The organism is Streptomyces sp. NPDC031426, assembly GCF_055581585.1.
Map to the genome: position 1 here is coordinate 56504 of NZ_JBVIJE010000026.1, position 55013 is coordinate 111516.

Below are 55013 nucleotides of genomic sequence, written 5' to 3' on the forward strand. Positions count from 1 at the left end.
GTCGAGGAGATCGCGGGCGCCGCGCACGTCTCGGCCGGGGTGTGCCAGCTCGCCGACCGGCGCACGGACGCGGCGGAGACGCTCATGAAGGCCATGCCGGGCTGGCTGAAACAGGGCCTGGAGGCGCATGTGACGGTGGACGGCCGGGCGCGCGCGATGCGCGACCCGTACGCCTACACCGAACTGCTCTGCGGGCTGCACCCGGTCGGCACTGCACGGCTGGCCGCCGACCGGCTCGCGGCCACCTCGGAGCGCACCGGCATCTCCCGCTTCGCCCTCCTCGTGGAGGGCTCGGGCGATCTCGCCGCGACGGAGGAGAACCTGCGGCGGCTGGGCGCCGAGGTGCTGCCCCAGCTGCGCTGAGCCGTCCGACAACTCCCGGGCCGCCTCGGGGGCTTGCCGCCCCAGCACTGAATGCACCTCCCGCGGGTGGAGCGGCAAGCAAGCGGCTCACAACGTCCGCCGTACCGGGACCGCCCCGTCAGCAGTCCCGAAGCTCCGGCGACTGGTTCAGCAACTGGCTGCGTACCGAGGTGAAGCGGGCCAACGTCTCGTCGACCGAGGCGTCCAGCGGGAACACCGCCACCCGGTGGCAGTTCTGGAAGGCCAGCCGCACACCGAAGTGCCGCTGCAGGGCGCCGCGGATGGCGTCACTCGCGAGCGCACGCAGCAGCTGACCGCGTGCCTGCTCGTCCGGCGGGGGCGTCTGGTTGTCGGCGAACGGTCCGCCGTCGACCTTCAGCTGGGCCACCAGGGAGCTGATCATCTCCCATGCGTAGGGCAGGGAGGTCCGGACGCAGTCGACGAATGCTGCTTCGTCGACCTCGCCTCGCTCGGCCTGTTCGAGTAGGGCCGGTGAGACGTCGAGCGACATGGGTTCTCCTCTCGCACCCCCGCGGAGCAGGGGTTGCCGGACAGGTCAGGGAGTTCGCGATTTCGAACACGCTCAGTACATAGACGGCGACCTCCCGTTTACTACCGTAGGCAACGGTCGGTGACCACACCAGCAGAATGCGTATATGGAACGGTCCCGTTACGGGCACAATCGGCCAGGGATGAACAAGAGTTTCCAGGGACAATTGGGGCGATCGATCGGGAGCGGGACGGGCGAATCGCGCGCACCTCAGGGCGTCGAGTAGCGTTGCCGACCATGCGTCTCGTCATTGCCCGATGCTCGGTCGACTACGCCGGCCGGCTCACCGCCCACCTGCCCTCGGCGCCCCGCCTGATCCTGGTCAAGGCGGACGGCAGCGTCTCCATCCACGCCGACGACCGGGCCTACAAGCCCCTCAACTGGATGTCGCCGCCCTGCACGCTCAAGGAGGGCACCGGCGAGGAAGGGGGCGTCTGGACGGTCGTCAACAAAGCGGGCGAGAAACTGATCATCACGATGGAGGAGATCCTCCACGACTCCTCGCACGAACTCGGCGTGGATCCGGGTCTGATCAAGGACGGCGTGGAAGCGCACCTGCAGGAGCTGCTCGCCGACCGCATCGAGACGCTCGGCGACGGCTACACGCTGATCCGCCGCGAGTACATGACGGCCATCGGCCCGGTGGACATCCTGTGCCGGGACGCGGACGGCGGGACGGTCGCGGTGGAGATCAAGCGCCGGGGCGAGATCGACGGCGTCGAGCAACTCACCCGCTATCTGGAGCTGTTGAACCGCGACCCGCACCTGGCCCCGGTCCGTGGCATCTTCGCCGCCCAGGAGATCAAGCCCCAGGCCCGCGTCCTCGCCACCGACCGCGGCATCGACTGCCAGATCCTGGACTACGACGGCCTGCGGGGCATCGAGGACGACAAGCTCCGCCTGTTCTGAGGCTCACCTTCTCGGCTCGGTCAGATGACCGAGCCGGATGACTGCGACGCGGTCCCCGAGTTCGTTGCGCTCCCCGAACTCTGCGGTGCCGTCGGGCCGCTCGCCGTGTCCGTCGTGGACGGGCCCGGGGCCGACGTGGACGCGGACGGCGAGGACGTGCTGGGTGACGGCGAGGTCGAGGCCGACGGGCTCGGGTCGGTCGACTTCGTCGGTGTCGGCGTACCCGACTTGGTCGTGGACTTGGACGGCGTCGGTGTCGTACCTCCCCCACCCGTGCCCCGGGTGTGGCTCGGGGCCGACGACGGCGATGCGACCGGCTGGGACGGCGTCGGATCCTGCGTCGTGCCACCCGAGTCCGTGGGGCGGGGGACTGCCGGGGCCGAGCCGCCCGCCGACGGGGTCTGGTTCGGGTCGGCCCCGAGGGTGCCGTCGTCCGTGCCCTGGCTCGCCGAGGGGTTCACGTCGACCTTGCCGGCCGGGTTCTTGTCGGCGTTCTCGTTGGACGTCATGCCCAGCGTGACGACCGTACCCAGCACGGCGGCGAGCAGCGCCCCGGAGCCGACCGCCACGAGGTTGCGGCGGGCCAGCCGCCGCAAGCCCCCGCCCCGCTCCGCGGCGGCCGGGAGCCTGGTCGTGACCAGCGGGTCACCGAGGGGCGGGTACGGCGGTGGGGCCGACTCCTCGTGCCGTACCTCCGGCAGCTCGTCCCCCGCCGTCGCGGCGATCCCGGGTACGTCACCGGAGCGGTCGGCGACCAGCGCGAGCGCCCGGCGCCCGGCCGTCGTGCCCCGCTTGTCGGCGAGCGCCCCGCGCAGCCCGATGGACGCCTCCAGCTCGGCGCGGGCCCGGTCGAGCTGACCCCCGCAGAGCGCGAGGACACCCAACTCGTGGTGGAAGTAGGCCTGTTCGGCCACCTCGCCGGTCAGCCGGGAGGCCTCCGCGCCGGACCGCAGGGCCCGTTCCCAGGCGCTCCAGTGCAGCCCGGCGGCGAACGCCGGCGCGGCCGTACGGGCGAGCCGTACCGCGCAGCTCTCCTCGCCCTCGGCCGGGGGTGCCGGGTGCGGGACGATCATGGCGAGCGCGGCCAGCACCGCGTCGGCCTCGGCGCACACCCGCTCGGGGGTGACCGACGGATGCCCGGCCCACCAGGTGTAGTGCTCGGCGGCGGCCAGCGCCTGGGCCTGGGCGTCGTCGGCGTATCCGGCGGCCTCCAGCTGGGCCTGCACCCCGGCCGCGAGCCGGTAGCGGGCGCCGACCGGCGAGACCAGTCCGCACCCGGCCAGCTCGCCGAGGGCGGCGTCGGCGTGGGTGTCGCCGATCAGCGCCGGCAGATGCGCCTGGTGCGGCAGCTCGCCGCCGAGGGCGACCGCGAAGCGCAGGGTGGCACGGGCGGAGGCGCTGAGCCGGGAGGCGAGCAGCGGGGCGGGCGCGGCGGCCTCGCCGAGGGAGGGCAGCGGGATCTCGTCCGCCGGCTCCAGGGACAGCTCCGCCGGCGGGCGTACGTCCTCGAAGACGCCGTACTCGTCCACCGCCCCCACGCCGGCCCGCAGCTCGTCGCGCTGCCGGAGCAGGGCCCCGGCCTGGACGAAGCGCAGCGGCAGCCCCTCGGACTCGAACCACAGGTCGCCGGCCCAGTTGGACTCCTCCTCGGTGAGGACGCGGCCGACGGTCCGCTCCAGGATCTCCACGCCGGCGGCGCGGTCGAGGCCGCTGAGGAAGACCTCCTCGACCTCGGCCCCCTCGGAGGGCGCGGGCACGTCGGGGGTGGCGCCGATCAGGAACGCGCACTCGGGGGTGGCGTCGAGGAGCTCGTCGAGCGCGGCGCCGCCGAACTCGATGTCGTCCAGGACGACGACCGCGCCGATCTCGCGGACCAGTGCGCGCAGTTCCTCCGGATCGAGGCGGTGGCGCGGGGCGTCGTAGACCGCGTGGAAGAGGTCGTGCAGCAGGTCGGTGGTGGTGCGGTGGAAGCCGGTGAGCCGGACCACGCCGTCGGGGGCGAGGTCCAGGCAGTCCTCGGCGACCAGCTCCAGCAGGGCCGTGCGGCCCGAGCCGCCGGGCCCGGTGAGCCGTACCGAACGCCCCCGGGCCAGCAGGCGGACCAGGCGCTCGCGCTCGTCCTGGCGTTCCAGCAGGGAGAGGGCCGGCTGGGCGGGGCCTGGCGGCACCGGCGGCCGGGTGGCCCGCTCGGCCTCGGCGCGCTCGGTGGCGGTGCGCTTGCGGGGCCGCACCGGCCGCCGGTCCGGCGGGCAGGGCTCTATCTCGCTGCCGTCCACGGGGTTCACGGTCAGCAGCAGGTCGCCGGCCACGACGTGCGCCGTACGGGCGATCGCGGGCGTGCTCTGACCGAAGTCCGAGGTGAGGGACTCCCGGGGCGGGCGGCGGCTCGCCGCCTGACCGTGCTCCGCGGGTTCCCGGTCGATCGGGTCCATGGGTTCCATGGGTTAAGACCCCCCAAAAGCGTCGTGTGCCCGGATTCCGGCCCCTCCCGGCCTTGTCGCACACCGCGCTGTCGCTTCTGGTCCGGGCCCGCTCGTCGAGGGTTGCGAGGCGGCGGGCGACCGAACCCTAAACCTTCGCTCAGTATCTCCGACAGGGCGGGGTGCCGTGCGGTCCAAGACATCACAGTCCGGTGAGGATTGCCCCCGTCGTGCGCTTCGGCGGCTGTGTCCGGGTCTCAGCGGCCGCAGCGGTCTCCGTCCGGCTCAGACTCGTACGCGTCTCACACCCGGGGCTGGGACTCGATCCCGATGCCGCCCTCGATGGCGAGGATGCGGTGCAGCCGGGTGGCCACCAGCAGGCGCTGCATCTGCGGCGGGACACCGCGCAGCACCAGACGGCGCCCGCAGCGGCCGGCCCGCCGATGGGCGCCCATGATCACCCCGAGTCCGGTGGCGTCCCAGGAGTCCAGTTCGGACAGGTCGAGCACCAGGTCGCCGACTCCGGTGTCGACGGCCGAGTGCAGGGCCGTACGGGCGTCCGCCGCGCTGCGGACGTCGAGGCGGCCCCCGACGACCAGCTCGGCGTGGTCGCCCCTGATGTACATATGCGCTCCCCGTTGAGTGCGGTTGGCGTACTCCGTGACGTTGCAACGTCTGACTGTGTGAGTGGTGGTGCGGTTGCTGCTTGTAAGCGAACCGATACCGAATTCACCCCTGGGAGTGATACTCCCGGGGGTGATGTCCGGCGGATGTCCGTACGGAAGGTGCTCAGTACTTGTAGAAGCCCTGCCCGCTCTTGCGGCCGATGTCACCGGCGTCCACCATCCGGCGCATCAGCTCCGGCGGGGCGAACTTCTCGTCCTGGGACTCGGTGTAGATGTTGCTGGTGGCGTGCAGCAGGATGTCGACGCCGGTGAGGTCGGCGGTGGCGAGCGGGCCCATGGCGTGGCCGAAGCCCAGCTTGCAGGCGAGGTCGATGTCCTCGGCGGTGGCGACGCCGGACTCGTAGAGCTTGGTCGCCTCCACCACGAGGGCGGAGATGAGCCGGGTGGTCACGAAGCCGGCCACGTCCCGGTTGACGACGATGCAGGTCTTGCCGACGGACTCGGCGAACTCCCGTGCGGTGGCGAGGGTTTCGTCGCTGGTCTTGTAGCCGCGGACCAGCTCGACGAGCTGCATCATCGGCACCGGCGAGAAGAAGTGGACGCCGACGACCCGCTCGGGGTGCTCGGTGGCCGCCGCGATCTTGGTGATCGGGATGGCGGAGGTGTTGGAGGCGAGCACGGTGTCCTCGCGCACGAGCTTGTCGAGCGTGCGGAAGATCTCGTGCTTGACCTCCAGCTTCTCGAAGACGGCCTCGATGACGACGTCGGCGTCGGCGGCGGCGTCCAGGTCGGTGGTCGCGGTGATGCGGGCCAGGGCGGCTTCGGCGGCGGCCGCCTCGATCTTCCCCTTGCTCACGAACTTGTCGTACGAGGCCTTGATGCCGTCGGTGCCACGCTTCAGTGCCTCGTCGGTGACGTCCCGCAGGACGACGTCCCAGCCCGCCTGCGCGGCGACCTGAGCGATCCCGGACCCCATGAGACCGGCCCCGATGACGGCGAGCTTCCGTGCCACTCCGACTCCCTTGAACGCGCTCCAAGTCTGCTTCTCCGGCGGACCATAGCGCTCCGGCGGCGCTGTGTGAGCGGTTAGTAACGCGTGTCACGGTCTCAGACGCTGAGACACCGGTCACGTCTCGATCGACGGGCTCGGCGGCCCTCGAGCCGGCGGATCCGACAGGATTCCGGCCGCGCCGGCCGGAGCGCAAATCCTCGCGGGTCCGTGGCGGTTGGCGCCGTCCGGCGGCGCGCTCAGGCCTTGCCGCGTACGGCGTAGTTCAGGACGCGGTCGCTCAACAGGTCCTCGATGTCGTCGAGGAGGGCGAGTACCTCTCGGGAGACTTCGGCCGGTTTGCGGCCGGCCATCATCTCGCGGCCGATGGTGACGAAGACCGTCTGATGGATCCAGCAGACCTGACCGGCCATCAGGTCCGGCAGCGGGTCGTCGGCGGTGGCGCCGGTCTCCTCGCGCAGGGCCTTCGTCACGTTGTCGTGGACTTCCTGCTGGAAGGTCCACAGGCGGGAGCGCAGGGGCGGCGCGTCATGGATGACCCGCATGAAGCGGTCGTAGCCGTCCATCAGGCCGACCCGGGGCGAGACGGCCTGGACCTCGGCACGCAGTTCGCGCAGGACGGCGCCGGCGGCGGACTCCCCCTTGTCCCGGCTGCGGATCCACCGGGCGAGGCGGTCGACCATGCCGGCGGACCGGTCGAAGAAGAGATCCTCCTTGGCCGGGAAGTAGTTGTAGACGGTGTTGACGGAGACGTTCGCCGCTTCCGCGATTTCGGCGACGGTGACCGCCTCGAAGCCGCGCTCCAGGAACAACCCCGTGGCGACATCCGAGATGTACTGCCGGGTCTGCCGCTTCTTCCGCTCCCTGAGCCCCTCTGCCATGCCCGCATCCTAGCTTCGCTGGGGACCATGGAAACTTGGCCAGCGCGCAAACTTGGTGTCGTTGCAAAATTATGGTGACTCTGTTTTTCTGGGGGCATGTCAGTAGTCATCAGTGCTGCGGGACTCGCCCGCACCTTCCAGACCAAGGCCGGATCCGTGGAGGCCGTGCGCGGCATCGACCTCGCCGTCCGCGAGGGCGAGATCCTCGGCTTCCTCGGCCCCAACGGCGCCGGCAAGACGACCACCCTGCGGATGCTCACCACTCTGCTGGAGCCGACCGGCGGCGCGGCCACGGTCGCCGGGCACGATCTGGCGACGGATCCGGCCGGGGTGCGTGCGGTGAGCGGGTACGTCGCCCAGTCCGGCGGCGTCGATCCGCAGATCAGCGTGCGGGAGGAGCTGGTCACCCAGGGGCGGATGTACCGCCTGGCGAAGGCCGAGGCGGCCGCGCGGGCCGAGGAGCTGGCGCGGGAGCTCGACCTCACCGGCCTTCTCGACCGGAAGGCCGGCGCGCTCTCCGGTGGCCAGCGGCGCCGTCTGGACATCGCGATGGCGCTCACCCATCGCCCGAAGGTGCTGTTCCTGGACGAGCCGACGACCGGCCTGGACCCGGGCAGCCGCGCCGACCTGTGGGACCTGGTCCGCCGACTGCGCGACGACCACGCCACGACCGTCTTCCTGACCACCCACTACCTGGACGAGGCCGACGCCCTCGCCGACCGCCTGGTGATCGTCGACAAGGGCACGGTCGCCGCCGAGGGCACGCCGAGCGCGCTCAAGCTCCGGTACGGCGGCTCGATCGACGCCACCCTCCAGGACACCTTCCTCGCCATCACCGGCCGCGGGCCCGCCCCGGCCGACGCCGCCCCCGTCGCCGTATAGGGATTCACAGACGATGCTTCTTCACGACACGCGCCTCATCTACGGCCGTTACCTCCGCCAGTCCCTGCGCTCCCGCTTCGCGCTGCTCTTCGGGGTGCTCACGCCGCTGCTCTATCTGCTCTTCTTCGGCCCGCTGCTCACCGGTCTGCCGCTGGGCGGCGGGGGCAGCTCATGGCAGGTGCTCGTGCCGGGGCTGTTGCTCCAACTCGGCCTGTTCGGAGCCCTGTTCGCCGGTTTCACGATCATCGTCGAGAAGGGGCAGGGGGTGGTGGAGCGGACGCGGGTGACCCCCGTCAGCCGGCTCGCCCTCCTCCTCGGCCGGGTGCTGCGCGACGCCACGGTCTTCGTCTTCCAAGCGGTGCTGCTGGTGCTGGTCGCGCTGGTGATGGGGCTGCGCGCGCCGCTCGGCGGCATCCTGATCGGCTTCGCGTTCGTCGCCCTGCTCACGGTGTCGCTGGCCTCGCTGTCGTACGCGCTCGGCATGAAGGTCCGCACCCCGCAGGAGTTCGGCCCGCTGATCAACATGGTGTCGATGCCGTCGATGCTGCTGTCCGGCCTGATGCTCCCGATGACGCTCGCGCCCGCCTGGCTGAACGTGCTGTCGCACTTCGTCCCGTTCCGCTACCTGGTGGACGCGGTGCGTGACGCGTACGTCGGCCACTACACGAGCGCGCACATGCTCTACGGCGTCCTCGTCGCTGTCGGTTTCGCGGCACTGACGGTGACGGTGGGCACACGAGTGTTCCGGACGGCCGGGGCATAACTACGCTGGCCGCATGGTCAATCTGACGCGTATCTACACCAGGACCGGCGACAAGGGCACAACCGCGCTCGGTGACATGAGCCGGGTCGCCAAGACCGACCTCCGGATCTCGGCCTACGCCGACGCCAACGAGGCCAACGCGGTGATCGGCACCGCGATCGCGCTGGGCGGCCTGGACGCGGAGGTCGTCAAGGTCCTCGTGCGCGTCCAGAACGATCTGTTCGACGTGGGTGCTGACCTGTCGACGCCGGTGGTGGAGAACCCGGAGTTCCCGCCGCTCAGGGTGGAGCAGTTCTACATCGACAAGCTGGAGTCGGACTGCGACCGCTTCAACGAGCGGCTGGAGAAGCTCCGCTCCTTCATCCTGCCCGGCGGCACCCCGGGCGCGGCCCTGCTGCACCAGGCCTGCACGGTCGTGCGCCGCGCCGAGCGCTCGACGTGGACGGCCCTGGAGGCGCACGGCGACACGATGAACCCGCTCACCGCCACCTACCTCAACCGGCTGTCCGACCTGCTGTTTATCCTGGCCCGTATCGCCAACAAGGACGTCGGGGACGTGCTGTGGGTCCCGGGCGGGGAGCGCTGAGGACGCCGCACGCACCGGGACCCGTACGCGTCACTTGTCCGCGTCGCTCGTCGCGTCCCGGTCGGCCGCGGCGGCCGCGGACTCGGCGGCGTCCACCTTCTTCTGCATCTCGGCGTACCCGGAAGGCGCGGCGGCGGGCGTGCCGGACACCGCCGGGGTGCCGGGGGACGCCCCGGCGTGGTGGGCGCAGCCCGCGGTGAGCGTCACCAGGAGGGCGACCGCCGGCAGCGCCGCCCACGGCGCGCGCATCAGCTCCCCGCCTTCCCGCCGTTGTTGTCCTGGCACCAGGTCCGGACGTCGTTCAGGTCCTTCTGGCGCTGCTGCAGACTGGTCACCAGCGACTTGCGGAAGTCCAGCCGGTCCTGGAGGAAGGTGGCGATCTGGGTGTGACCCGCCTTCTTCGCGTTGTCCACGCGCTGCTGCAGCCGGGCCACCGAGCCACGGGTGCCGGCCCCCGCGTCCAGCCGCTTCAGGGCCCGCTGGATCCGGCGGTCGATCTTGGGCACCCGCTTGCACAGGGTGTGCGCCCCGTCGCCGGTGGGGCCCGGCTTCGGGGTACTGTCGGCCGCCGCGGCCCCGGTGGTGCCCGCCACCGCCAGTACGGCCGCCATCGCCCCGCCCGCGAGCAGCGTGCGGGTACGTCGTCGTGCGTTCATCCTGCTCTCCGTTCCCTTCCCGGACGGCCCGGTGGTCCGTCCGGCCCCTTTCCGGACGGACCGGTCGCCGTCCGACGGGACGGAGGCTAGGAGCGGTCTTTGGGAAAACTCTGTGACCGGTTCGCCCCGGCTGTGCCGATCAGCCAGTCCCGCCGGCCGGGCAGCGCGCCGTCGTCCGCGGGTGCCCCGCCGCCCTGCGCGGGCAGCCGTACCTCGAAGCGCGCGCCGCACCCGTCCGGCCCGTCCATGACCGTGACGCTCCCCCGGTGCAGGGCCGCCTGCTGGGCGACGAGGGTGAGGCCGAGCCCGGAACCGGCGCTGTCCGGGCCCCGCTGGAACCGCTCGAAGATCCTCGCGCGGGCGTCGGACGGTACCCCGGGGCCGTGGTCGTCGACCGTGACGAGGACCTGGCCCGCGCCGCCGGTCACGCCGACCCGCACCCGTGCCCGGCCCTGTGTGTCGCGGCCGTGGACGAGGGCGTTGCCGAGCAGGTTGTCCAGCAGCAGGCGCAGGCCGGGTTCCCAGCCGTGCACGGTGGCTCCGGGTGCCGTGTCGAGGGTGATGTCGGCGTCCGGGGCGCGGCGCCGGGCCTCGGCCACGGCCGCGTCGGCGAGATCGGGCAGGTCGACGGGCCGGAACGCGTCGGCCTCCACCAGGTCCGCGCGCCCCAGGTCCCGCAGCATCACCAGGAGGCCGAGCAGCCGGGCGTGTTCGCGGTGCAGGTCGGCGAGGACCTCGGCGCGCTCCGACGCCGGCAGGTCGGGGTGGTCGGTGAGGATGTCGAGGTTGGTGCCCATGCTCATCAGCGGGGTGCGCAGTTCGTGTGCGGCCGCCGAGGAGAAGGAGCGGGCGGTGTCCAGGGCCTGGCCGGTGCGGGCGGCCTGTTCGTCGTAGCGGGCGAGGACGGTTCTGAGGGTCGCGGCCAGTTCGTCGACCTCGCGCACCCCGGTGCGCTCCGCGGGCAGCCGGGTGGCGCTGGTGCGCGGATCGAGGCCGGCGGTGCGGCGGGTGAGGCGGGTCAGGGGCGCGCTCGCCCCGGTGGTCAGGCCCCAGGCGAGCAGACCGGACAGGGGGGCGGCGAGCACCGCGGTGAGGAGCACCCGGTTGCGGACGAGCCGGACCTGGGTGCGGTCGGCGGTGTCGGGCGAGAAGAGCCACAGCGTGCCGGAGGCGGTGGCGGTCCGCACCGGCCGGGCCAGGGCCCGCCAACTGCGCCCGTCGGCGCGGACGGTGGCGAAACCGGCGGACCGGTCGGGCAGGGTCACGGCGGGGCCGGGCTGGGGACCGCCGCCGAAGCTGGTGTCCGTCCCGACGAGCCGTACGCCGACGTCGAGGGCCGCGGTGAACAGCTGCCGCTCCCGGGTGTCGGTGGCCTTGGGGCGGCCGTTCGCCGAGGCCCGCAGCAGCGCCCGGGCGTCCGGGGCGAGGGCCACCGCGCGTTGCCGCAGGTGCTGGTCCTCGGCCCGGTGCAGGTCCCGGGCGACGAGGTGCAGCAGCAGCCAGCCGGCGGCGAGTACGAGCAGCGGGACGGTGCAGCCGACGGCGAGGGCGATCCGGGTGGTGAGTCTCACGGTGTGTCCCGCGGTTCTCTGAGCACGAAGCCGACGCCTCGCACGGTGTGGATCAGCCGGCCGCCGCCGTCCGCCTCCAGTTTGCGCCGCAGATAGCTGACGAAGGTGTCGACGGCGTCGGTGCGCACGTCGAAGTCGTAGCCCCAGACCCGTTCCAGGAGCTGGTCGCGGGTGAGGACGAGTCCGGCGTTGCGGGCGAGCACCTCCAGCAGCTCGAACTCGCGCCGGGTGAGGTCCAGGTGCCTGCCGTCCCGCTCGGCGGTGCGCGCGTCCGGGTCGATCACCAGGCCCGCGACCCGCAGCTCCGCGCGGCCGGTGGGCGGGCGGCGGCGCAGCAGGGCGCGCAGCCGCAGCACCAGTTCCTGCAGGGCGAACGGCTTGACCAGGTAGTCGTCGCCGCCGGCCTGGAGCCCGGCGATCCGGTCGGCGGTCTCGTCCAGCGCGGAGAGCATCAGCACGGGCAGGTCGCGGCCGTCGTCGCGCAGCCGGGTGCACACCTCGATGCCGCTCATGCCGGGCATCGACACGTCGAGCACCAGTACATCGGGCGGCGTGTCCCGGATCGCCGCCAGCGCCTCGGGGCCGTCGGCGGCGGTCCGCACCGCGAAGCCGCTCAGCCTGAGTCCGCGCTCCAGCGAGCGCCGGATCGCCGCGTCGTCGTCGACGACCAGCACCGCACCGGAGCCCGCCGTGTCCGTCATGCACCCCTCCTCGTCGCCGGTCAGCGTACGACCCCACGCCGGGCGGGCGGCAGGGTGGGCGGGGGCGGGGCGGCTACACCGTCTCGGTGTACGCCTGCGACCTTCGATGTACTCCAGACCATTCTCCCGGCTCACGCGAAGGGTGCAGTCCTGGTGTTGGCTAGGGGCATGCCCCTTCCGCTCCCCCGCCCCCCCGCGACGACGTGCGGATCGCCGTGGGCGGGCTGCTCGGCGGGGTTGCAGTGGGCGGCGCCCTGGGCGCCGTTGGTGCCGCTGGCGGTGACGGCCGCGTGCGAGCCGCTGCGCCGCTCCCGGCCGCGCATCGGTCTCGCGGTCGGCACGCTCGCGCTGACCCTGGACACGGTGACTCTGGGCAGCGTCGTCACGATCGTGCTGTACACCGACCTTGTGTACTCGGCCGTCCTGTACGGCACCCCGTCCTCGGCCCGCCGCATCCCCTGGATCACCGGGCTGCTGACCGTGCTCGGCGGGGTCGTACCGGCCGCCCTGTGGCGCGATCCGCAGGCGCTGCTGATCGGTGTGGGCATCGGCGTGGTGGCGTTCGCGCCGGCCGCGACCGGCTGGGTGGTGCGCAATCACCGGGACGCCGCCGAGGCCGCCCGGTTGCGCGCCGAACAGACCGCGCTGCTGGCCGTGATGGACCGGGCCCAGGCGGTCACGGCCGAACGGGCCAGGAGTACGTGTTCGGGGCGCTGCGGGCGGGGGCGGCCGGATTTCTGCTGAAGAACACCGAGGCCCGGGATCTGCTGGAGGCGGTGCGCACGGTGGCGCGCGGGGAGGGGATCGTCGCGCCGGCCGTGACCCGGCGGCTGATTGCCGAGTTCGCGGCCGGTCCGGTGCGGGAGACGACGAACGGTCCGGCCGTACTGGAGGGCCTGACCGGGCGCGAGCGGGAGGTGCTGTCCTGTGTCGGCCAGGGCCTGTCGAACGCCGAGATCGCCAAGCGGCTGCGGAGGGCGGAGGGCGCACTGAAGACGCACGTCAGCCGGCTGCTGGCCAAGCTGGGGCTGCGCAGCCGGGTCCAAGCCGCCTTGCTGGCCCAGGAGTTGGGGATCCAGCGGCACAGCGGAGGCAAATTGGTCCAGACCTATTGACCGCTGGTCCAGACCTTTCTACTCTCGCAGCACCGTGGGCGTGATGGCTCAGTCATGCCCCTGGCACTCCCGAACATTCCTCCATATCGAGGAGGCGCAGCATGCGCTTCAGACACAGAGCCGCGGCAGGGTTCGCGACCCTGCTGCTCCCCCTGGCCGGCCTCGTCGGTCTCGCGAGCCCCGCCCAGGCCGCGACCAACGCCACGGCGAGCTTCACCAAGACCAGCGACTGGGGAACCGGCTTCGGCGGTCAGTGGACCATCAAGAACACCGGTACCGCCAGCATCAGTTCCTGGACCGTCGAGTGGGACTTCCCCTCCGGTACGTCCGTCACCTCCGCCTGGGACGCGGACGTCACCAGCTCCGGCACCCACTGGACCGCCAAGAACAAGTCCTACGACGGGACCATCGCCCCCGGCGCCTCGGTCTCCTTCGGCTTCAACGGCGCGGGACCCGGTTCGCCGACGAACTGCAAGCTGAACGGCGACAGTTGTGACGGTACGACCGTCCCCGGCGACGCCGCCCCGAGCGCTCCCGGCACACCCACCGCCTCGAACATCACCGACACCTCGGTGCAGCTCAGCTGGGGCGCGGCCACCGATGACAAGGGCATCAAGAACTACGACGTGCTGCGCGACGGCAAGGTCGTCGACACCGTCACCACCACGTCGTACACGGACAGCGGGCTGAGCGCCGGCACCGACTACTCCTACACCGTGCAGGCCCGCGACACCGCCGACCAGACCGGCCCGGTCAGCGGCGCGGTCAAGGTGCACACCACCGGCGGCACCACCACTCCCCCGACCACCGGCGACAAGGTCAAACTCGGCTACTTCACCGAGTGGGGCATCTACGGCCGCAACTACAACGTCAAGAACCTGGTGACGTCCGGCTCGGCCGCGAAGATCACGCACATCAACTACGCCTTCGGCAACGTGACCAACGGCCAGTGCGCGATCGGCGACTCCTACGCCGACTACGACAAGGCGTTCACCGCCGACCAGTCGGTCAGCGGCGTCGCCGACACCTGGGACCAGCCGCTGCGCGGCAACTTCAACCAGCTGCGCGAGCTGAAGGCCAAGTACCCGAACATCAAGGTCCTGTGGTCCTTCGGCGGCTGGACCTGGTCCGGCGGCTTCGCCCAGGCCGCGGCCAACCCGACCGCGTTCGCCGACTCCTGCTACAACCTGGTCGAGGACCCGCGCTGGGCCGATGTCTTCGACGGCATCGACATCGACTGGGAGTACCCGAACGCCTGCGGCCTGTCCTGTGACACCAGCGGGGCGGCGGCCTTCAAGAACGTGATGGCCGCGCTGCGCGCCAAGTTCGGTTCGAGCAAGCTGGTCACCGCCGCGGTCACCGCCGACGGCTCCTCCGGCGGCAAGATCGAGGCCGCCGACTACGCGGGCGCCGCGAGCTATGTCAACTGGTACAACGTGATGTCGTACGACTTCTTCGGCGCCTGGGACGCGCAGGGCCCGACCGCCCCGCACTCCCCGCTCACTTCGTACAGCGGCATCCCGAAGGCGGGCTTCACCACCGCCGACGCGATCGCCAAGTACAAGTCCATCGGCGTCCCCGCGAGCAAGCTGCTCATCGGCATCGGGTTCTACGGCCGCGGCTGGACCGGTGTCACCCAGGACGCTCCGGGCGGGACGGCCACGGGTCCGGCTGCGGGCACGTACGAGCAGGGCATCGAGGACTACAAGGTACTCAAGACGTCCTGCCCGGTCACCGGCACCGTCGCGGGCACGGCGTACGCGCACTGCGGCAGCAACTGGTGGTCGTACGACACCCCGTCGACCATCGCCGGGAAGATGAGCTGGGCCAAGTCCCAGGGACTCGGCGGCGCGTTCTTCTGGGAGTTCAGCGGCGACACCAGCGACGGTGAGCTGGTGAACGCCATCAGCAGCAACCTGTAGAAAGACCCACTGAGCGACGTTGACGCTCCCCCAGACTTCGTCCGGGGGGACCCCCACCCAGCGAGTGAATGTGGCTACGCCACATTCACTCGCTGACCGGGCGGGGCTGCCTCCAGCCATGCGAGGAATCCGGTCAGCGCGTCTTCGCTCATGGCGAGTTCGAGGCGCGTGCCCCGATGGGTACAGGCGAGGACCACCGCGTCGGAGAGCAGCGCCAGTTCCTCCTCGCCCTCGGGCAGCCGGCGGCCGGCCACCTCGATGGCGGCGCGATCCAGGGTGCGGCGCGGGCGGAAGGCGTAGGAGAAGACGCGGTACCACTCGATGCGGTCGCCGTTGTAGCGGGCGACGCCGTAGGACCAGCCCTTGCCGCCCGCGTCCGGTTTCTCGGCCACGTCCCAGCGCAGGGAACAGTCGAAGGTGCCGCCGGAGCGCTGGATGAGCCTGCGGCGCAGCCCGAACAGGAACAGTCCCACCACCACGAGCGCGACCACGATCCCGCACACAGTCAGAGCGAGGACCATCGGCACCGACCTCCTCGTCTCCTAGGTAGGGGAACTGCTTCTGTCACTGAGTAATGAAACCGGAAAAACACCCACATCTGCCTCAGCCGCGACCGGCACCGGATTGCTCCGGGCCGGCCGCGGCTGAGTGACGTCAACGTACCGCGCGGCTGGTTCAGCGCGCCGCCGCCGCACGCAGGCGGACGTCTGCGCGGCGCTCGGCGGCGGCGTCGCCCTCCGCCTTCGCGCGCTCCAGCTCCCGCTCCGTGCGCTGGACATCGATCTCGTCCGACAGCTCGGCGATCTCGGCCAGCAGGGACAGCTTGTTGTCCGCGAACGAGATGAAACCGCCGTGCACCGCGGCGACGACCGTTCCACCGTCACTCGTACGGATGGTCACCGGGCCCGACTCCAGCACACCGAGCAGCGGCTGGTGACCGGGCATGACGCCGATGTCGCCGGACGTGGTGCGCGCGACGACCAGGGTGGCCTCGCCGGACCAGACCTGGCGGTCGGCGGCGACCAGCTCGACGTGCAGCTCAGCAGCCAAGGGTGGCTCCTCGGGTCACCACCCGGCAGGGGCGCCGGGTGTTGGGGTCAATTCTAGTGGGCGTGGATGAGGGGGCGGGACGCGCCCGCCCCCTCGGACGAACTCAGGGAGTTCAGGAGACGCCCAGCTCCTTGGCGTTGGCCTTGAGGTCCTCAAGACCACCGCACATGAAGAACGCCTGCTCCGGGAAGTGGTCGTACTCGCCGTCGCAGATCGCGTTGAACGCGGCGATCGTCTCGTCCAGCGGCACGTCCGAACCGTCCACGCCGGTGAACTGCTTGGCGACGTGGGTGTTCTGGGACAGGAAGCGCTCCACGCGACGGGCACGGTGGACGACGAGCTTGTCCTCCTCGCCGAGCTCGTCGATACCGAGGATCGCGATGATGTCCTGCAGGTCCTTGTACTTCTGCAGGATGTTCTTCACGCGCATGGCCGCGCTGTAGTGGTCCTGCGCGATGTAGCGCGGGTCCAGGATCCGGGACGTCGAGTCCAGCGGGTCCACGGCCGGGTAGATGCCCTTCTCGGAGATCGGACGGGAGAGCACCGTCGTCGCGTCGAGGTGGGCGAAGGTGGTCGCCGGGGCCGGGTCGGTCAGGTCGTCGGCGGGGACGTAGATCGCCTGCATCGAGGTGATCGAGTGACCGCGGGTCGAGGTGATGCGCTCCTGCAGGATGCCCATCTCGTCGGCCAGGTTCGGCTGGTAACCCACCGCGGACGGCATACGGCCGAGCAGCGTGGAGACCTCGGAACCGGCCTGCGTGAAGCGGAAGATGTTGTCGATGAAGAACAGCACGTCCTGCTTCTGGACGTCACGGAAGTACTCGGCCATGGTCAGGCCGGCCAGCGCGACGCGCAGACGGGTGCCCGGGGGCTCGTCCATCTGGCCGAAGACCAGCGCGGTCTTGTCGATGACGCCCGAGTCGGTCATCTCCTCGATGAGGTCGTTGCCCTCACGGGTGCGCTCACCGACACCGGCGAACACGGAGACACCCTCGTGGTTGTTGGCGACACGGTAGATCATCTCCTGGATGAGCACCGTCTTGCCGACGCCGGCGCCGCCGAACAGGCCGATCTTGCCGCCCTTGACGTACGGGGTGAGCAGGTCGATGACCTTGACGCCCGTCTCGAACATCTCGGTCTTGGACTCGAGCTCGTCGAAGTTCGGGGCCTTGCGGTGGATCGGCCAGCGCTCGCCGTCGTAGCTCTCGTCGACGTTCAGCACCTCACCGAGGGTGTTGAACACCTTGCCCTTGGTGAAGTCGCCGACCGGCACCGAGATCGGCGCGCCGGTGTCGACCACCGGGGCCTGGCGGACCAGACCGTCGGTGGGCTGCATGGAGATCGCGCGGACCAGGCCGTCACCCAGGTGCTGGGCGACCTCCAGGGTCAGCGTCTTCTTCTCGCCCGCGTTGGCCGGGTCGGCGACCTCGACGTGCAGGGCCTGGTAGATGTCCGGCATCGCGTCGACGGGGAACTCCACGTCGACGACCGGGCCGATGACCCGGGCGACGCGGCCCGTAGCCGTCGCGGTCTCAACAGTGGTGGTCATTTATCGGTCACTCCCCGCGGTCGCGTCGGCCAGGGCGCTCGCGCCACCGACGATCTCGCTGATTTCCTGGGTGATTTCGGCCTGGCGGGCCGCGTTGGCAAGCCGGGTGAGGTTCTCGATGAGCTCACCGGCGTTGTCGGTGGCCGACTTCATCGCGCGCCGCGTGGCGGCGTGCTTCGAAGCGGCCGACTGGAGCAGCGCGTTGTAGATACGGCTCTCCACGTAGCGCGGCAGCAGGGCGTCGAGGACGTCCTCCGCCGAGGGCTCGAAGTCGTACAGCGGGAGGATCTCCCCCTTGGGGTGGGCCTCCTCGGCGACCTCTTCGAGGCGCAGCGGCAGCAGCCGGGCGTCCAGCGCCGTCTGCGTCATCATCGAGACGAACTCGGTGAAGACGATGTGGAGTTCGTCCACACCACCCTGGGCCGTGTCCTTCTCGATGGCCTCGATCAGGGGCGCCGCGACCTTCTTGGCGTCCGCGTACGTCGGCTCGTCCGTGAAGCCCGTCCACGACTCCGCGATCTTGCGCTCACGGAAGTTGTAGTGGGCGACACCGCGCCGGCCGACGATGTACGTGTCGACCTGCTTGCCCTCGCGCTCCAGGCGCTCGGTCAGCTGCTCCGCCCTCTTGATGGCGTTGGAGTTGAAGGCGCCGGCCAGACCGCGGTCGCTCGTGAGGAGCAGGACCGCGGCACGGGTCGGGTTCTCCGCCTCCGTGGTGAGCGGGTGCTTGGTGTTCGAGCCGGTGCCGACCGCCGTGACCGCGCGCGTCAGCTCGGTCGCGTACGGCGTGGAGGCCGCCACCTTGCGCTGCGCCTTGACGACGCGCGAGGCGGCGATCATCTCCATCGCCTTGGTGATCTTCTTGGTCGCGCTGACGGATCGGATGCGACGCTTGTAGACCCGGAGCTGGGCTCCCATGAGTCAGGTCCCTTCCTTACGTCACTTGGCGGCAGCGGCAGGGACGTCCTCGCCGAGCAGCTTGCCGTCCGAGGTCTCGAACTGCTTCTTGAACTCGGCCACCGCGTCGTCGATCGCCTGGATCGTGTCGTCGGACATCTTGGCGCCCTCCTTGATGGAGGTCATCAGGCCCTGGTGCTTCCGGTGCAGGAAGTCGATCAGTTCCTTCTCGAAGCGGCGGATGTCGGCGACCGGCACGTCGTCCATACGGCCGTTGGTGCCGGCCCAGACGGAGACGACCTGGTCCTCGGTGGCCATCGGCTGGTACTGGTCCTGCTTCAGCAGCTCGACCATGCGCGAACCGCGCTCCAGCTGGGCCTTCGAGGCCGCGTCCAGGTCGGAACCGAAGGCGGCGAACGCCTCCAGCTCACGGAACTGGGCGAGGTCGACACGGAGCCGGCCGGAGACCTGGCGCATCGCCTTGTGCTGCGCGGAACCACCGACTCGGGAGACGGAGATACCGACGTTCAGCGCGGGGCGCTGACCGGCGTTGAACAGGTCCGACTCCAGGAAGCACTGGCCGTCGGTGATGGAGATGACGTTGGTCGGGATGAACGCCGAGACGTCGTTGGCCTTGGTCTCGACGATCGGCAGACCGGTCATCGAACCGGCACCCATGTCGTCGGAGAGCTTGGCGCAGCGCTCCAGCAGCCGGGAGTGCAGGTAGAAGACGTCACCCGGGTAGGCCTCACGGCCCGGCGGGCGGCGCAGCAGCAGGGACACGGCGCGGTAGGCGTCGGCCTGCTTCGAGAGGTCGTCGAAGATGATCAGGACGTGCTTGCCCTGATACATCCAGTGCTGGCCGATGGCCGAACCGGTGTACGGCGCCAGGTACTTGAAGCCGGCCGGGTCGGACGCCGGGGCGGCGACGATGGTCGTGTACTCCAGGGCGCCGTTCTCCTCCAGCGCGCGGCGCACGCCGGCGATGGTGGAGCCCTTCTGGCCGATGGCGACGTAGATGCAGCGGACCTGCTTCTTGGGGTCGCCGGTGCGCCAGTTGTCGCGCTGGTTGATGATCGTGTCGACGGCCAGGGCGGTCTTGCCGGTCTGGCGGTCACCGATGATCAGCTGACGCTGACCGCGGCCGATCGGGGTCATCGCGTCGACGGCCTTGTAGCCCGTCTCCATCGGCTCGTGCACCGACTTGCGCTGCATGACCGTGGGGGCCTGCAGCTCAAGGGCACGGCGGCTGTCGGTCTCGATCTCGCCGAGGCCGTCGATCGGGTTGCCGAGCGGGTCGACGACACGGCCGAGGTAGCCCTCGCCGACCGCGACGGAGAGGACCTCACCGGTGCGGGTGACCGGCTGACCCTCCTCGATGCCGCTGAACTCACCGAGGACAACCGCACCGATCTCGCGCTCTTCCAGGTTCAGCGCGAGACCGAGGGAACCGTCCTCGAACTTCAGCAGTTCGTTCGCCATGGCCGAGGGCAGACCCTCGATCTTGGCGATACCGTCGCCGGCGACGGTGACCGTACCGACCTCCTCGCGCGAGGCCGCGTCCGGCTTGTACGACTGGACAAAGTTCTCCAGCGCGTCCCGGATCTCCTCCGGCCGGATCGTGAGCTCCGCCATCTGGGTTCCCTGCTCTCCTTGTTGGGCCCGAAGTTTCACTTGGGGGGTCTGGGGGCGACCCCCAGGAATCCTCTGCACGGCCCAACCAGGGCCGTAAGTACGTACTGCTTTTCTCGAGATATCGAGTTGCTGCTAGCTCGCCATGCGGCGGGCGGCGTCATCCAGCCGGTCCGCGAGGGAGCCGTTGATGACCTCGTCACCGACCTGTACCCGGACACCGCCGACGACCTCGGGGTCCACGTCCAGGTTGAGGTGCATCCGACGGCCGTAGAGCTTGGCGAGGGCGGCGCCGAGGCGCTGCTTCTGGCCATCGCTCAGCGGCACCGCCGAGGTGACGACGGCGACCATGCGGTCCCGGCGCTCGGCGGCCAGCTTGGACATGGACTCCAGTCCCGCTTCCAGGCTACGTCCACGCGGCGCGGTCACAAGGCGCACCACCAGACGCTCGGTGACCGGCTTGGCCCGTCCGCCGAGCAGCCGGTGCAGCAGCTCCGTCTTGGCCGCCGTGCCGGCGGCACGGTCGGTCAGCGCGGCGCGCAGCTCGGTGCTGGAGGAGACGATCCGGCCGAACCGGAACAGCTCGTCCTCGACGTCGTCGAGGGTGCCCGTCCTCTCCGCGGCCGTGAGGTCGGCGATGCTCGCCAGCTCCTCCAGCGCGTCCACCAGGTCGCGGGGCTGCGACCAGCGGGAGCGCGTCATTCCGGCCACCAGGTCGGCGGCGGACCCGCTGACCTGGCCACCGATCAGACGCTGGACCAGCTCCGCCTTGGCCTCTGCGGGCTGCGCCGGGTCGGTGAGGACCCGGCGCAGGCCGGCCTCGCGGTCGAGCAGCGCGGTGACGGCCGCCAGCTCGTCGGCGAGCGAAGCGGCGTCGACGGACGTGGAGTCCGTCAGCGCGTCAAGACGCTCACGTGCGGCTGCCAGGGCCTCGCGGCTCGCTCCGTTCATCGCGTGGCCTCGGCCTTCTCCTCGAGCTCGTCGAGGAAGCGGTCGATCACACGGCTCTGCCGGGCGTGGTCCTCCAGGGACTCGCCGACGAGCTTGCCGGCCAGTTCGGTGGCGAGCCTGCCGACGTCCTGACGCAGCGTCTGCGCGGCGGCCTTGCGGTCGGCCTCGATCTGGGCGTGACCGGCGGTGACGATCTCCTCGCGCTGCCGCTGGCCCTCGGCCCGCATCTCGGCGATGAGGGCGGCACCCTGCTCCTGCGCCTCCTGGCGCAGGCGCGCGGCCTCGTGCCGGGCCTCGGCGAGCTGGGCCTTGTACTGCTCAAGGACGCTCTGGGCCTCCACCTTCATGGCGTCGGCCTCTTCGATGCCGCCTTCGATCGCCGCGCGACGCTCCTCCAGAACCTTGTTGATGTTCGGAAGCAGCTTCTTCCAGAAGAAGAAGAACACGATGGCGAAGGCGATGGTGCCGACGAGCAGCTCGGGGCCCTCGGGAATGAGCGGGTTCCCGCCCTTCTCCGGAGCCGCCAGCTGTACCAGGTTGGCGATCACATCAGTGCCTTTCGTCGATACGTGTCGGTGAGGGAAGTCTTTACTTCACACCGAACACGAACGGCATGACGATGCCGATCAGGGCGAGCGCCTCACAGAAGGCGAAGCCGAGGATCTGGTTGGCGCGGATCAGACCCGCGGCCTCGGGCTGACGGGCGAGCGCCTGGGTGCCGTTGCCGAAGATGATGCCGACGCCGATGCCGGGGCCGATGGCCGAGAGGCCGTAACCGACGGAACCGATGGAACCGGAGACAGCGGCGAGGGTCTCAGTGGCAGCCATGCTGAATCTTCCTTTTCTTTACGGACCGGTGGGGGTTGGCCACCGGACGACCTGGGGGTGGGGGCGGCTCAGTGGTGCTCGGCGAGAGCGCCCTGAACGTAGGAGCAGGCCAGCAGTACGAAGACGTACGCCTGGACGGCCTGGACGAAAAGCTCGAAGCAGATCATGGCCATCGTCATCACGAAGGAGACGCCGGCGGCCGGGATCATCCAGCTGTTCAGCAGGTACCAGGAGGCGACGGTGAACATCACCAGCATCAGGTGTCCGGCGAACATGTTGGCGAAGAGTCGCACCGCGTGCGTGAACGGGCGGACCAGCAGGTTCGAGAAGAACTCGATGAGCATGACCAGCGGGAGCACCGCGCCGAGCGACTTGTCGTAGCCGGTCACGTTCTTGAAGAAGCCGACGAAACCGTGCCGCTTGAAGGTCAGCCCGACCCAGAGGATCCAGACGATCACGGCCAGCACCATCGGGTAGGCGATGATCGAGGCGACCGGGAACTGCGCCAGCGGGACCACGGACCAGACGTTCATGATCCAGACGAAGAAGAAGAGGGAGACCATGAACGGCACCCACTTCTCGCCCTCGCGCTTGCCGAGGGTCTCGTACACGATGCCGCGGCGCACGAAGTCGTAGCCGGCCTCGCCGATCATCTGCAGCTTGCCCGGGACGACCTTGGCGTTGCCGAAGGCGGACCAGAAGAAGCCGACGACGAGCGCGGTGGTGATGAGCGCGAGCAGCATCACCTTGTTGAAGTCGAAGCCCCCGACCGTGGCGATCGGCTTGAACAGGAACGAGTGCAGGCCCGGAGCCGGGAAGCCACACCCGTTGTCGGACATGATCCGACAACTCCAGTCAAAGGCGAGCTGGGTCTGGTCAGCACTCACCGCGGGCTCCTTCGGCGTGACGCATGGGTACGGCAACCTCGTTGTGTCGGCGCGGCGCGCGGCCGCGGATCGGCACCGGACTGGTGTTACGGATGTGGGGGCGGCTGGGGGGCATCGAGCCTCGCGATCGAGCAGGCGTCAGCTCAGATGCCCGCGCCCGCGATGCCGCAGTTGGCACCGGACGATAGCAGGAGATCTCACAGCCCTTTATCCCGCCCCTACCCCTCACGACGACGGCCCTGTCTTCTCGGACTTGTCGCTCTTCGCGGAGTCGGGGTCGATGTAGAAGATCTTGGCCTTCAGGTGCGCGCGGGCCTGCGCGGCCATCCACGCGACGGTCGTGACCACGATCCCCACGGCGAACGCCTTGCCGTTGAAGAGGGAGGTGCCTTTGAAGACGGCGACGAAGATGAAGAGGAGCAGCAGCTGGGCCATGTAGAGCATGAGGCCCATCGCCTGGAAGAGCTGTGGGAGCGTCTTTGCCGTCCACTGCAGCACGTAGAGGCCGATTCCCATGAACAGGACGGCCAGCACCGTGCCGACGGCCGCGCCGAGCGCACCCTTGCCCCCCGCGACCGCGGCGCTCACGGCGACGGCGATCGCGCCTGCAGCTGCTGCGGGCACAGCGATCTGCAGAAGGTTCCGGGCGTCATTGGACGGCATGGCGGCAACTCCGCTTTCACAGGGGGCAGGGTGTCGTCATGGACGAGCGTAGTCCCGGGCTGAGTGATCGAGACCTCGCACCAATGGACCGTCGCACTACGGTCCTTCGGTTCTCTCCGGGGTTCTCGTGAACCGTATCACAAACTATTTGATGAGGTCTTTACCTGCTAGGTGTGCTTGCTGTCACACATGAGAGCGAAGGTGCGCGTCTGTGCAAAATCCAGGCCCAGTTGTCTGGTAATGGGAGGCTTTGCTCCCCCATGAATGGGCAATGCTCTAGTCAGATTCTTACCTTGGCTCCGGTCAGCGCCGATCAAGGAAACGCGAACGAGCGCCGATCGCGGTCGCTCCGTTGACGCCCGCGACCCCGGCGGTGACGGGGGCCCGTTCCGGGGCCTCGTGCACCTCCCGCGGCTCCTCGGCCTCGCCTGCCGCGGCGGCCGCGGCCGCGCGGCGGAGCAGCCGGTAGCGCGGCGGCACGAAGCGCTGTGCCCACACCGGCACCCGCGGCGTGAAGCGCGGGAGCAGCAGCAGGACCAGACCGACCGCGCTGAGGAACACCACGCCGAGCACGATCCACATCGAGGCCGAGTTGACCGAGTAGGCCAGCGCGCCGAAGCCGATCAGCGCCGACCAGAAGTACATGATCAGCACCGCCCGGCTGTGCGAGTGTCCGATCTCCAGCAGCCGGTGGTGCAGGTGCCCGCGGTCCGCGGCGAACGGCGACTGACCGCGCCAGGTACGGCGCACGATGGCCAGCACCAGGTCGGCGGCCGGCACCGCGATGATCGTCAGCGGCAGCAGCAGCGGAATGTAGACCGGCACCGTCGCGTGCACCGCGGCCCGCTCGGAACCCACGTACAGGCCCAGCGCGTCCGGGTCCAGCTGACCGGTGATCGAGATCGCGCCCGCCGCCAGCACCAGGCCGATCAGCATGGAGCCGGAGTCGCCCATGAAGATCCGCGCGGGGTGCATGTTGTGCGGCAGGAAGCCCAGGCACATGCCCATCAGGATCGCCGCGAACAGGGTCGCCGGGGCGGCGGCCTCGATGCCGTACGAGTACCAGATCCGGTACGAGTACAGGAAGAACGCGGCCGCCGCGATGCAGACCATGCCGGCCGCGAGGCCGTCCAGGCCGTCCACGAAGTTCACGGCGTTGATCGTGATGACGACGAGCGCCACGGTCAGCAGCGTGCCCTGCCACTGGGTCAGCGCCACGTTGCCGACGCCGGGGATGGGCAGCCACAGGATCGTCAGACCCTGGACGACCATCACGCCCGCGGCGATCATCTGGCCGCCCAGCTTGATCAGCGCGTCGATCTCGAACTTGTCGTCCAGGACGCCGATCAGCCAGATCAGGGCCGCGCCGGAGAGCAGGGCCCGCGGCTCGTTCGACTTCGCGAAGACCTCGTTGAGGTTGGTCAGGTGGTCCGCGACCAGCAGGCCCGCGCACAGTCCGAAGAACATGGCGATACCGCCGAGGCGCGGAGTGGGTTCCCGGTGCACGTCACGCGCCCGGATCTCCGGCATCGCCCCGGCCACGATCGCGAACTTCCGTACCGGCCCTGTCAGCAGATACGTCACCGCGGCCGTGATGCAGAGCGTCAGCAGGTATTCACGCACAGGCTTCCCCACGGGTCTCGCTGGCCATCACAGCCCCACACCCTAGCGATGGACGTATATGGATGGGGACTTCCGGGTAGCCACGATGGTTGCACGCCCGGCTGTGAACCACGGCGCACATCGGGGTGTACGGGTCATCGCCTACCCCCGTTCAGGCCGGATACGGCGGAAAAGCACCTGTGAGAGAGCGCACCTCGTCCCGTGCCGCGGCCGGCTCGGTCGCGCCGCGCAGTACGGCCGCCATCAGCGCGGCGATCCGCACCATCTCCGGCTCTCCCATGCCCTGCGTGGTCACCGCGGCCGTGCCCAGGCGCAGGCCGCGGCCGTCGCCGTGCGGCAGCGCGCAGCAGTCCAGGACGATCCCGGCGGCGGCGAGCCGGCCGCGCGCGCTGCGGCCGTCCACCCCGAGCGGGGCCGGGTCTGCGGTGATCAGATGGGTGTCCGTGCCGCCGGTGGTGACGGTGAGGCCCTCGGCGGCCAGGTGACCGGCGAGCACCCGTGCGTTGGCGACCACCTGGTGGGCGTACACGGCGAAGGCCGGTGTCGCCGCCTCGCCGAACGCGACGGCCTTCGCGGCGATCGTGTGCATCTGCGCGCCGCCCTGGGTGAACGGGAACACCGCCCGGTCGACGCGTTCGGCCAGTTCGCTCCCGCACAGGATCATCCCGCCGCGCGGACCGCGCAGCACCTTGTGGGTGGTCGCGCACACGATGTCGGCGTACGGCACCGGGTTCGGCGCCGCGCCGCCGGCGACCAGCCCGATGGGGTGCGCGGCGTCGGCGATCAGATAGGCCCCGATCTCGTCGGCGACCTCGCGGAAGAAGGCGTAGTCGATGTGCCGGGGGTAGGCGATCGAGCCGCACACGATCGCCTTCGGACGGTGGCCCAGGGCCAGGTGGCGCACCTGGTCGTGGTCGATGAGCCCGGTCTCCGCGTCCACCCCGTACCCGACGAAGTCGAACCAGCGGCCGGAGAAGTTCGCGGGCGAGCCGTGGGTGAGATGGCCGCCGTAGTGCAGTCCGAGGGCGAGGACGGTGTCGCCGGGGCGCAGCAGAGCGGCGTAGGCGGCCAGTACGGCCGAGGAGCCGGAGTGGGACTGGACGTTGGCGTGCTCGGCGCCGAACAGTTCCTTGGCCCGGTCGATGGCGGCGCGTTCGGCGAGGTCCACCATCTCGCAGCCGCCGTGGTGCCGGGCGCCGGGATAGCCTTCGGCGTACTTGTTGGCGAGGGCGGAGCCGAGGGCGGCGAGCACGGCCGGCGAGCAGAAGTTCTCGGCGGCGATCAGCTGCAGGGTGGTGGACTGCCGGTCCAGTTCCGCGAGCAGGATCTCGGCCATCGCCGGGTCCTGCCGCCGCAGGACGTCGGTCTCGAGGGTATGGGTGACCGACATGGCGGGCTCCCGGGCGGTCGACGGTGACGTGTTCCCAATGTAGGCCGGGGATGTGCGGTATGCCCGGTATTGCAGCTCTTTACGGGGCGCTCACGTCCGCGCCGCCACCCCGGTCAGCGCCGTCACCACCGGGTCCAGCGCCTGGTGTATCTCGTCCCCGATCGACCGGAAGAACGTCAGGGGCGCCCCGTACGGGTCGTGGACCTCGTCCGCCTCCGCGGTGGGCGCCAGCAGCCACCCGCGTAGAGCCGCCGCCGCGCGCACCAGGGCTCGGGCGCGCATGACCACGCCGTCGTCCAGGGGCGGCAGGGTGGCCGGATCTATCGCCCGGACCAGCCGGGTGAACTCCTTCAGGGTGAAGGTGCGCAGGCCCGCCGAATGGCCCATGGAGATGACCTGCGCGCGGTGGTCGCGGGTGGCGGTGAGCACCAGGTCGGCCCTGATCACGTGCTCGTCCAGCAGTTCCCGGCCGAAGAAGCCGGAGGCGTCCGCGCCGAAGTCGGCCAGCACGGTCTCCGCGTTGGCCTCCATCGGCGCGCCCTCGTGGCCCCAGGTGCCCGCGCTCTCCACGATCAGCCCGCCGCCGAGCACGCCGAGCCGCTCCGCCACGAAATGGCGGGTCAGCCGCTCGGTGATGGGCGAGCGGCACACATTGCCGGTGCTGACGTGGAGGATGCGGAAGGTGTCGCGCGGAAAACCGAACGTCGTCGTCTGCTCCGCGACACGCTCCCCGATGCCTATGCCACGCCCCGCTTCAGGGGCCGTCAATTCGCCACCTCGAGGTCGGGTACGACCTTGCGCAGCTCCTCCGGGGAGAGCGCGCCCTCGCGCAGCAGCACCGGCACCGGGCCGCTGACGTCCACGATGGAGGACGGCACGTTGGCCGGGGTGGGTCCGCCGTCGAGGTAGACGGAGACGGAGTCGCCGAGCATCTCCTGCGCGGCGTCGCAGTTCTCCGGCGCCGGGTGGCCGGTGAGGTTGGCGGAGGACACGGCCATGGGGCCGACCTCGGTGAGCAGCTCGATGGCGACGGGGTGCAGGGGCATGCGGACGGCCACCGTGCCGCGGGTGTCGCCGAGGTCCCACTGCAGGGACGGCTGGTGCTTGGCGACGAGGGTCAGGGCGCCCGGCCAGAACGCGTCGACCAGTTCCCAGGCCAGCTCGGAGAAGTCCGTGACGAGGCCGTGCAGGGTGTTCGGGGAGCCGATGAGGACAGGGGTGGGCATATTGCGGCCCCGGCCCTTGGCGGCGAGCAGGTCGGCGACCGCCTCCGAGGAGAACGCGTCGGCGCCGATGCCGTACACCGTGTCGGTCGGGAGCACCACCAGTTCGCCCCGGCGGACCGCGGACGCGGCTTCACGCAGACCCGTCACGCGGTCGGTCGCGTCGTTGGTGTCGTATCGCCGTGCCATGTCTAGCGGGCCTCCTCGTACACGTACTGCGGGACTTCGAAAAGGACTGATGTCGGGGTGCTCACGGCAGCGCCTTGCGGGCGGTCGCGAACCGGGGGCGCTTGTTGAGGTCGGGGTGGTCGGCCGCGTCGGCCCAGCCCCGCTCCTCGGTGAAGATCCACGGCACCTGGCCGCCCTGGGTGTCGGCGTGCTCGATCACGACGACCCCGCCGGGGCGCAGCAGACGGTGCGCGGTGCGTTCGATGCCCCGGATCAGGTCCAGGCCGTCCTCGCCGGAGAACAGCGCCATCTCGGGGTCGTAGTCGCGGGCCTCGGGCGCCACGTACTCCCACTCCGTGAGCGGGATGTACGGCGGGTTGGAGATCACCAGGTCGACCTGCCTGTCGAGGTCGGGGAAGGCCGTCAGGGCGTCTCCCTGGCGCAGATCGACCCTGGACCCCGCGACGTTCTTCCGCGTCCACACCAGGGCGTCCTCGGACAGCTCCACGGCGTGTACGCGCGAACGTGGCACCTCCTGGGCGAGGGCGAGCGCGATGGCGCCGGAGCCGGTGCACAGATCGACGATGCACGGCTCGACGACGTCCATGGCCCGTACGGCGTCTATGGCCCAGCCGACCACGGACTCGGTCTCCGGCCGGGGCACGAACACGCCCGGCCCCACCTGGAGTTCCAGATACCGGAAGTAGGCCCGCCCGGTGATGTGCTGCAGCGGCTCGCGCTGCTCACGCCGGGCGATGACCTCCCAGTACCGGGCGTCGAAGTCCGAGTCCTTCACGGAGTGCAGTGCGCCGCGCTTCACGCCGTGCACGAACGCGGCGAGCTCCTCCGCGTCGGTACGCGGCGAGGGCACGCCGGCGTCGGCCAGCCGCTGGGTGGCCTGGGCCACCTCCGCGAGCAGCAGGTTCACGCGAGTCCTCCGTGTCGTGCTCGTACGTGTCTTACGCCGCCGCCAGCTTCGCCGCCGAGTCGGCGTCGACGCAGGCCTGGATGACCGCGTCGAGGTCGCCGTCCAGGACCTGGTCCAGGTTGTACGCCTTGAAGCCGACGCGGTGGTCCGAGATGCGGTTCTCCGGGAAGTTGTAGGTGCGGATCTTCTCGGAGCGGTCCACCGTGCGGACCTGGCTGCGGCGGGCGTCGGCGGCCTCCCGCTCGGCCTCCTCCTGCGCCATGGCGAGCAGCCTGGAGCGCAGGATACGCAGCGCCTGCTCCTTGTTCTGCAGCTGGCTCTTCTCGTTCTGGCAGGAGGCCACGACCCCGGTCGGGAGGTGCGTGATGCGCACCGCGGAGTCGGTGGTGTTGACCGACTGGCCGCCCGGGCCGGAGGAGCGGTACACGTCGATGCGGAGGTCGTTCGGGTTGATCTCCACGTCCACCTCCTCGGCCTCCGGGGTCACGAGGACACCGGCGGCGGAGGTGTGGATACGGCCCTGCGACTCGGTCGCCGGCACCCGCTGCACGCGGTGCACACCGCCCTCGTACTTCAGCCGGGCCCACACGCCCTGGCCGGGTTCGAGCTGGCCGCGGGCCTTCACCGCGACCTGGACGTCCTTGTAGCCGCCCAGCTCGGACTCGGTGGCGTCGATGATCTCGGTCTTCCAGCCGACGCGCTCGGCGTAGCGCAGGTACATGCGCAGCAGGTCGCCGGCGAACAGGGCCGACTCGTCGCCGCCCGCGCCCGCCTTGATCTCCAGAATGACGTCCTTGTCGTCACTTGGGTCGCGCGGGATCAGCAGGAAGCGGAGCTTCTCGGTGAGCTCCTCGCGCTGCTTCTCCAGGTCCTTGGCCTCGGCCGCGAAGTCGGGGTCGTCGGCCGCGAACTCGCGCGCGGTCTCGATGTCGTCGCCGGCCTGCTTCCAGGAGCGGTACGTGGCGACGATCGGGGTCAGCTCGGCGTAGCGCTTGTTCAGCTTGCGCGCGTTCGCCTGGTCGGCGTGGACCGACGGGTCGGCGAGCTTAGTCTCCAGATCGGCGTGCTCGGCGACGAGTTCGTCGACGGCCTCGAACATCTTGGGCTCCTGTACTGCGGTGAAGGGAAGGGCGGGCGACCAAAAACGCCGGTCCCGGGCACACCCCCGCGAGGGCGTGACCGTGGACCGGCGAAATGGGGCTCGCTACTTCTTGGAGCCGGCGGCCTTGCCGAAGCGGGCCTCGAAGCGGGCCACACGGCCACCGGTGTCGAGGATCTTCTGCTTGCCCGTGTAGAACGGGTGGCACTCGGAGCAGACCTCGGCCCGGATGGTGCCGGACTCGATGGTGCTGCGGGTGGTGAACGACGCGCCACAGGTGCAGCTGACCTGCGTCTCGACGTACGCGGGGTGGATGTCGCGCTTCAAGGTGTCTCCTAGGTTTCGGGAGGGCGCCGGGTCGCCGCCGCGGGATGCGGGAGCGTGAACCGGAGCCGACGTACCAGTCTGCCAGGACTGGGGCCCTCTCCCAAAACCGGGGGTGCGGTTGTTGTATTCCTGCGGGTGGGTTGTCGCCTACGGGGGTGCCGTGGTTTCGACGTGGGCGGGTGGTGGGTACTCGCGCAGTTCCCCGCGCCCCTTATGGGGCGCTCACCACACCCTTTGCTTCACCGGTTGCCGTGCCCGTTGTGGCCGACTTCGGGATGGGCCGGTCGTTCTTCAGAGCGTCCCAGACCAGCTGGGCCTTCTGCTTCTGCATGAGCACGCGGTTGGGGTCCGACGGGTCGTACTGGACCGGCATGGTGATCATGGTCATGTGCCGGGAGCCGATGCCCTTGAGGCCGTCCGCGAAGTCGATCAGGGAGTTGACCGAGCCCAGGTCGGAGTCGGTGGTGACCGTCTTGGTGGCGGTGTCCGCGAGGTCGTACAGCTTCTTCGGGTTGCTGAAGACGCCGACGTGCTTGACCTGGTCGAGCAGGGCCTTGACGAAGGCCTGCTGGAGCTGGATGCGGCCCAGGTCGGAGCCGTCGCCCACGCCGTGCCGGGTGCGGACCAGGCCGAGGGCCTGCTGCCCGTCGAGGGTGTGGGTGCCGGCGCGGAGGTCCAGGTGGCTCTGCGGGTCGTCGATGGTCTTCGTCGTGGTGACCGGGACGCCGCCGAGGTCGTCGATGAGCTTCTGGAAGCCGGCGAAGTCGACCTCCAGGTAGTGGTCCATGCGGATGCCGGTGAGGGACTCCACGGTCTTCACCGCGCAGGCCGCGCCGCCGGTGGCGTAGGACTCGTTGAACATCACGCCGCTCGCGGCCGGGTGCCTGGTGCCCTTGGTGTCGGTGCAGGCCGGGCGGTCGATCAGGGTGTCCCGGGGGACGGAGACGACACTGGCCCTCTTGTGGCCCTCGTAGACGTGGACGATCATCGCCGTGTCGGAGCGGGCGCTGCCGTCGTCGATGCCGCCGCCGAGCTTCCTGTTGGAGCCGGAGCGGGTGTCCGAGCCGAGGACCAGGATGTTCTCGGAGCCGTTGTCGATCTTCGTGGGGCGGTCGGTGCCGAGGGCCTGGTCGATGTCGACGCTTCGGATGTTGCCGTTGAGCTTGAAGTACAGGTAACCGCCGCCCGCCCCGCCCAGCGCGACGACACCGGCGGCCGTCCAGGCCGCGGCGCGCAGGGCCTTCCGGCTTCTGCGGCGGGGGCCGGTCTCGCCCGGCTCGGGTATGACGGGCTCCGGCGTGCTCTCGGCGGACACATCGCTCCTAGGTCTCGTCGGTCGGTTACCCCCTGCTTTCAGAGTCAGGCGCGGTCGGTACCGCTCCATCGTCACTCCGTAAGGGCAGACGGAGAAACCCGGGCAAGGGTTGCACAACGCACAGTGCCCACCGCGTACGGCGATGGGCACTGTGCGTGATCGGGTTACGGGCGGTGAGCCTCGCTCACCTGGGGCTTCAGCCCCAGAGGTCGTACGCCTGGAAACCGGTGCCGACCGAGATCCTTGTGGCAAAGATCTCGCTGGTCGCCTTGCCGGTGCCCGGGTACAGGTAGAGCGTGCCGCCGGAGGTGCGGGCCAGGAAGTCGGCCTTGCCGTCACCGGTCACGTCACCGACGGCGTCGAAGGCGTTGTAGCCGGTCCAGGCGCTGCGCACCTTGATCCGGGAGGCGAAGGCGCCCGAGCCGGACTTGCCCGTGCCCCGGTACAGGTACACGTCGCCGGTGCCGCTCTGGCGGGCGATCAGGTCGGCCTTGCCGTCGCCGTCGAAGTCGCCGTGGCCGCGCAGGGAGTTGTACTGGCCCCAGCCGGAGCCCACCTTGACGGGGGAGGCGAAGGAGCCGTCGCCCTTGCCCGGGTAGATCCACAGGTTGCCGGAGGAGTCGACCGAGAGCAGGTCGGGCAGGTAGTCGCCGGTGACGTCGCCGGGGGCGACGGTGGACTTCCGGGTGGACCAGTTGCTGAAGATCTCCTTCTTGCTCCAGCTCTGGGTGGCCGGGATGTAGCGCAGCCAGAAGACGGCCCCGTCACTGCTGCGGCGCAGGATGAAGTCCTGGTAGCCGTCCCGGTCCAGGTCCGTCTGCAGGATCGTGTTGTACCCGGAGAAGCTGCCCCAGGAGACGCGGGACGCGAACGAGGTGCCCTTGGAGTCCTTCTCGTAGCCGGTGTTCGTGGAGTGCTCGCGCACGAACAGGTCGGCCTTGTGGTCGCCGCTGAGGTTGGTGTCGTCGATGCGCGGGTAGGCGGCGCCGACGTACGACCTCACCTTGCTGAACACGCTGTACGCGCCCTTGGCGACGCAGTTCTGCACGCCCCAGGAGACGATGCCCACGATGCGGTTGTTCACGATCAGCGGGCCGCCGGAGTCGCCGTTGCAGGTGGCGGTGGTACCGGAGTCGCTGCCGGTCGCGGGGTTGCCCGCGCACACCATGTGACCGGCGATGAAGTCGCTGCCGTAGGCGCCGGAGCACGTGCTGTCCGACTGGATCGGCAGCGTCGCCGTCTTGAGCGTCTGCGAGATGTCCTGGCTGGTGGAGCTGGTGCGGCCCCAGCCGTAGACCTTGGCACTGGTGCCGGCCGCGTAGGACGCCGTGTCGGTCGACGTCGTCATGCGGATCGGCGTCGCCTTGATCGGGCTCGGCAGGGTCAGTACGGCGATGTCGTTGTCGATGGTCGTCGCGTTGTACGACGGGTGGTTCCACTGCCGCCAGACGCCGGAGACCGTGCCGCCGTGCACGTCGGTGTTGCCGGAGGCGTCGGTGGTGGGCAGCTGGTCGGTGCCGGTGACGACGGCGCCGTTGGCGTGCCAGTCGAAGCCCTTGACGCAGTGCGCGGCGGTCAGGATCTTCGTCGGCGCCACCACGGCACCGCCGCAGAAGAAGCCGACGTCGTCGCTGGTGTCGCTGGTGCCCTTGTCGTCGTAGTACCAGAGCTGGGCCATCCACGGGGCCGAGGTGATGCTCGTGGTGGTACCGCCGATGATCATCGGGCTGACGGTGCGGTGCCGGACGTCGTGGACGAGGACGACGTGGACGACGTGGACGACGAGGAGGCCGTGCCGCCGCCGTTCGTGTCCTTGGTCTTCGAAGCCTTCTTGAAGTCCTTGTCGGTGGCGAGCGCGCCCGCGACGCGGTTCGTCAGCTCGCTGAGCGACGCGGAGCCGGTGGCGGGTTTGACGGTCGGCGAGGCCGAGGTCGTCGTGGCACCGGCGGAGGTGGTCAGCACCGCGGCGGCGACGGCCGCGGCGACACCGGCGGCGGCGACGGGCAGGACGATGCGTATGCGTCGTCTGTGCCGACCGCTGCGGGGAGGAGGCGTGGACAAGAGAGTGCCCCATGGGGCGATGAGTCAGGAGGGGCACGTGATGCGCACCCGTACCTCTCAGCGCCAAAAGGCCGCCCCCCGTCACCGATTGACGGGGGGCGGCCTTCTTTCCTACCCGGTCTGTACCGACTAGTCGCCGTTGCCGGGCGTCGGCGTCGTCTTCTGAATCTGCATCAGGAACTCGACGTTCGACTTGGTCTGCTTCATCTTGTCGAGCAGCAGCTCGATGGCCTGCTGCTGGTCGAGCGCGTGCAGCACACGGCGGAGCTTCCAGACGATGCCCAGCTCCTCGGCACCCAGCAGGATCTCCTCCTTACGGGTACCGGAGGCGTCCACGTCCACGGCCGGGAAGATCCGCTTGTCCGCGAGCTTGCGGTCGAGCTTCAGCTCCATGTTGCCCGTGCCCTTGAACTCCTCGAAGATCACCTCGTCCATGCGGGACCCGGTGTCCACGAGAGCCGTGGCCAGGATGGTCAGCGAACCGCCGTCCTCGATGTTGCGCGCCGCGCCGAAGAACCGCTTCGGCGGGTACAGCGCGGTCGAGTCGACACCACCGGACAGGATGCGGCCGGAGGCCGGAGCCGCCAGGTTGTAGGCGCGGCCCAGACGCGTGATCGAGTCGAGCAGCACGACCACGTCGTGGCCCAGCTCCACCAGACGCTTGGCGCGCTCGATGGCGAGCTCGGCGACCGTGGTGTGGTCCTCGGCCGGGCGGTCGAAGGTCGAGGAGATGACCTCGCCCTTGACCGACCGCTGCATGTCGGTGACCTCTTCCGGACGCTCGTCGACGAGGACGACCATCAGGTGGCACTCGGGGTTGTTGTGCGTGATCGCGTTGGCGATCGCCTGCATGATCATGGTCTTGCCGGTCTTCGGCGGGGCCACGATCAGACCGCGCTGGCCCTTACCGATCGGCGAGACCAGGTCGATGATGCGGGTGGTGAGCACGCCCGGGTCCGTCTCCAGGCGGAGGCGGTCCTGCGGGTAGAGCGGGGTCAGCTTGTTGAACTCCGGGCGGCCACGGCCGTGTTCGGGCGCCATGCCGTTGACGGAGTCGAGGCGGACCAGCGCGTTGAACTTCTCGCGGCGCTCGCCCTCCTTGGGCTGGCGGACCGCACCGGTGACGTGGTCGCCCTTGCGCAGGCCGTTCTTACGGACCTGGGCGAGGGAGACGTACACGTCGTTCGGGCCCGGCAGGTAGCCGGAGGTCCGGATGAAGGCGTAGTTGTCGAGGATGTCCAGAATGCCCGCGACGGGGATCAGGACGTCGTCCTCGGCGAGCTGCGGCTCGGCGATGTCGTCGCGGCCACGACGGCCACGACGGTCGCGGTAGCGGCCGCGACGGCCCCGGCGGCCGCCCTCGAAGTCGTCCTCGTCCTGCTGACGGTCCTGACGGCCGCCCTGCTGCTGGCCCTGCTGCTGACGCTGGCCGCCCTGCTGCTCGTCGCCCTTGCCGCGGCGGTCGCGGTCCCGGCCGCGCTCACGGCGGTCGCGGCGGCCACGGCCGTCGCCGTCACCGGCCTCGCCCTGCGGCTGCTGGGCGGGGGTCTCGGCCTTGGGCTCGGCCTTGGCCTCGGCGGCGATGGTCTCCGCGCTGCTCGGGGCGGGGCTGCCGGCCTCGGCGGTGGCGCGGCGGCGACGGCGCTCGGTCGGCGCCTCGTCTCCCCCACGCTCGGCTTCTCCCCCGCGCTCGGCTGCGCTCGCGCGGGTGGTGCCCCCACCGGGCTGGCCGGGGATCTCGATCTGCTGCTGGGCCACGGCCTTCTCGGCGGGGGCCTCGGTCTTGGCCTCCGCCTTCTTCTCGGCGGTGTCCTCGCCGGTACGGGCCTTGGAGGTGGCGCGGCGCTTCGGCTTGGTCTCGGTGGCGGCCTCGGCCTTGGGGGCGGCGCCCCCGGCGGCCTGCGCCTCCTTGATGACCTCGATCAGCTGGCTCTTGCGCATCCGCGCGGTGCCCCTGATACCGAGGCCCGAGGCGACCTGCTGCAGCTCGGCCAGCACCATGCCCTCAAGGCCGGTACCGCGGCGCCGCCGGGAGCCGGCACCGGTGGCAGGCGCGGAGGCGTCCGTGGCGGGCGCGGCAGCGGTCTCCTCGACACGTGCGCCCATCAGATCGGTGGTGTCGCTCACGAAGGGTCCTTCCCTGGAGCGGACGTCGGCCTGTCTGGCTCGGCGACCGGTTGTGCTGTCCGGCTACGGTCCTTGCTTTCCGTGAACCGTGCCGGGGCGGTGGTCCGCCAAAGCGGCGGAAGAAATGTGCGGTGATGGCGCTTCCGCGAGTCGTGGCACTCAGTGTCACATGGCGTGGTAGCACCGATTCCGGAGCGTGCCCGGCGGCCCGCTCAGTGTCCGCATACGACGTACTGCCCAGGTACGGCGCACGGAACACGGAGTGGCGTGGGAGGCTCCCGGAAGAATGTCTGTCCCGGACTGGGACACGAGGCACCTCGCCATGGTGGGGTCGGGTGCAGACTTGAGGTTAACACTACCGGATCCAACAAACATTCCCCCTCTCCAAATCCGGCAACCGTGTGTCAGGTCGCAAGCGGCAGCACGCTCGCTCCCTGGACGTCGAGGTCCAGCCGGTTCGCGGCCCAGCCCGCACCCGCGAGGTGGGCGACCTTGTCCGCGCTGTCGGCGTCGGCCAGCGCCATGACGGTGGGTCCGGCGCCGGAGATGACGGCCGGGATGCCGTCGGCGCGCAGCCGCTCCACCAGCGCGGCGCTCTCCGGCATGGCCGGGGCCCGGTACTCCTGGTGAAGGCGGTCCTCGGTGGCGGGCAGCAGCAGCTCGGGGCGCCGGGTGAGGGCCTCGACGAGCAGGGCGGCACGGCCCGCGTTGGCGGCGGCGTCGACGTGCGGCACGGTGCGCGGCAGCAGGCCGCGCGCGGTCTCCGTCAGGACCGGCTTTCCGGGCACGAAAACCACCGGAACGATGGAATCACTGGCCTCCATCCTGATCGCCCGGGCGGCGCCCGACTCCATCCAGGCGATCGTGAACCCGCCGAGCAGGCACGGGGCCACGTTGTCCGGGTGGCCCTCGATCTCGGTGGCCAGCTCCAGCAGCGCCGCGTCGTCCAGGCGGGCCTCGCCGCCTATGGTCACCGCGCGGGCGGCGACGATGCCGGCGCAGATGGCGGCGGAGGAGGAGCCGAGGCCACGGCCGTGCGGGATGCGGTTGGCGCAGACGATCTCCAGGCCGCGCGGCTGTCCGCCGAGCAGGTCGAAGGCGGTGCGCAGGGAGCGGACGAGAAGGTGAGACTCGTCACGCGGGAGGGTCTCGCTGCCCTCCCCCGCGATGTCGATGTGCAGCCCGGAGTCGGCCACCCGGACGACCACGTCGTCGTAGAGCCCCAGCGCGAGGCCGAGGGCGTCGAAGCCCGGGCCGAGATTGGCGCTGGTGGCGGGAACGCGCACCCGGACGGCGGCGGCGCGGAACGCTGGACCGGCCATCGCTCGTTGACTCTCCTTGAGCTGCGTGACTGTCGAAGACATTCGATGACGTACAGGGAGACCCTCGGGCCGCGCAGACGGCGCGGCGCTGCCCCGATGCGAGGGCATATGCAACGGGCGGGTTCGGTACAGCCTATCGAAGGAAGGTTCTGTGGCGACATAGGGCGCACAGGAGGCGCACGATGCGTGTCGTAAGCCCCCTGTGCACCCTGTCAGGGTTTTTCCGGGTTCAGGCCAGACCGAGGCGCTCGGCCGCGGCGGCCGCGTCGACGGGGACGGTGACCGGCTGCGGGGCGCCGGCGACGGCCCAGTCGGGGTCCTTCAGACCGTTGCCGGTGACCGTGCACACGATCTTCTGGCCCGGGTCGACCTTGCCCTGCTCGGCGGCCTTCAGCAGACCGGCCACGGAGGCGGCGGAGGCGGGCTCCACGAAGACGCCCTCCTGCGCGGCCAACAGGCGGTAGGCGCGCAGGATTTCACGGTCCGTCACCTCGTCGATGAGGCCGCCCGACTCGTCCCGGGCGGCCAGGGCGTACTGCCAGGAGGCCGGGTTGCCGATACGGATGGCGGTGGCGATGGTCGACGGGTCCTTGACCACCTCGCCGCGCACGATCGGCGCGCTGCCGGAGGCCTGGAATCCCCACATGCGCGGGGTCCGCGTGGCGATGCCGTCGGCGGCGTACTCCTTGTAGCCCTTCCAGTAGGCGGTGATGTTGCCCGCGTTGCCCACCGGCAGGACGTGGATGTCGGGGGCGTCGCCGAGCATGTCCACGATCTCGAAGGAGGCCGTCTTCTGGCCCTCGATACGCACCGGGTTGACCGAATTGACCAGCGCCACCGGGTAGTTCTCGCTCAGGTTGCGCGCGAGGGTGAGGCAGTCGTCGAAGTTGCCGTCGACCTGGAGGATCTTCGCGCCGTGCACGAGGGCCTGGCCCATCTTGCCGAGGGCGATCTTGCCCTGCGGGACGAGAACGGCCGAAACCATGCCGGCCCGCACGGCGTAAGCGGCGGCGGAGGCCGAGGTGTTGCCGGTGGAGGCGCAGATCACGGCCTTCGCCCCCGCCTCCTTGGCCTTGCTGATGGCCATGGTCATACCGCGGTCCTTGAAGGACCCGGTGGGGTTGGCACCCTCCACCTTCAGGTGGACCTCGCAGCCCGTGCGCTCGGAGAGCACCTGCGCGGGCACGAGGGGCGTGCCGCCCTCGCGGAGCGTCACGACCGGCGTGGTGTCGGATACCGGCAGCCGGTCCCGGTACTCCTCGATGATTCCGCGCCACTGGTGGGTCATTGCTGGTTACTCTCCTTCAACCCGCATGATGCTGGCGACACCCCGCACGGTGTCGAGCTTGCGCAGCGCCTCGACGGTCCCGGTGAGGGAGGCGTCGGACGCGCGGTGGGTGACGACGACGAGGGAGGCCTCGCCGTCCTTGCCCTGCTGGCGCACCGTATCGATCGACACCCCGTGCTCCGCGAACACGGTCGCGACCTGGGCGAGAACACCCGGTTTGTCCGCGACGTCGAGGCTGATGTGGTAGCGCGTGACGACCTCGCCCATGGGCGAGACGGGCAGGGCGGCGTACGCCGACTCACCGGGCCCCGTTGCCCCGCCCCGCCGGTTGCGGCAGACGGCGACGAGGTCGCCGAGCACGGCCGAGGCGGTCGGCGCACCGCCGGCGCCAGGGCCGTAGAACATCAGCTGACCGGCGGCGTCGCTCTCCACGAAGACGGCGTTGTACGCGCCGCGCACGGAGGCGAGCGGGTGGGTCAGCGGAATCATGGCGGGATGCACGCGCGCGGTGACCGACGCACCGTCCTTGGAGCGCTCGCAGATGGCGAGCAGCTTGATGGTGCAGCCCATCTCCTTCGCCGAGCGGAAGTCGGCGGCGGTGACCTCGGTCATGCCCTCGCGGTAGACGTCGTCGAGGCGCACGCGCGTGTGGAAGGCGATCCCGGCGAGGATGGCGGCCTTGGCGGCAGCGTCGAAGCCCTCGACGTCGGCGGTCGGGTCGGCTTCCGCGTACCCGAGGGCGGTGGCCTCGTCGAGCGCCTCCTGGTACCCCGCGCCCGTGGAGTCCATCTTGTCGAGGATGAAGTTGGTGGTGCCGTTGACGATCCCCATCACCCGGTTGATCTTGTCGCCGGCGAGGGACTCGCGCAGCGGACGGATCAGCGGGATGGCACCGGCGACGGCGGCCTCGTAGTACAGGTCCCTGCCGTGCTCCTCCGCCGCCGCGTGCAGCGCGGCCCCGTCCTGGGCGAGCAGGGCCTTGTTGGCGGAGACGACGGACGCGCCGTGCTCGAAGGCGGTGGTGATGAGGGTCCGCGCGGGCTCGATCCCGCCGATCACCTCGACCACCACATCGATGTCCCCGCGTTTGACGAGAGCGGTGGCGTCGGTGGTGACGAGGCCGGGGTCGATGCCCTCGCGGACCTTGGACGGCCGCCGTACGGCCACGCCCGCGAGCTCCACGGGCGCCCCGATCCGGGCGGCGAGGTCGTCGGCGTGCGTCGTCATGATGCGCGCCACCTCTGAGCCGACAACTCCACAGCCCAGCAGCGCCACCTTCAGCGGACGCGTACGCATCATCCGACCTCGTTTCCTCTTACCGTCTACGGTTGGACCAGTCTCACTCACCGGACGGGAGTTTCTACCCTTCGTCCGGATCGTGAGACATGTATTTCATGGGCGCGGGGCCGGAGGACCGGAGATCTTCCAGCCCCCGGTGGTGGGCTAGCCGACGTCGAGACGCAGGAGGTCCTCCTCCGTCTCGCGCCGCACGATCACCCGCGCCTCGCCGTCCTTCACGGCGACGACGGGCGGCCGCAGCACATGGTTGTAGTTGCTGGCCATGGACCGGCAGTACGCACCGGTGGCCGGTACGGCGATGAGATCCCCCGGCGCCAGGTCGGCCGGCAGGAACGCGTCCTTGACCACGATGTCCCCGCTCTCGCAGTGCTTGCCGACCACGCGGGCGAGCATGGGCTCGGCGCTGGAGGTCCGGGACACGAGGGCGACGCTGTACTCGGCGTCGTACAGGGCCGTCCGGATGTTGTCGGACATGCCGCCGTCGACGGAGACGTACGTCCGCAGCCCGTCCAGCGGCTTGACGGTGCCGACCTCGTAGAGCGTGAAGGCGGTCGGCCCGACGATGGCGCGCCCGGGCTCGACGGAGATGCGCGGGGTGCGCAGCCGGGCGGCCTCGCACTCGCGCGTGACGATCTCGGTGAGCGCCTTGGCGATCTCGTGCGGCTCGCGCGGATCGTCGTCACTGGTGTAGGCGATCCCGAGCCCGCCGCCGAGGTCGATCTCGGGCAGCTCGACGCCATGCTCGTCACGAATGTCCTTGAGCAACCCGACAACGCGGTGCGCAGCGACCTCGAAGCCGGACATGTCGAAGATCTGCGACCCGATGTGGGAGTGGATCCCGATCAGTTCGAGCCCGTCGAGCTGCAGCGCCCGCCGCACGGCCTCCGCGGCCTGCCCCCCGGCCAGCGGAATCCCGAACTTCTGGTCTTCATGGGCGGTGGCGATGAACTCATGCGTGTGGGCCTCGACCCCGACGGTGATCCGAATCTGGACCTTCTGCCGCTTGCCCACGGACTGCGCGATGTGGGCGACGCGCACGATCTCCTGGAAGGAGTCGAGCACGATCCGCCCGACACCCGCGCGGATCGCCCTTTCGATCTCCTCCACGGACTTGTTGTTGCCGTGGAAGGCGATGCGCTCGGCCGGCATGCCGGCGGAGAGGGCGGTGGCCAGCTCCCCACCCGAGCACACGTCGAGGTTGAGCCCTTCCTCATGGAGCCACCGCACGACGGCACGGGACAGGAACGCCTTCCCGGCGTAGAACACGTCGGCGTCGGCCCCGAAGGCGGAACGCCACGCACGCGCGCGTGCACGGAAGTCGGCCTCGTCGAGGATGTAGGCGGGGGTGCCGTGGTCCTCGGCGAGGGTGTTCACATCGACGCCGCCGACGGTGACGACACCGTCGGCGCTGCGCCCGACGGTCTGCGCCCACACCTTGTGGTCGAGGGCGTTGAGATCGGCGGGCGGCGCGGAGTAGTGCCCCTCGGGCAGCACGTCGGCGTGGCGGGGCCCGGCGGGATGGGCGGAACGGCTCATGACGGTGACTCTCAGACTCTCTGTCTCTCTCCGGGCGTCTCTCGCGAGGAGCCTCAGAGGTGTTCGGGTGCGTCGATGCCGAGCAGGGACAGGCCGCCGGCCAGCACCGTCCCGGCGGCTTCGGCGAGGGCGAGCCGGGCGCGGTGGGCGGCCGAGGGTTTCTCCTCGCCGCAGGGCAGCACGGAGGGCAGAAAGGGCAGCACGGCATCCGCGACGGTGACGAGATGCCGGGCAAGCCGGTCCGGGGCACGGTGGGTGGCGGCCGCGGCGAGGATGCGGGGGTGGTCGGCCAGGGGGGTGAGGAGAGTGGGGGCGCCGTTGGCGGTGGAGCGAGTGCCGTTGGCGGGGGTGGCCGGGGGGGCGTCGGCGGAGCAGCCTGCGTCGAGCGGGCCAGCGTTGGCGGAGCGGCTCGTGATCAGTGGGTCGACGTCGGCGCAGCGGCTGGTGGCCAGTGGGCCTGCGTCGGCGCAGCGGCCTGCGTCGAGCGGGCCGGCGCTGGCAGAGGGGCCTGCGTCGAGCGGGCCGGCGTTGGCAGAGGGGCCTGCGTCGAGCGGGCCGGCGTTGGCAGAGGGGCCTGCGTCGAGCAGGCCGGCGTTGGCAGAGCGGCTCGTGATCAGTGGATCGACGTCGGCGAAGCGGCTGGTGGCCAGTGGGCCGGCGTCGGCACAGCGGCCTGCGTCCAGCGGGCCGGGCTCGGCGGTGAAGCCCAGGCGGGCGGCGTTGCGGCTGACGGACCGGATGCGGGCATGGGCGTACCGGACCCGGAACAGCGGATTGCTCTCCCGCTGGACCAGATGATCGGCGGTGATCCGCGGCCGGTCGTGCGCGGCGGGGTGCAGCAGGGCCCACTGGGAGGCGTCGTGGCCCAGCGGCGCGGGATCCTCCGGCGCGGGCACGGGCCGCAGATTGACGGGCTCACCGTGCTCGACGGTGGCCCGCCCGCCCTGTGTGGCCACGATCCGTACGACGGCGTCCGCGACGACCTCGGCCCGCACCTCGTACGGCACCCGCAGCGCGACAACCTGACCGGCGAGGGCGTCCCCATGGCCGTACGAGGCACCACGGGCCCGGATCTCCCGGACGAGCCCGGTGACGAGGTCGGCCCGCGCGTCGAGGCTGATGTTGAGAAACCCGGGCCCGGTCACGACGACGTCCCGGATGCCGTCGGCACCGACGAGCCGCGGCCGCAGAATCTCGGCGACCCGCCGTGGCGGCTGCCCGGCCGGCCGGGCGAGCTGCAGAGCGACATTGGTGGCGAAGTCCCCGCACCCCCCGGGCCCCGGCTCGGTCACCACGACCCGCTCGGGCACGGTCACACTCAGCTCCCCGTCATCGACAGCACAACGCACCGCGTGCAGCACGGTGCGGGACAGCTCGACGGGGGTCACGGGACAAGCGTAGGGGAGGAAGGGGGTGGGTAGGCGAAGCGGTTCTCACTGTGGGACGGCACTCCGCCCTGCCCCGGAGTCCCCCGAGATCCCTGGCCACCTGGGCGCCCCGCCGAGACCGGCCCCTGGCCACCTGGCCGCCCGACGGATTCCTGGCCACGCAGACGCCCCACCGATCCCTGACCGACCAGCCGCTGGACGGATCCCTGGCCACGCAGACGCCCCACCGATCGCAGGCCGACTAGCCGCCGGACGGAATCCCACCCGGTACGCCATCGGAGATCCCGTCGGCGACACCTCCCGAAACCCTGCTGTCGCCCCCGTCTCCCTCGGCACCACAGCCACCGCCCCCATCCCCGTCCCCGCCACCCTCTCCGTCGCCGCCCCCACCACGGTGCCCTCCCTCATGCCCGTCTCCCCCGTCTCCCCCGTCATCCCCGCCCCCGCGCTCGATCAGCTGCTTGACGAGGCGTACGAGTTCGGCGGGCTCGAAGGGCTTGGCGAGGAAGGCGTCCACACCGACGTCGAGTCCGGTGTCGACCTCGTACTGGGTGCACGCGCTGATGATGGCGAGGGGCAGATGGTGCGTACGGGGATCGGCGCGGAGCCGGGCGGCGGTGCGCAGGCCGTCCAGCCTGGGCATGACCACGTCGAGCGTCACGACGTCGGGCCGCACCTGATGCACCACATCGAGACACTCGGCACCGTCGGCCGCGGTCACGACCTCGAGCCCTTCCAGTTCGAGGTTGACCCTGATCAGCTGCCGGATGACCTTGTTGTCGTCCACAACAAGCACCCGACCCGAGGCGCCTGGCACAAGTCGAGAGTAGGTCCGGACCGGCCACCGCGTCCGGGTTTTCCCCACTTCCACCCCGTACAGGGGACCCTTCCGACACCCAGTGGACCCGCCCCGACCAGCCCCAGCGGAAACGGGTTCCTGATCACTCCACCGGACCTGCTAATGTTCTGTCCGTCGCCGCGAGCAAGAAGCTCCGCACCCGACACGCCCCCGTAGCTCAGGGGATAGAGCAACGGCCTCCGGAGCCGTGTGCGCAGGTTCGAATCCTGCCGGGGGCACCCTGTATGAGGTGCCCAAAGACCCCGTCACCAGCGGAAACGCTGAGGCCGGGGTCTTCGCGTATGTGCAGGCGTATGCGGTGCGGAGCGGCCGCATGTCGGGGTCTGTGGACTATTCGTGGACAGGATCTTGGAGCGTCCGCCGAGGTCAGCCGCCACATTCGACGGACCGTCAGCTACATCCGGCGCCCCTCCGAGGGCTCGGACGCCATCAACCGCTCCGCTCGGCACCAAGTGGGCGCGTGGCACATGCCCGGCTCCAGCGGCACCCGATCCCGCTCAAGCGTCGCCCCCTCCTCGGAGGCCAGACCGTGACGTATCTCATGAAGCGGTCAGAGCCGAGCTATCTCATAAAACCGACACAGCGGGCATCGAACCAGTCGCGACTGCGCAGGAGGCAACCCAACACGCGAAAGTCCCGCTGCCACCTGGACTGAAGCTGTGCGACAGCCAGGCCGGCATGCGCGCCCTCGATGGGTTGCCCAGGCCGTGCGGGACGCGCTCGGCATGGACATAGGTGATCGAAGCGGACGAAGCAGTGACAAGCCACACAGGGTCAATCCCTTGCCTCACGGACGGCCTCGCGGTGGGATCGCAGACCACGGCCGAGCATGGTCTAGTCCACTACGAGGAGCATCTATGCGCAGGATTCACGCGCGGCGGCGCACCGCGGTCGCCGCAGCCTGGATCACCAGCCTCACCAGTTTCGGAGCGATAGCAGGGCTTCTGTCTGGTTCCGTCGCCGTCGCTGCACCCGGGCGACCGGCGCAAGAAGTCAAGCCCGTGCCGGCGGCCGGACAGCAATCGAAGAGCGCGCCCGGCAGCCTGATGACCACTGCGCAGTGCCGGGCGAAGTGGGGGTTCGACTGCTACAACGCGCTCCAGTACCGGCAGGCGTACAACCTGAACCCGCTGTACAAGGCAGGAGTGACCGGCAAGGGGCGCACGATCGTGATCGTGGATCCGTTCGGCTCGCCGACCATCCAGAAGGACCTGGACGTCTACAGCGCCCGGTTCGGCATGAAGAGCACCCATGTCGACGTGGTCAAGTGGGGCAACGTCCCGCGCTTCAATCCCAGCGACGCCGACCAGCTCGGCTGGGCCGGGGAGACCACCCTCGACGTGGAGATGGCGCATGCCGTCGCCCCGGACGCGCACATCGTCCTGGCGGAAACCGGAGTCGGCCGGATCGGGGACGGCACCACCGGCCTGCGAGAGGTCATGGACGCCGAGAAATCGCTCATCGACCGCGGCGTGGGCGACGTGATCAGCCAGAGCTGGGGCGTGGCGGAGAACAACTTCCCCGGCTTCAGCAAGGGTGACTTCTCCAGCATCCAGAACCTGCGGTACGCCTACAAGGACGCGGCCAAGCACCGTGTGACCGTCACCGACGCTTCCGGCGACAGCGGACCCACCGACACCACCTCGAACGGCCAGACCACCTATCCGTACAGGGTCAACGCCTGGCCGACCGACGACCCCCTGGTGGTCTCGGTCGGCGGCACCCAGCTGCATCTGGACGCCAACGGCAACCGCACCGCGCCGGACAGCGTCTACAACGACCACGGCGCCAGCGGCGGCGGCCAGTCCCACGTCTTCGCCCGTCCCTCGTATCAGAACGGGGTGGCCGGCAATCACCGCAGCACCCCGGACGTCTCCATGTCCGCCGCGCTGAAGGGCGGCGGATGGGTGTACTCCAGCTACGACCCCAAGCGGGTCGGCTGGGAGGTCTACGTCGGCACCAGCGAGGCCAGCCCGCTCTTCGCAGGAATCGTGGCCCTGGCCGACCAGGTTGCCGGGCACCGGCTGGGAGACATCCACAAGGCGCTGTACTCCCTGTACGCGAAGTCCTCGTCGAACCCGTCCACCGGGATCGTGGACGTAAAGGACGGCACGAACAACAGCTACGCGGGAGTCACCGGCTACACCGCGGTAAAGGGCTACGACATGGCGACCGGTGTCGGAACGATCGACGCGGCCCGCTTCGTCCCGGCCCTCGCCAAGGCGGGCTGACCGCAACCTGTCCCCGAGGCGCGGGCGCCCGGCGTACCACTGCCGGGCCCCGCGCCGAGACGGCGGCTCATACCCGCAGACGTACGCCGCCGGAAGTGGCCGCGTGACGGGGTCTGTGGACTGTTCGTGGACAGGATCTTGGGGCATTCCCTCTGGTCAGCCCCGGCATTTTCCGAGTGCCCGTCAGCCGGCGTCCGGCCACCGCTCAGGGGGCGGAGGCGGCTCCGGCTCGTCCCGTTCCGCCTGCCGAGCGTTCTCACCTCGTAGGGCCGTCAGCCACGGCCATAGATCCGGCAGCGACTGTGCCGGGCAGGCCAGGCGGTGCTCGATTCGGCACCGCTGGAACTGATCCGGCGGACACACGCCGTAGACGGTCACCCGCCCATCGGACAACTCTATCCACCGATGCTCCGCCGGCACTGTATGGGCCAGCGGGGCCATGTCCGGCTCCAGGAGTACCCAATCCTGCTCAAGCGTCAAAACCCGGTCCCCCAACAGCCCGCAGTACGGGCACCGGGACCGCCCACCACCAAGCCGACGCGACCATTCCTCAGAAGCCCCCATACCGAGAGGGTCGACAGGCCAGCCGCAAATACGTAGACCGCGAATCAGACAGGACTCCTGGGAAAATCGCCTATCGCTGAAACAGAACACGACGCGGCAGGTGCACCCAGCAACCACTGGCTGCCGGAATGCGGCTGAGACACGACGAAGCCCCCGGCCCGTGTGGGCTGGGGGCTGGCGCCGTTTGAGCGTGATCACTCGTATTCGCGCAACAGCTCTTCAATCTTGCGGTTGGCGATCTCCTGCCGCCCATCAATGCACTTGGCGTAACGGCTCAGTAGGACCTCAACGCTGTTCCCGGCCCGTTCGGCAACCTCGGTCGGGTCGACTCCGGAGTTGAGCCAGGTCGACAGCGCCGAGTGTCGGAGGTCGTACGGCCGAGAAGCGAGTGGCGAAGCGACCGCGGCCGGCGGGAGCGCCAACGCCCGAGCCTCCTGCCAGACACGGTAGTACGTCGAGGAGCCGACCACTCCCCCACGCTCATTGGTGAACAATCGTCCGTCCTCGGCAGTCCCGAACGTGTCGAGGTGCTGCCGAAGGATGACGACGAGCTGGGGCGGGATCGGTACCAGCCGGACTTCTTCGGCCGGCCGGTTCTTGAGACCTCGGTCGTCGTGGGTCTCGCCGGAATCCGTCCACTGCTTGCCCACACTGGGCCGCGTCCGATTCAGCAGGGCTGTCCCCCAGCCGGTCTCTGGCAGTTTCAGGTCTGCCTTAGTGAGGCCGACAGCCTCAGCGGGGCGGAAGGCTCCGTAGTACATGCAAGCGAACAGGCCGACGAGTCGACGACCACGCGCACGGCGGTACCCACCGACGTACGAGACGGCAGCAAGCAGCGAACGCGCCTGCTCAGGGTTGGCCACTACTCGGGGGTCAACCTCCCCGACCACCTTCGGTTTCTTCCAGCGGATACCCGTGATCGGATTCTCTTTGAACTCTCCTAGATCTACTGCGTAGTGCATTGCATTGACGAGCGTCCGTCGCTTGCGCCGTACGGTCTCCGCCGCTGCAGCCGTTCCGTCAAGCTTCAGCTTGAGGGAGTCCAGCACAGCCCTACCGATCGCAGGGTCACCAAGGTCAGAGAGAGGGCGCGACGCCTTGGCGACCCAGTGCAACGTGTTGGCGACCTCGGTCGGTAAGTCGCGATCCTCCGGGCCCGGAAGCACGAAAGCCCAGTTACGAAGCGCCTTCCTGAGCTCGTCATCAGACGGACGTCCCGGGCGATCGTCGAGGAGAGCCATCGTCACGGCGGTCAACGACTCGTTGATCCCGTTGCGCGTGTTTGGTGCCGCGTGTGGCCACTTCATCGCCAGGTAGTCCAGGGCGAAGGCATACCAGGTCTTCGAAGGTTCCTTTTCGGCCAGCGAGTCAGGCAGCCCCGTCACCGTGTCGAACTCTTCGCCCTCACGGGTGGCAAGGAGAAGCTTGGAACGAAAGTGGTCCGCGAGGCCCTTGGTTCGGAACTGTTCGGAGAACACCCTGCCGGCGACTCTCCATCGGACGTCATAGGACGACTTCTTGGTGTTTCTCCTCCGAACGCTCCAGACCTTGACGTCGAGTGACTTCACGCCGCAGCCCTCTCTCGGCTGTTCAGCCACGCGGTGAAGTCGCTGCGCCACACGCGCAGTTCGCCGTTGGGCAGCTTGAAAGCTCGTGGAGCCTGCCCCAGTTCTCGCCAGCGATAGAAGGTCCGGCGCGATATCCCTTTGAGTTCGGCGAGGATTTCCGGAACGGTCATCAGCTCGTCTTTCACGCCAGTTCTCCTTCCAAGGCTTCGCGTGCGGCTTCGCGGTTGAGTTCGAGGTCCCGCCGGATGGTGGCGGCGAGGACGGATTCGCCGGGGGTGTGGCCGTGTCCGGCGTACTGCCAGTCGGCGAGGACGAGGACGGTGTCCGGCTCGTGTTCGTCCAGGCCGAGGGCGGCGCGTTCCTGTGCGGCGCGGAAGTCAGCGCGTGTCTGGCGGAGGGCGCCGAGGGTGGTTGAGTAGCGGCGGGACTTGGTCGAGAAGTGGCCGCGGAAGCCGAGCATGTGAGCCCAGGCCCACAGGCGCCGGTCCGGGTACAGCTCATCCAGGTCTCGGCACGCGGTGATCAGGCGCCGAGCGTGGTCGGGGACGCCGTGGCGGTCGAGTTCGGCGAGTTCGCCGATGCGTCGGTCGAGGGTGCCGGTGTTCTCCGCGGCCTTGGTGGCGTACTTGGCCACGTAGGAGGCGACGGCCTGTTCTGTGAGGTCGGAGCCGTCCCCGAAGGCTTTGATGGGCCGTACGTCGAGCTGTCGGCCCCACTGGAAGGTGCGGGCGGGTTGGTCGCCGGCGGCGGGGACACTGACGCGGCTGTACGGGTGTGCGGCAGCAGCGCGGATGGCATCGGTGAGCAGGTCAGTGGTGGCCCAGGACGGCGGGGCAGAGTCGGCTCCGTCGGGCCCATCGAGGCGGATCACGGCATGGAAGTGGACAGCGCCGCGCTTCTGGAACTCGGCGACCTTGCCGTAGGACAGCCGACAGGTCTCGGCGAGTTCGCGCTGTGTCAGCCCGGCCCGCTTGGCGATCTCACGGCGGAGCCGGTTGATGGTGCGCATCCACAGCTCACCCGCATGGTTGTTGAAGAGCACCGCGCCGGCGTAGTCGTACGTGACCGGATCGAGGGCCGTGCCCAGGGCTAGGTCGTCGGCGGGGTGGTGGGCACCGCAGCGGCAGGCGCCACGGTCGGGCCGGTTGTGGACCGGGCCGAACGAGGGCGCGGTGAAAGTGGCGAACACCCGCGGGTGATCCCGGACGGTGCCAGGGATGTCCTTGTCCGGGTCGCCGGCGAGCCCGGCGCGGATCAGGTGGTAGGTGTCCCCGGCGTAGGTCCAGGCGCAGGCGGGGCAGCGGGAGGCCCGGCGGTTGCCGCAGGCGACGCGGAGCCGTCCGCCGGGCTCGTTCTCGGTGCTGTAGCGGTGCAGGGTCTCGCCGGTGACCTTGTCCTTGTGGACGACCCAGCCGCGCAGGTGGATCGGGTCAGCGCAGCCGCCGGTGCGCTTGATCTGGTCCTGCCATCGGTCGAAGCCGGGGAGCCCGGCCACCCGGAGAAGGTCCCCCAGGGTGATCGGGTCCAGGCCCGCGAAGGTTGCGGTGTCGGTCACGCGGCCACCTCCAGCGCGGTCGGGACGAGGCGCCGCAGCAGTGCGGTGGCGAGCGGCGGGGGTACGGCGTTGCCGATCTGCTCGAACTGTTTGGTGCGCGAGCCGGCCCACGGGTAGGGAGCGGGGAAGCCCTGGAGGACCGCAGCCTCATGGACGGCAACGCGGCGGATGGGGGTGCCCTCGGAGTCGATCCAGGAGATGTCGTTGAGGACCTTGCCAAACAGCAGGGTCGGGGCGGGTTGGCCGAGGCGGCGGGTGACGACCGGGCGGTTGCCGACCTTGAGCAGCCAGGAGCGAGCGCGGCCGGTGACCGCCCAGGACGGGCCGGTCGTGGGGAAGGTGCTGCCGCCGGTGGTGTGGTTCCCGCGGGTGACGACGAGGGCGGGCGGGCCGCCCAGGACGTCGAGCATGGTCCGCCATGGCGGGAGACCTTCACCGAAGAGGTCGGCGGGTGCTCCGCCGTCGGCGTGGGTGGGCTCCGGGGGCGTGGCGGGGCGGGTGCGGGAGGCGATCAGGAAGGCGCGCCGGCGGGTCTGGGCCAGGCCGAAGTCGGCGGCGTTAAGGACGCCGGTCCACGTCGAGTAGCCGACGCCGGCCAGGAGACGGGCGGTGTGCTCGAACAGGGGCAGCACTGCGGGGACTTCCTCCAGGGTGATCCAGTCGGGACGCAGGTCGAGGGCGTAGCGCAGCGGCTCGACGACCAGCAGGGAGCGCGGGTCGACGCAGGCCGCTCGCAGCACGGCGCGGGTGTCGCTCCCGCGGGCGAGGTCGTCAAGGGCCTGATGGCACAGGGGCAGGTCGGTGTTCCCGGCACGCAGGCCAGCGGCGCTGAAGGTCTGGCAGGGCGGGGAGCCGATCAGCCCCGTGACCTTCCCGCGGAGAGGCTCGGTGGGGTAGTCGGCGACATCAGCGCGGATCGTGGTGTGTCCGGCGGCGGCGCGGGTGGCGCAGACGGCGGGGTCGATCTCGATACCGATGTCGGTCAAGCCGAGGGCGCGCAGTCCCTCGGACCAGCCGCCGGGGCCAGCGAAGAGGTCGAGGACGGTCATGCGGTCACCGCCGGTGCGTCGGTGGTGATGGCGTCCAGGGCACCGGCGGCCTCCTCAGCGGCGCGGGCCAGAGCGCGCAGGGCGTTGGCGGTTCCCGGTCGAGCGATCAGCGCCACGTCGATGAACTCGCCGCCGATGCGGAGGCTGACGAAGCCGTCATCGTCGGGCGTGGGAGCGAACACGTTCACGCGGGTGGCAGTGTCCGGCTCCAGGTGCGCCGAGGTCGTGAGGGTCCTCATGTCGTCACCTCCCGGCGCGGATGAGGGCGGCGGGGCGGATGTGGCCGGTGCCCTTGCAGGTCGGGCAGTCGACGCGGAGGGTGACGCGGGTGCCGTCGAGGTGGCGGGTGCCGGTGTCGATGGCGACGGTGGCGAAGCCGTCGCAGTCGCGGCAGATCGGCATGTTCGGGTTGCTCTGGGGCATGATGGGCCGTGCCTTTCTGGTCCGTGGATCGGGAAGGGGAGGCGCCCGGAGCGGCGGCAGTTTGGCGACCGAGGCCGCTCCGGGGGCCGGTCAGCGCCGCTTGGTCTCGGAGGCGAGCAGCGAGCGCAGGACGACGGCGACGACGGCGACCGAGGCGCCGGTGATGGCGACCGCCAGGAGCATGGAGACGAGGACGGCGCCGACGACCAGGACGACGGCGGTGCCGCCGCCGACGAGGGCGAGCACGGTGCCGGGGGTGAGCTGGACCACCGGGCGGGACGGCGCCGGAATCGTCGGTGCGGCCGGCGGGGTCTGGACGCCGGGGACGATGGCGGTCGGCTCGACGGCGGCGGGCGGGGTGACGTGCCCGGTCGGGGTGGGCATGGTCGGGATCTTCGGGCGGAGCATGGTGGGACTCCCTTCCGAGCGGGGTTACTTGATCAGGCCGTTGATGGCGGGGGCGAGGACGCTGTCGGCGAGGAGGAAGCCGCTGAGCAGGAGGACGGCGATGAGCCAGGCCGGCGGGCGAATGAGCTTGACGCCGAGGTAGCCGACGACGAGCAGGGCGAACCAGAGCGGGACCTGCATGGCGGTGGGTCTCCTAGCGGACGCGGCAGCGGTGGGTGCGGGCGGCGAGCTGGGCGGCGGACTGGCTGGAGTAGTCGGCGGACCAACCGCAGTCGTCGGAGGTGCACACGGCGGCGTGCTTGGTCTGGCCGTGGCGGTCGCGGTGGGTGCCGATCTGCACCGGGCCGATCTGCATCACGGAGTGGAAGAAGTCGCGCATGGGCATGGCTGAACTCCTTGTCTGTCAGGCGAGTTGGGCGGCGATGGCGTCGGCCATGGGCGCGGGGACGCCGAGGCGGGCGCGGAGGGTGTCGGTGTCGATCGGGGAGCCGGTACGGGCCTCGTGGTCGGCGGCGACCTTGCGCGCGTGAGCGACCAGCGGAGCCGGGACCGCCACCTCGGGAGCCGGAGCAGGGGCGGGGGCCGGGTCGGCGGCGGGTAGCGCCGGGGTGTCGTCGGCGGCGGCTACCGGCTCCGGAACGGACTCCGGTTCGGAGCCGGACTCAGGAGCCGGATCAGTGGCCGGGACAGGAGCCGCCGTCACCGGTGCCGGGTCGGTGGCCGAGTGGGCGAGCAGGGTGCCGCCGAGGAAGGCGAGCGCGGGCCATCCGGCGATGCCGAGGCGGAGCAGCGCGGGCGGGTCGGCCAGGTCGAGGAAGCCGGCGGTGGCGACGTTGGCCCCGAGCGAGGCGAACAGCGCGATCAGGAACCAGCACCAGGCCAGCCGGGACGGGCCACTGTTGCGCAGCCGACGCCAGGCGGCGACCAGGAGCAGGTCAACGCTGATCGGGTAGGCCCATGCCTTCCAGCCGGACTGTCCGGCAGCGGCGGCCAGGTCGTGAAGGTGGGCGAAGGACAGAGCGCCGGCGATCACGGCCTGTACGAGGACGGCGTCCGGGCGGATCGAGCGGGTCATGTCGTCACCTCCCTTTGCGGGTTGGGCCAGGGGCGGGGCGGGGATCGAGGTCCGGCCGCCCAGCCCCGGCAGGGGTTCAGTCGGTGGTTGCTTCGCCGGATCCCCAGCAGGTCAGGCACAGCCCGGTCTGCCGGTCGTCGGTGGCACGGCCCTTACGGGCGCCGACTCGGACGGTTTCGGTGATCTCGCCGGTGCCGTTGCAGTCGGGGCACTGCTTCGGCCGGGGCTTGCGGCGGGCGGCGGGCTTCTTCGCGGTCGGCACGGTCACCACCCCTCGCCGGGGTACTCTGGGCCGTCGTTCGGGTCGTAGCCGGGCGGGAAGGTGCCGGGCGGCGGCTCGGGCAGCGACGCCGCCAGGCACGGGCCGACGGTGTCGATGAAGTCCTGGTCAGCGCCGGTCCTGTCGGCGTACAGGGCCAGGTCGCCGAGCATCACCACGGTGCGGGTGAAGTCCTCGCAGTCGGGGCACATGGCGGGCGATCTCCCTTCTTCGGGCATGGCTCGGGTAGGGACCTGACGCGATGCGGTCGCGCCAACCGTGGAGCGGGAGGGATCAGGCAGTGGCCGGGATGGACTCGACGGCCGGGGCTTCACCCGGCGTCGGGATGACGAGCGCCGGCCGGAACGGTGCCAGGGCGGGCAGGTCCGGTGTGATGTCGGCGTACCGGTTGCAGATGTTGACGGCCTGCCGCAGCGAGGTGTGCGGGGCGCGGATGCGAGCCCAGCCGCCGGTCGAGTCGCCGGTGATGGCGACGCCGGGCATGTCGGTGGGGATCTGGATCGCGGCCAGGACGGCGTCCGGGGCGATGTCGCCGAAGGCCATGTTGGCACTGGACTGGTCGTTGACGCGGTGGGCAGTACGGCCGGTGAGCTGGGCACGGAGCATGGTGATGCCGTCGCCGAGTTCGGAGCCGAAGCGCTGCCCGCAGATCTCCAGGTAGACGCCGGCGGCCCGACCGAGCTGGGCCAGGCGGACCAGGGCCTTGATGATGCGATCGCGGCGCGGGTCGTTCTTCTTGGTGCTCAGTGCGAGTTCGGCGACCTCGTCGACCAGGACCACGATGGGCAGCGGGCGGAGGTCTTCCGGCAGGTCCCAGATGTCGGCGGCAATCTCCGCATCCGGCACGTCGGCGGCAACGCGCTGTTCGGCGCGGATGACCTGGTAGACGTCCTGCATGTGGGACACCAGGGCATCGAGCAGTTCGGCGGCGGTGTCGGGGTTGTCGGCGAGCGCGGAGAACCGGCGAGCCAGCGGGAACAGCTCCACACCCTGTTTGCAGTCAATCCCGACCAGGGCAACCCGCTGCGGGGCGAGCCCGACGACGACGTTGCGCTGGTAGACGGACTTGCCGGACTCCGTGGCACCGAGCGTCAGCCCATGCGGCACAGCCCGGTAATCGCGGTAGTGGACCGCACCGTCTTCCCGCAGCGCGACCGGGATCCGCATCGGACGGGTGTCGACCTTGGCCGGCATCTGCACCCGCTTGAGCACGTCATAGCCGGTCATCCGAACTTCCACGACACCGGAACGCACCTCCCGCGAGGTCACGCCGTACATGGCGAACGAATGCCGTAACCGGTCACACGAGGCGGCCACGTCGAACGCGTCCTGACCAGGACGGAGCCCCAGCCGCAGCACCAGCCCGGTCCGGGTGGGCCGCAGACGCAGGATGCGCGGGGCGCGGGGACCGGGAACCGGTCGATTCGCGGCCCGAGCCAGGACCAGGCGCCAGCGCGAGGGCGGAACCGTCAGCCCACAGGCGTCCATGACGGACGCGTAACGGACCAGGACCCGCAGACTCGCCAGGGTGACACCGAAGGTGAGCCAGTACCAGGCGGGGCGCCGCCACCGCAGGAGACCCGCAGCGGCGACGACCAGCACCAGAGCGACGGTCAGCCACGTCATGGCTCAGGCCGCCTTCACGGAGGTGTCGACCAACGAGGTGACGGCAACCGCACGGAATGAGATCCCGTGCCGCTTCTGACCGTTGAACTCGTTCTCCCACGGCACGGCCACCAGGCCCGTGATTGCAACCGGGGTGCCCATGGCCAGCTCACCGGAGATGTCTGGCTCCGCCACGGTCACCGTGACAACCTCCGCGTTGCCGTTCATCACGAACAGCACGTCCACGGTCACGAGCGTGTGACCGGTGTCCCGGTCGGTGGCAATCACGCCGTTGCGCTTGTCCTTCATCTTCGTCTGCGGAGGCTGAGCGACCATCAGGGTCGCGCCGTTCGTGTCGACGGGGATCTGTCGCATGATGGAGTTCCCTTCGAGGGACGGGAGCGGCGTACTTGCTTGGCGGTGGGTCGCCGCTCCTGTGCTTTGGTTGGACCCAACGGGCCTACGGCCCTGGGTAGTTGCGTTCCCATCTGGTGCGCACCAGTAGATTGCATCTGGTGCGCACCAGATGTCAAGCGGTGTCATCTTCTGGCTTCTTCAAATCGCCATCTGGTGACACTTCTAGGGAACTCCGCAGTTCAACTCGGCGGTAGTCAACAGAGGTTCACGGGAGCCTGGTTAAGGTTGGGGTTAACCCCTCCCGACCTGCGCCAACGTGAGGCATGCTGCTGTTGGGAAGCAGAAACCACATGCAGGGCGGTGTACGTGACTGGTGGGCTCCGAGCGATACGGACAGCACGCGAATGGTCGCAAGAGAGGCTGATTCGCGAGATCGAGAACTTCGCCCGCCACCACATGCTTACCGTCGCGTCGACGGCGAGCCTGCGCGTCTACGTCTCGGAGTGGGAGAACGGCAAACGGCCGATCAGCGAG

At 70.2% G+C, this 55013-nt stretch carries 56 protein-coding genes, 1 tRNA gene and 4 pseudogenes (2 of these 61 running past the window's edge); 11 read left to right on the top strand and 50 right to left on the bottom strand.

Features of this window, described 5'->3' with window-relative positions:
- Nucleotides 1–363, top strand: partial view of an LLM class flavin-dependent oxidoreductase gene (locus tag ACZ5NH_RS35730; protein ID WP_468781285.1) — the 3' end only. Its footprint begins 666 nt before the window's first position; only the last 363 of its 1029 coding nucleotides appear in the window; its start codon lies off the left edge, out of view; the stop codon is at nt 361–363.
- A 118-nt stretch (nt 364–481) separates the two neighbouring features.
- Here the strand turns inward: ACZ5NH_RS35730 and ACZ5NH_RS35735 are convergent, their stop codons facing one another.
- Nucleotides 482–874 carry an SCO5389 family protein gene (locus ACZ5NH_RS35735; RefSeq protein WP_030656147.1) on the bottom strand — a complete coding sequence of 131 codons (393 nt, stop codon included), beginning with the start codon at nt 872–874 and terminating at the stop codon, nt 482–484.
- Between the two features lie 276 nt (nt 875–1150).
- Between ACZ5NH_RS35735 and nucS the strand changes: the two genes are divergently transcribed.
- A complete protein-coding gene (gene nucS / locus ACZ5NH_RS35740) occupies nt 1151–1822 on the top strand; it encodes an endonuclease NucS (RefSeq protein ID WP_468781287.1) in 672 nt (223 codons plus the stop codon).
- 20 nt (nt 1823–1842) lie between these two features.
- Here nucS and ACZ5NH_RS35745 read toward each other — a convergent pair whose 3' ends face one another.
- The 4 genes from ACZ5NH_RS35745 to ACZ5NH_RS35760 form a co-directional block, all read right to left on the bottom strand.
- Complete coding sequence (locus ACZ5NH_RS35745) at nt 1843–4254, bottom strand: ATP-binding protein (protein ID WP_468781289.1); 2412 nt, start codon at nt 4252–4254, stop codon at nt 1843–1845.
- Between the two features lie 290 nt (nt 4255–4544).
- Complete coding sequence (locus tag ACZ5NH_RS35750) at nt 4545–4868, bottom strand: STAS domain-containing protein (RefSeq protein WP_468781291.1); 324 nt, start codon at nt 4866–4868, stop codon at nt 4545–4547.
- Nucleotides 4869–5031: 163 nt separating this feature from the next.
- Entirely contained in the window at nt 5032–5880 is an 849-nt protein-coding gene (locus tag ACZ5NH_RS35755; protein ID WP_468781293.1) for a 3-hydroxyacyl-CoA dehydrogenase family protein, read from the bottom strand.
- A 236-nt stretch (nt 5881–6116) separates the two neighbouring features.
- Nucleotides 6117–6758 (bottom strand): TetR/AcrR family transcriptional regulator, encoded by a 642-nt coding sequence (locus ACZ5NH_RS35760; RefSeq protein WP_468781295.1) that lies wholly within the window; start codon nt 6756–6758, stop codon nt 6117–6119.
- Between the two features lie 96 nt (nt 6759–6854).
- On the opposite strand from ACZ5NH_RS35760, the gene ACZ5NH_RS35765 reads away from it, so the two are divergent.
- From ACZ5NH_RS35765 to ACZ5NH_RS35775, 3 genes are read left to right on the top strand one after another with little or no spacing between them, the layout of a single operon-like run.
- On the top strand, nt 6855–7640 hold the full coding sequence (locus ACZ5NH_RS35765; RefSeq protein WP_388620908.1) for an ABC transporter ATP-binding protein: 786 nt from the start codon (nt 6855–6857) through the stop codon (nt 7638–7640).
- Nucleotides 7641–7653: 13 nt separating this feature from the next.
- Nucleotides 7654–8403, top strand: a complete 750-nt coding sequence (locus tag ACZ5NH_RS35770; RefSeq protein ID WP_468781298.1) for an ABC transporter permease — start codon at nt 7654–7656, stop codon at nt 8401–8403.
- Between the two features lie 13 nt (nt 8404–8416).
- Nucleotides 8417–8989 (top strand): cob(I)yrinic acid a,c-diamide adenosyltransferase, encoded by a 573-nt coding sequence (locus ACZ5NH_RS35775; RefSeq protein WP_468781300.1) that lies wholly within the window; start codon nt 8417–8419, stop codon nt 8987–8989.
- A gap of 30 nt (nt 8990–9019) precedes the next feature.
- Here the strand turns inward: ACZ5NH_RS35775 and ACZ5NH_RS35780 are convergent, their stop codons facing one another.
- From ACZ5NH_RS35780 to ACZ5NH_RS35795, 4 genes are all read right to left on the bottom strand, one after another.
- Nucleotides 9020–9238, bottom strand: coding sequence for a hypothetical protein (locus ACZ5NH_RS35780; RefSeq protein ID WP_451557352.1), 219 nt, complete (start codon nt 9236–9238; stop codon nt 9020–9022).
- The gene (locus ACZ5NH_RS35785; protein WP_388620900.1) at nt 9238–9645 is read right to left on the bottom strand and encodes a hypothetical protein; all 408 of its coding nucleotides are present in this window, start codon (nt 9643–9645) and stop codon (nt 9238–9240) included. Before ACZ5NH_RS35785 ends, ACZ5NH_RS35780 begins: the two co-directional genes overlap by 1 nt.
- 86 nt (nt 9646–9731) lie before the next feature.
- Nucleotides 9732–11216, bottom strand: coding sequence for an ATP-binding protein (locus tag ACZ5NH_RS35790; RefSeq protein ID WP_468781303.1), 1485 nt, complete (start codon nt 11214–11216; stop codon nt 9732–9734).
- Nucleotides 11213–11917 (bottom strand): response regulator transcription factor, encoded by a 705-nt coding sequence (locus tag ACZ5NH_RS35795; protein WP_388620896.1) that lies wholly within the window; start codon nt 11915–11917, stop codon nt 11213–11215. Before ACZ5NH_RS35795 ends, ACZ5NH_RS35790 begins: the two co-directional genes overlap by 4 nt.
- A gap of 203 nt (nt 11918–12120) precedes the next feature.
- Here ACZ5NH_RS35795 and ACZ5NH_RS35800 point away from each other — a divergent pair.
- From ACZ5NH_RS35800 to ACZ5NH_RS35810, 3 genes and pseudogenes are all read left to right on the top strand, one after another.
- Nucleotides 12121–12613 (top strand): annotated as a pseudogene (locus ACZ5NH_RS35800) (two-component sensor histidine kinase); the annotation flags it as partial.
- A pseudogene (locus ACZ5NH_RS35805) lies at nt 12613–13032 on the top strand (LuxR C-terminal-related transcriptional regulator); the annotation flags it as partial. The pseudogenes ACZ5NH_RS35800 and ACZ5NH_RS35805, both read left to right, overlap by 1 nt.
- A 101-nt stretch (nt 13033–13133) precedes the next feature.
- Complete coding sequence (locus ACZ5NH_RS35810; protein ID WP_468781305.1) at nt 13134–14954, top strand: glycosyl hydrolase family 18 protein; 1821 nt, start codon at nt 13134–13136, stop codon at nt 14952–14954.
- A gap of 74 nt (nt 14955–15028) precedes the next feature.
- On the opposite strand, the gene ACZ5NH_RS35815 is transcribed toward ACZ5NH_RS35810, so the two are convergent.
- The 26 genes and pseudogenes from ACZ5NH_RS35815 to ACZ5NH_RS35940 all read right to left on the bottom strand — a co-directional run.
- Entirely contained in the window at nt 15029–15475 is a 447-nt protein-coding gene (locus tag ACZ5NH_RS35815) for a DUF2550 domain-containing protein (RefSeq protein ID WP_468781307.1), read from the bottom strand.
- Nucleotides 15476–15629: 154 nt separating this feature from the next.
- Entirely contained in the window at nt 15630–16004 is a 375-nt protein-coding gene (locus ACZ5NH_RS35820; protein ID WP_031171909.1) for a F0F1 ATP synthase subunit epsilon, read from the bottom strand.
- A 112-nt stretch (nt 16005–16116) separates the two neighbouring features.
- Entirely contained in the window at nt 16117–17553 is a 1437-nt protein-coding gene (atpD, locus tag ACZ5NH_RS35825) for a F0F1 ATP synthase subunit beta (protein WP_450981274.1), read from the bottom strand.
- Entirely contained in the window at nt 17554–18471 is a 918-nt protein-coding gene (locus ACZ5NH_RS35830) for a F0F1 ATP synthase subunit gamma (protein WP_468781309.1), read from the bottom strand. It lies immediately after the preceding gene.
- A 21-nt stretch (nt 18472–18492) separates the two neighbouring features.
- The gene (gene atpA, locus ACZ5NH_RS35835; protein WP_468781310.1) at nt 18493–20085 is read right to left on the bottom strand and encodes a F0F1 ATP synthase subunit alpha; all 1593 of its coding nucleotides are present in this window, start codon (nt 20083–20085) and stop codon (nt 18493–18495) included.
- Nucleotides 20086–20217: 132 nt separating this feature from the next.
- The gene (locus tag ACZ5NH_RS35840) at nt 20218–21033 is read right to left on the bottom strand and encodes a F0F1 ATP synthase subunit delta (protein ID WP_468781312.1); all 816 of its coding nucleotides are present in this window, start codon (nt 21031–21033) and stop codon (nt 20218–20220) included.
- Entirely contained in the window at nt 21030–21581 is a 552-nt protein-coding gene (locus tag ACZ5NH_RS35845) for a F0F1 ATP synthase subunit B (protein ID WP_451005119.1), read from the bottom strand. Before ACZ5NH_RS35845 ends, ACZ5NH_RS35840 begins: the two co-directional genes overlap by 4 nt.
- A gap of 40 nt (nt 21582–21621) precedes the next feature.
- On the bottom strand, nt 21622–21861 hold the full coding sequence (locus tag ACZ5NH_RS35850; RefSeq protein ID WP_003992984.1) for an ATP synthase subunit c family protein: 240 nt from the start codon (nt 21859–21861) through the stop codon (nt 21622–21624).
- A 68-nt stretch (nt 21862–21929) separates the two neighbouring features.
- Nucleotides 21930–22700 (bottom strand): F0F1 ATP synthase subunit A, encoded by a 771-nt coding sequence (atpB, locus tag ACZ5NH_RS35855; protein ID WP_388620883.1) that lies wholly within the window; start codon nt 22698–22700, stop codon nt 21930–21932.
- A gap of 273 nt (nt 22701–22973) precedes the next feature.
- Nucleotides 22974–23411 (bottom strand): hypothetical protein, encoded by a 438-nt coding sequence (locus tag ACZ5NH_RS35860; RefSeq protein WP_451005118.1) that lies wholly within the window; start codon nt 23409–23411, stop codon nt 22974–22976.
- Between the two features lie 303 nt (nt 23412–23714).
- Nucleotides 23715–25034, bottom strand: coding sequence for an MraY family glycosyltransferase (locus ACZ5NH_RS35865; RefSeq protein WP_468781315.1), 1320 nt, complete (start codon nt 25032–25034; stop codon nt 23715–23717).
- A 151-nt stretch (nt 25035–25185) separates the two neighbouring features.
- The gene (locus ACZ5NH_RS35870) at nt 25186–26424 is read right to left on the bottom strand and encodes a serine hydroxymethyltransferase (protein WP_388620877.1); all 1239 of its coding nucleotides are present in this window, start codon (nt 26422–26424) and stop codon (nt 25186–25188) included.
- Nucleotides 26425–26514: 90 nt separating this feature from the next.
- Nucleotides 26515–27192, bottom strand: coding sequence for an arsenate reductase/protein-tyrosine-phosphatase family protein (locus ACZ5NH_RS35875; RefSeq protein WP_388620876.1), 678 nt, complete (start codon nt 27190–27192; stop codon nt 26515–26517).
- Complete coding sequence (locus ACZ5NH_RS35880; protein WP_388620874.1) at nt 27189–27836, bottom strand: L-threonylcarbamoyladenylate synthase; 648 nt, start codon at nt 27834–27836, stop codon at nt 27189–27191. Before ACZ5NH_RS35880 ends, ACZ5NH_RS35875 begins: the two co-directional genes overlap by 4 nt.
- A 61-nt stretch (nt 27837–27897) precedes the next feature.
- The gene (prmC, locus tag ACZ5NH_RS35885; protein WP_468781319.1) at nt 27898–28743 is read right to left on the bottom strand and encodes a peptide chain release factor N(5)-glutamine methyltransferase; all 846 of its coding nucleotides are present in this window, start codon (nt 28741–28743) and stop codon (nt 27898–27900) included.
- A 31-nt stretch (nt 28744–28774) separates the two neighbouring features.
- Nucleotides 28775–29842 (bottom strand): peptide chain release factor 1, encoded by a 1068-nt coding sequence (gene prfA, locus ACZ5NH_RS35890; RefSeq protein WP_468781321.1) that lies wholly within the window; start codon nt 29840–29842, stop codon nt 28775–28777.
- Nucleotides 29843–29947: 105 nt separating this feature from the next.
- Nucleotides 29948–30169: a 50S ribosomal protein L31 gene (rpmE, locus tag ACZ5NH_RS35895; protein ID WP_030740744.1), complete on the bottom strand. Its 222-nt coding sequence runs from the start codon at nt 30167–30169 to the stop codon at nt 29948–29950.
- A gap of 211 nt (nt 30170–30380) precedes the next feature.
- Nucleotides 30381–31484, bottom strand: a complete 1104-nt coding sequence (locus ACZ5NH_RS35900; RefSeq protein WP_468781323.1) for an LCP family protein — start codon at nt 31482–31484, stop codon at nt 30381–30383.
- Between the two features lie 196 nt (nt 31485–31680).
- Nucleotides 31681–33503 (bottom strand): annotated as a pseudogene (locus ACZ5NH_RS35905) (trypsin-like serine protease).
- Between the two features lie 171 nt (nt 33504–33674).
- Complete coding sequence (gene rho / locus ACZ5NH_RS35910; RefSeq protein WP_388620869.1) at nt 33675–35672, bottom strand: transcription termination factor Rho; 1998 nt, start codon at nt 35670–35672, stop codon at nt 33675–33677.
- 404 nt (nt 35673–36076) lie between these two features.
- Nucleotides 36077–36994: a homoserine kinase gene (gene thrB / locus ACZ5NH_RS35915; RefSeq protein WP_388620867.1), complete on the bottom strand. Its 918-nt coding sequence runs from the start codon at nt 36992–36994 to the stop codon at nt 36077–36079.
- Between the two features lie 229 nt (nt 36995–37223).
- Complete coding sequence (thrC, locus tag ACZ5NH_RS35920; protein ID WP_450981261.1) at nt 37224–38282, bottom strand: threonine synthase; 1059 nt, start codon at nt 38280–38282, stop codon at nt 37224–37226.
- Nucleotides 38283–38288: 6 nt separating this feature from the next.
- Nucleotides 38289–39581: a homoserine dehydrogenase gene (locus ACZ5NH_RS35925; RefSeq protein ID WP_468781325.1), complete on the bottom strand. Its 1293-nt coding sequence runs from the start codon at nt 39579–39581 to the stop codon at nt 38289–38291.
- Between the two features lie 144 nt (nt 39582–39725).
- Nucleotides 39726–41117, bottom strand: coding sequence for a diaminopimelate decarboxylase (gene lysA / locus ACZ5NH_RS35930; RefSeq protein WP_468781327.1), 1392 nt, complete (start codon nt 41115–41117; stop codon nt 39726–39728).
- Between the two features lie 53 nt (nt 41118–41170).
- Nucleotides 41171–42505: an ArgS-related anticodon-binding protein NrtL gene (gene nrtL, locus ACZ5NH_RS35935; protein ID WP_468781329.1), complete on the bottom strand. Its 1335-nt coding sequence runs from the start codon at nt 42503–42505 to the stop codon at nt 41171–41173.
- Between the two features lie 361 nt (nt 42506–42866).
- Nucleotides 42867–43370, bottom strand: a pseudogene (locus ACZ5NH_RS35940) (response regulator); the annotation flags it as partial.
- 140 nt (nt 43371–43510) lie between these two features.
- Here ACZ5NH_RS35940 and ACZ5NH_RS35945 point away from each other — a divergent pair.
- A tRNA-Arg gene (locus tag ACZ5NH_RS35945) sits at nt 43511–43582 on the top strand.
- Nucleotides 43583–44365: 783 nt separating this feature from the next.
- Nucleotides 44366–45595: a S53 family peptidase gene (locus ACZ5NH_RS35950; RefSeq protein ID WP_468781331.1), complete on the top strand. Its 1230-nt coding sequence runs from the start codon at nt 44366–44368 to the stop codon at nt 45593–45595.
- A gap of 183 nt (nt 45596–45778) precedes the next feature.
- Here the strand turns inward: ACZ5NH_RS35950 and ACZ5NH_RS35955 are convergent, their stop codons facing one another.
- The 15 genes from ACZ5NH_RS35955 to ACZ5NH_RS36025 all read right to left on the bottom strand — a co-directional run bounded on the left by ACZ5NH_RS35955 (nt 45779) and on the right by ACZ5NH_RS36025 (nt 54497).
- On the bottom strand, nt 45779–46159 hold the full coding sequence (locus tag ACZ5NH_RS35955; RefSeq protein ID WP_468781333.1) for a DUF6083 domain-containing protein: 381 nt from the start codon (nt 46157–46159) through the stop codon (nt 45779–45781).
- Nucleotides 46160–46353: 194 nt separating this feature from the next.
- On the bottom strand, nt 46354–47727 hold the full coding sequence (locus ACZ5NH_RS35960) for a tyrosine-type recombinase/integrase (protein WP_468781335.1): 1374 nt from the start codon (nt 47725–47727) through the stop codon (nt 46354–46356).
- Nucleotides 47724–47897: a helix-turn-helix transcriptional regulator gene (locus tag ACZ5NH_RS35965; RefSeq protein ID WP_078972537.1), complete on the bottom strand. Its 174-nt coding sequence runs from the start codon at nt 47895–47897 to the stop codon at nt 47724–47726. The genes ACZ5NH_RS35960 and ACZ5NH_RS35965 overlap by 4 nt, the downstream gene beginning before the upstream one ends.
- An 11-nt stretch (nt 47898–47908) precedes the next feature.
- Entirely contained in the window at nt 47909–49282 is a 1374-nt protein-coding gene (gene repSA, locus ACZ5NH_RS35970; RefSeq protein WP_468781337.1) for a replication initiator protein RepSA, read from the bottom strand.
- The gene (locus ACZ5NH_RS35975; protein ID WP_468781339.1) at nt 49279–50331 is read right to left on the bottom strand and encodes a DNA cytosine methyltransferase; all 1053 of its coding nucleotides are present in this window, start codon (nt 50329–50331) and stop codon (nt 49279–49281) included. Before ACZ5NH_RS35975 ends, repSA begins: the two co-directional genes overlap by 4 nt.
- Nucleotides 50328–50570: a hypothetical protein gene (locus ACZ5NH_RS35980; RefSeq protein ID WP_468781341.1), complete on the bottom strand. Its 243-nt coding sequence runs from the start codon at nt 50568–50570 to the stop codon at nt 50328–50330. The genes ACZ5NH_RS35975 and ACZ5NH_RS35980 overlap by 4 nt, the downstream gene beginning before the upstream one ends.
- A gap of 4 nt (nt 50571–50574) precedes the next feature.
- Nucleotides 50575–50754 (bottom strand): hypothetical protein, encoded by a 180-nt coding sequence (locus tag ACZ5NH_RS35985; protein WP_468781343.1) that lies wholly within the window; start codon nt 50752–50754, stop codon nt 50575–50577.
- Between the two features lie 90 nt (nt 50755–50844).
- Entirely contained in the window at nt 50845–51162 is a 318-nt protein-coding gene (locus ACZ5NH_RS35990) for a SpdD-like protein (protein ID WP_468781345.1), read from the bottom strand.
- A 24-nt stretch (nt 51163–51186) separates the two neighbouring features.
- Nucleotides 51187–51342 (bottom strand): hypothetical protein, encoded by a 156-nt coding sequence (locus ACZ5NH_RS35995; protein ID WP_468781347.1) that lies wholly within the window; start codon nt 51340–51342, stop codon nt 51187–51189.
- Nucleotides 51343–51355: 13 nt separating this feature from the next.
- Complete coding sequence (locus ACZ5NH_RS36000; protein ID WP_030610028.1) at nt 51356–51547, bottom strand: mobile element transfer protein; 192 nt, start codon at nt 51545–51547, stop codon at nt 51356–51358.
- A gap of 18 nt (nt 51548–51565) precedes the next feature.
- A complete protein-coding gene (locus tag ACZ5NH_RS36005) occupies nt 51566–52237 on the bottom strand; it encodes a DUF2637 domain-containing protein (protein ID WP_468781349.1) in 672 nt (223 codons plus the stop codon).
- A 76-nt stretch (nt 52238–52313) separates the two neighbouring features.
- The gene (locus ACZ5NH_RS36010; protein WP_189708727.1) at nt 52314–52499 is read right to left on the bottom strand and encodes a hypothetical protein; all 186 of its coding nucleotides are present in this window, start codon (nt 52497–52499) and stop codon (nt 52314–52316) included.
- 2 nt (nt 52500–52501) lie between these two features.
- Complete coding sequence (locus ACZ5NH_RS36015) at nt 52502–52708, bottom strand: hypothetical protein (RefSeq protein ID WP_450580843.1); 207 nt, start codon at nt 52706–52708, stop codon at nt 52502–52504.
- Nucleotides 52709–52790: 82 nt separating this feature from the next.
- Nucleotides 52791–54143 (bottom strand): FtsK/SpoIIIE domain-containing protein, encoded by a 1353-nt coding sequence (locus ACZ5NH_RS36020; protein WP_468781351.1) that lies wholly within the window; start codon nt 54141–54143, stop codon nt 52791–52793.
- Between the two features lie 3 nt (nt 54144–54146).
- Entirely contained in the window at nt 54147–54497 is a 351-nt protein-coding gene (locus ACZ5NH_RS36025) for an SCO3933 family regulatory protein (protein ID WP_468781353.1), read from the bottom strand.
- A gap of 348 nt (nt 54498–54845) precedes the next feature.
- Here ACZ5NH_RS36025 and ACZ5NH_RS36030 point away from each other — a divergent pair, with 348 nt between their 5' ends.
- Nucleotides 54846–55013, top strand: partial view of a helix-turn-helix domain-containing protein gene (locus ACZ5NH_RS36030; protein WP_468781355.1) — the 5' portion only. 966 nt of this gene lie beyond the right edge of the window; only the first 168 of its 1134 coding nucleotides appear in the window; it begins with the start codon at nt 54846–54848; its stop codon lies beyond the right edge, outside the window.

What these genes read in the sequence shown, in the direction of transcription:
- ACZ5NH_RS35735 (WP_030656147.1), bottom strand. Translation starts at nt 874, where the DNA reads ATGTCGCTCGACGTCTCACCGGCCCTACTCGAACAGGCCGAGCGAGGC.
- nucS (WP_468781287.1), top strand. Translation starts at nt 1,151, where the DNA reads ATGCGTCTCGTCATTGCCCGATGCTCGGTCGACTACGCCGGCCGGCTC.
- ACZ5NH_RS35745 (WP_468781289.1), bottom strand. Translation starts at nt 4,254, where the DNA reads ATGGACCCGATCGACCGGGAACCCGCGGAGCACGGTCAGGCGGCGAGC.
- ACZ5NH_RS35750 (WP_468781291.1), bottom strand. Translation starts at nt 4,868, where the DNA reads ATGTACATCAGGGGCGACCACGCCGAGCTGGTCGTCGGGGGCCGCCTC.
- ACZ5NH_RS35760 (WP_468781295.1), bottom strand. Translation starts at nt 6,758, where the DNA reads ATGGCAGAGGGGCTCAGGGAGCGGAAGAAGCGGCAGACCCGGCAGTAC.
- ACZ5NH_RS35765 (WP_388620908.1), top strand. Translation starts at nt 6,855, where the DNA reads ATGTCAGTAGTCATCAGTGCTGCGGGACTCGCCCGCACCTTCCAGACC.
- ACZ5NH_RS35770 (WP_468781298.1), top strand. Translation starts at nt 7,654, where the DNA reads ATGCTTCTTCACGACACGCGCCTCATCTACGGCCGTTACCTCCGCCAG.
- ACZ5NH_RS35775 (WP_468781300.1), top strand. Translation starts at nt 8,417, where the DNA reads ATGGTCAATCTGACGCGTATCTACACCAGGACCGGCGACAAGGGCACA.
- ACZ5NH_RS35780 (WP_451557352.1), bottom strand. Translation starts at nt 9,238, where the DNA reads ATGCGCGCGCCGTGGGCGGCGCTGCCGGCGGTCGCCCTCCTGGTGACG.
- ACZ5NH_RS35785 (WP_388620900.1), bottom strand. Translation starts at nt 9,645, where the DNA reads ATGAACGCACGACGACGTACCCGCACGCTGCTCGCGGGCGGGGCGATG.
- ACZ5NH_RS35795 (WP_388620896.1), bottom strand. Translation starts at nt 11,917, where the DNA reads ATGACGGACACGGCGGGCTCCGGTGCGGTGCTGGTCGTCGACGACGAC.
- ACZ5NH_RS35810 (WP_468781305.1), top strand. Translation starts at nt 13,134, where the DNA reads ATGCGCTTCAGACACAGAGCCGCGGCAGGGTTCGCGACCCTGCTGCTC.
- ACZ5NH_RS35815 (WP_468781307.1), bottom strand. Translation starts at nt 15,475, where the DNA reads ATGGTCCTCGCTCTGACTGTGTGCGGGATCGTGGTCGCGCTCGTGGTG.
- atpD (WP_450981274.1), bottom strand. Translation starts at nt 17,553, where the DNA reads ATGACCACCACTGTTGAGACCGCGACGGCTACGGGCCGCGTCGCCCGG.
- ACZ5NH_RS35830 (WP_468781309.1), bottom strand. Translation starts at nt 18,471, where the DNA reads ATGGGAGCCCAGCTCCGGGTCTACAAGCGTCGCATCCGATCCGTCAGC.
- atpA (WP_468781310.1), bottom strand. Translation starts at nt 20,085, where the DNA reads ATGGCGGAGCTCACGATCCGGCCGGAGGAGATCCGGGACGCGCTGGAG.
- ACZ5NH_RS35840 (WP_468781312.1), bottom strand. Translation starts at nt 21,033, where the DNA reads ATGAACGGAGCGAGCCGCGAGGCCCTGGCAGCCGCACGTGAGCGTCTT.
- ACZ5NH_RS35850 (WP_003992984.1), bottom strand. Translation starts at nt 21,861, where the DNA reads ATGGCTGCCACTGAGACCCTCGCCGCTGTCTCCGGTTCCATCGGTTCC.
- atpB (WP_388620883.1), bottom strand. Translation starts at nt 22,700, where the DNA reads ATGTCCGACAACGGGTGTGGCTTCCCGGCTCCGGGCCTGCACTCGTTC.
- ACZ5NH_RS35860 (WP_451005118.1), bottom strand. Translation starts at nt 23,411, where the DNA reads ATGCCGTCCAATGACGCCCGGAACCTTCTGCAGATCGCTGTGCCCGCA.
- ACZ5NH_RS35870 (WP_388620877.1), bottom strand. Translation starts at nt 26,424, where the DNA reads ATGTCGGTCACCCATACCCTCGAGACCGACGTCCTGCGGCGGCAGGAC.
- ACZ5NH_RS35880 (WP_388620874.1), bottom strand. Translation starts at nt 27,836, where the DNA reads ATGGCACGGCGATACGACACCAACGACGCGACCGACCGCGTGACGGGT.
- prfA (WP_468781321.1), bottom strand. Translation starts at nt 29,842, where the DNA reads ATGTTCGAGGCCGTCGACGAACTCGTCGCCGAGCACGCCGATCTGGAG.
- thrB (WP_388620867.1), bottom strand. Translation starts at nt 36,994, where the DNA reads ATGGCCGGTCCAGCGTTCCGCGCCGCCGCCGTCCGGGTGCGCGTTCCC.
- thrC (WP_450981261.1), bottom strand. Translation starts at nt 38,282, where the DNA reads ATGACCCACCAGTGGCGCGGAATCATCGAGGAGTACCGGGACCGGCTG.
- ACZ5NH_RS35925 (WP_468781325.1), bottom strand. Translation starts at nt 39,581, where the DNA reads ATGATGCGTACGCGTCCGCTGAAGGTGGCGCTGCTGGGCTGTGGAGTT.
- lysA (WP_468781327.1), bottom strand. Translation starts at nt 41,117, where the DNA reads ATGAGCCGTTCCGCCCATCCCGCCGGGCCCCGCCACGCCGACGTGCTG.
- ACZ5NH_RS35955 (WP_468781333.1), bottom strand. Translation starts at nt 46,159, where the DNA reads ATGGGGGCTTCTGAGGAATGGTCGCGTCGGCTTGGTGGTGGGCGGTCC.
- ACZ5NH_RS35965 (WP_078972537.1), bottom strand. Translation starts at nt 47,897, where the DNA reads ATGACCGTTCCGGAAATCCTCGCCGAACTCAAAGGGATATCGCGCCGG.
- ACZ5NH_RS35975 (WP_468781339.1), bottom strand. Translation starts at nt 50,331, where the DNA reads ATGACCGTCCTCGACCTCTTCGCTGGCCCCGGCGGCTGGTCCGAGGGA.
- ACZ5NH_RS35980 (WP_468781341.1), bottom strand. Translation starts at nt 50,570, where the DNA reads ATGAGGACCCTCACGACCTCGGCGCACCTGGAGCCGGACACTGCCACC.
- ACZ5NH_RS35985 (WP_468781343.1), bottom strand. Translation starts at nt 50,754, where the DNA reads ATGCCCCAGAGCAACCCGAACATGCCGATCTGCCGCGACTGCGACGGC.
- ACZ5NH_RS35990 (WP_468781345.1), bottom strand. Translation starts at nt 51,162, where the DNA reads ATGCTCCGCCCGAAGATCCCGACCATGCCCACCCCGACCGGGCACGTC.
- ACZ5NH_RS35995 (WP_468781347.1), bottom strand. Translation starts at nt 51,342, where the DNA reads ATGCAGGTCCCGCTCTGGTTCGCCCTGCTCGTCGTCGGCTACCTCGGC.
- ACZ5NH_RS36000 (WP_030610028.1), bottom strand. Translation starts at nt 51,547, where the DNA reads ATGCCCATGCGCGACTTCTTCCACTCCGTGATGCAGATCGGCCCGGTG.
- ACZ5NH_RS36005 (WP_468781349.1), bottom strand. Translation starts at nt 52,237, where the DNA reads ATGACCCGCTCGATCCGCCCGGACGCCGTCCTCGTACAGGCCGTGATC.
- ACZ5NH_RS36015 (WP_450580843.1), bottom strand. Translation starts at nt 52,708, where the DNA reads ATGTGCCCCGACTGCGAGGACTTCACCCGCACCGTGGTGATGCTCGGC.
- ACZ5NH_RS36020 (WP_468781351.1), bottom strand. Translation starts at nt 54,143, where the DNA reads ATGACGTGGCTGACCGTCGCTCTGGTGCTGGTCGTCGCCGCTGCGGGT.
- ACZ5NH_RS36025 (WP_468781353.1), bottom strand. Translation starts at nt 54,497, where the DNA reads ATGCGACAGATCCCCGTCGACACGAACGGCGCGACCCTGATGGTCGCT.